49 protein-coding genes and 5 tRNA genes are annotated in these 57,096 nt (G+C 72.8%); 38 read left to right on the forward strand and 16 right to left on the reverse strand.

Annotated features, from left to right (window positions below):
• Nucleotides 1-129: 129 nt before the first annotated feature.
• The 5 genes from ilvN (at nt 130) to ACIO9K_RS31460 (ending at nt 7,669) form a co-directional block, all read left to right on the forward strand.
• Complete coding sequence (gene ilvN, locus ACIO9K_RS31440) at nt 130-654, forward strand: acetolactate synthase small subunit (protein WP_030302941.1); 525 nt, start codon at nt 130-132, stop codon at nt 652-654.
• A gap of 116 nt (nt 655-770) precedes the next feature.
• A complete protein-coding gene (ilvC, locus tag ACIO9K_RS31445) occupies nt 771-1,769 on the forward strand; it encodes a ketol-acid reductoisomerase (RefSeq protein ID WP_063347727.1) in 999 nt (332 codons plus the stop codon).
• 237 nt (nt 1,770-2,006) lie between these two features.
• Entirely contained in the window at nt 2,007-3,596 is a 1,590-nt protein-coding gene (serA, locus tag ACIO9K_RS31450) for a phosphoglycerate dehydrogenase (protein WP_363378782.1), read from the forward strand.
• A gap of 282 nt (nt 3,597-3,878) precedes the next feature.
• A complete protein-coding gene (locus ACIO9K_RS31455) occupies nt 3,879-4,040 on the forward strand; it encodes a hypothetical protein (RefSeq protein WP_363626253.1) in 162 nt (53 codons plus the stop codon).
• Nucleotides 4,041-4,336: 296 nt separating this feature from the next.
• Nucleotides 4,337-7,669 carry a S8 family serine peptidase gene (locus ACIO9K_RS31460; RefSeq protein WP_400334994.1) on the forward strand — a complete coding sequence of 1,111 codons (3,333 nt, stop codon included), beginning with the start codon at nt 4,337-4,339 and terminating at the stop codon, nt 7,667-7,669.
• 134 nt (nt 7,670-7,803) lie between these two features.
• Here the strand turns inward: ACIO9K_RS31460 and ACIO9K_RS31465 are convergent, their stop codons facing one another.
• Nucleotides 7,804-10,293 (reverse strand): YfhO family protein, encoded by a 2,490-nt coding sequence (locus ACIO9K_RS31465; protein ID WP_400334996.1) that lies wholly within the window; start codon nt 10,291-10,293, stop codon nt 7,804-7,806.
• Between the two features lie 360 nt (nt 10,294-10,653).
• Between ACIO9K_RS31465 and ACIO9K_RS31470 the strand changes: the two genes are divergently transcribed.
• From ACIO9K_RS31470 to cimA, 3 genes are all read left to right on the forward strand, one after another.
• Entirely contained in the window at nt 10,654-11,718 is a 1,065-nt protein-coding gene (locus ACIO9K_RS31470; RefSeq protein WP_363626247.1) for a 3-isopropylmalate dehydrogenase, read from the forward strand.
• A 246-nt stretch (nt 11,719-11,964) separates the two neighbouring features.
• Nucleotides 11,965-13,077, forward strand: a complete 1,113-nt coding sequence (locus ACIO9K_RS31475; RefSeq protein ID WP_400334999.1) for a branched-chain amino acid aminotransferase — start codon at nt 11,965-11,967, stop codon at nt 13,075-13,077.
• Between the two features lie 378 nt (nt 13,078-13,455).
• A complete protein-coding gene (gene cimA, locus ACIO9K_RS31480) occupies nt 13,456-15,060 on the forward strand; it encodes a citramalate synthase (RefSeq protein ID WP_363589458.1) in 1,605 nt (534 codons plus the stop codon).
• Nucleotides 15,061-15,145: 85 nt separating this feature from the next.
• Here cimA and ACIO9K_RS31485 read toward each other — a convergent pair whose 3' ends face one another.
• The 8 genes from ACIO9K_RS31485 to ACIO9K_RS31520 all read right to left on the reverse strand — a co-directional run bounded on the left by ACIO9K_RS31485 (nt 15,146) and on the right by ACIO9K_RS31520 (nt 26,158).
• Nucleotides 15,146-15,730, reverse strand: a complete 585-nt coding sequence (locus ACIO9K_RS31485) for an ATP/GTP-binding protein (protein ID WP_371517053.1) — start codon at nt 15,728-15,730, stop codon at nt 15,146-15,148.
• Complete coding sequence (locus ACIO9K_RS31490; protein ID WP_363589768.1) at nt 15,711-16,394, reverse strand: DUF742 domain-containing protein; 684 nt, start codon at nt 16,392-16,394, stop codon at nt 15,711-15,713. The genes ACIO9K_RS31485 and ACIO9K_RS31490 overlap by 20 nt, the downstream gene beginning before the upstream one ends.
• Nucleotides 16,395-16,555: 161 nt before the next feature.
• The gene (locus ACIO9K_RS31495) at nt 16,556-16,969 is read right to left on the reverse strand and encodes a roadblock/LC7 domain-containing protein (protein ID WP_030057391.1); all 414 of its coding nucleotides are present in this window, start codon (nt 16,967-16,969) and stop codon (nt 16,556-16,558) included.
• Between the two features lie 10 nt (nt 16,970-16,979).
• Nucleotides 16,980-20,333 (reverse strand): nitrate- and nitrite sensing domain-containing protein, encoded by a 3,354-nt coding sequence (locus ACIO9K_RS31500; RefSeq protein WP_363626372.1) that lies wholly within the window; start codon nt 20,331-20,333, stop codon nt 16,980-16,982.
• A gap of 393 nt (nt 20,334-20,726) precedes the next feature.
• The gene (locus ACIO9K_RS31505) at nt 20,727-21,311 is read right to left on the reverse strand and encodes an ATP/GTP-binding protein (RefSeq protein WP_371517050.1); all 585 of its coding nucleotides are present in this window, start codon (nt 21,309-21,311) and stop codon (nt 20,727-20,729) included.
• Nucleotides 21,292-21,717, reverse strand: a complete 426-nt coding sequence (locus ACIO9K_RS31510) for a DUF742 domain-containing protein (RefSeq protein WP_063347718.1) — start codon at nt 21,715-21,717, stop codon at nt 21,292-21,294. The genes ACIO9K_RS31505 and ACIO9K_RS31510 overlap by 20 nt, the downstream gene beginning before the upstream one ends.
• A gap of 165 nt (nt 21,718-21,882) precedes the next feature.
• Complete coding sequence (locus tag ACIO9K_RS31515; RefSeq protein ID WP_097236138.1) at nt 21,883-22,296, reverse strand: roadblock/LC7 domain-containing protein; 414 nt, start codon at nt 22,294-22,296, stop codon at nt 21,883-21,885.
• Between the two features lie 10 nt (nt 22,297-22,306).
• Nucleotides 22,307-26,158 (reverse strand): nitrate- and nitrite sensing domain-containing protein, encoded by a 3,852-nt coding sequence (locus ACIO9K_RS31520; protein WP_400335002.1) that lies wholly within the window; start codon nt 26,156-26,158, stop codon nt 22,307-22,309.
• Between the two features lie 590 nt (nt 26,159-26,748).
• Between ACIO9K_RS31520 and ACIO9K_RS31525 the strand changes: the two genes are divergently transcribed.
• From ACIO9K_RS31525 to ACIO9K_RS31560, 8 genes are all read left to right on the forward strand, one after another.
• A complete protein-coding gene (locus ACIO9K_RS31525; protein WP_363585713.1) occupies nt 26,749-27,018 on the forward strand; it encodes a hypothetical protein in 270 nt (89 codons plus the stop codon).
• 245 nt (nt 27,019-27,263) lie between these two features.
• Nucleotides 27,264-28,064, forward strand: coding sequence for a fumarylacetoacetate hydrolase family protein (locus ACIO9K_RS31530; protein ID WP_063347716.1), 801 nt, complete (start codon nt 27,264-27,266; stop codon nt 28,062-28,064).
• Complete coding sequence (gltX, locus tag ACIO9K_RS31535) at nt 28,057-29,580, forward strand: glutamate--tRNA ligase (RefSeq protein ID WP_400335003.1); 1,524 nt, start codon at nt 28,057-28,059, stop codon at nt 29,578-29,580. Before ACIO9K_RS31530 ends, gltX begins: the two co-directional genes overlap by 8 nt.
• 238 nt (nt 29,581-29,818) lie before the next feature.
• A tRNA-Gln gene (locus tag ACIO9K_RS31540) sits at nt 29,819-29,890 on the forward strand.
• Between the two features lie 37 nt (nt 29,891-29,927).
• Nucleotides 29,928-30,000 (forward strand) — tRNA-Glu (locus ACIO9K_RS31545).
• A gap of 27 nt (nt 30,001-30,027) precedes the next feature.
• Nucleotides 30,028-30,100: transfer RNA gene (locus ACIO9K_RS31550), tRNA-Glu, on the forward strand.
• 26 nt (nt 30,101-30,126) lie between these two features.
• A tRNA-Glu gene (locus tag ACIO9K_RS31555) sits at nt 30,127-30,199 on the forward strand.
• 49 nt (nt 30,200-30,248) lie between these two features.
• Nucleotides 30,249-30,323 (forward strand) — tRNA-Gln (locus tag ACIO9K_RS31560).
• Nucleotides 30,324-30,426: 103 nt separating this feature from the next.
• On the opposite strand, the gene ACIO9K_RS31565 is transcribed toward ACIO9K_RS31560, so the two are convergent.
• The gene (locus ACIO9K_RS31565; protein ID WP_063347714.1) at nt 30,427-31,140 is read right to left on the reverse strand and encodes an IclR family transcriptional regulator; all 714 of its coding nucleotides are present in this window, start codon (nt 31,138-31,140) and stop codon (nt 30,427-30,429) included.
• A 232-nt stretch (nt 31,141-31,372) separates the two neighbouring features.
• Between ACIO9K_RS31565 and leuC the strand changes: the two genes are divergently transcribed.
• From leuC to ACIO9K_RS31585, 4 genes are all read left to right on the forward strand, one after another.
• On the forward strand, nt 31,373-32,809 hold the full coding sequence (gene leuC, locus ACIO9K_RS31570; RefSeq protein WP_363585715.1) for a 3-isopropylmalate dehydratase large subunit: 1,437 nt from the start codon (nt 31,373-31,375) through the stop codon (nt 32,807-32,809).
• 5 nt (nt 32,810-32,814) lie between these two features.
• Nucleotides 32,815-33,411, forward strand: a complete 597-nt coding sequence (gene leuD, locus ACIO9K_RS31575) for a 3-isopropylmalate dehydratase small subunit (RefSeq protein WP_363585716.1) — start codon at nt 32,815-32,817, stop codon at nt 33,409-33,411.
• Nucleotides 33,412-33,592: 181 nt separating this feature from the next.
• Nucleotides 33,593-33,940 (forward strand): hypothetical protein, encoded by a 348-nt coding sequence (locus ACIO9K_RS31580; protein ID WP_371517045.1) that lies wholly within the window; start codon nt 33,593-33,595, stop codon nt 33,938-33,940.
• Between the two features lie 133 nt (nt 33,941-34,073).
• Entirely contained in the window at nt 34,074-34,787 is a 714-nt protein-coding gene (locus ACIO9K_RS31585) for an HU family DNA-binding protein (protein ID WP_350882962.1), read from the forward strand.
• A 206-nt stretch (nt 34,788-34,993) separates the two neighbouring features.
• Here the strand turns inward: ACIO9K_RS31585 and ACIO9K_RS31590 are convergent, their stop codons facing one another.
• Nucleotides 34,994-35,215, reverse strand: a complete 222-nt coding sequence (locus ACIO9K_RS31590; RefSeq protein WP_063347710.1) for a hypothetical protein — start codon at nt 35,213-35,215, stop codon at nt 34,994-34,996.
• Between the two features lie 56 nt (nt 35,216-35,271).
• Nucleotides 35,272-35,955, reverse strand: a complete 684-nt coding sequence (gene cofC, locus ACIO9K_RS31595; protein WP_400335006.1) for a 2-phospho-L-lactate guanylyltransferase — start codon at nt 35,953-35,955, stop codon at nt 35,272-35,274.
• Between the two features lie 232 nt (nt 35,956-36,187).
• Between cofC and ACIO9K_RS31600 the strand changes: the two genes are divergently transcribed.
• From ACIO9K_RS31600 to ACIO9K_RS31610, 3 genes are all read left to right on the forward strand, one after another.
• A complete protein-coding gene (locus ACIO9K_RS31600; protein ID WP_350882958.1) occupies nt 36,188-37,012 on the forward strand; it encodes a lysophospholipid acyltransferase family protein in 825 nt (274 codons plus the stop codon).
• 14 nt (nt 37,013-37,026) lie between these two features.
• Nucleotides 37,027-38,010 (forward strand): NAD(P)H-dependent glycerol-3-phosphate dehydrogenase, encoded by a 984-nt coding sequence (locus ACIO9K_RS31605; RefSeq protein ID WP_079135606.1) that lies wholly within the window; start codon nt 37,027-37,029, stop codon nt 38,008-38,010.
• Nucleotides 38,011-38,097: 87 nt separating this feature from the next.
• Nucleotides 38,098-39,243 (forward strand): D-alanine--D-alanine ligase family protein, encoded by a 1,146-nt coding sequence (locus ACIO9K_RS31610; protein WP_350882957.1) that lies wholly within the window; start codon nt 38,098-38,100, stop codon nt 39,241-39,243.
• A gap of 67 nt (nt 39,244-39,310) precedes the next feature.
• Here the strand turns inward: ACIO9K_RS31610 and ACIO9K_RS31615 are convergent, their stop codons facing one another.
• Nucleotides 39,311-39,829 carry a DUF3515 domain-containing protein gene (locus ACIO9K_RS31615; RefSeq protein ID WP_363375955.1) on the reverse strand — a complete coding sequence of 173 codons (519 nt, stop codon included), beginning with the start codon at nt 39,827-39,829 and terminating at the stop codon, nt 39,311-39,313.
• A 20-nt stretch (nt 39,830-39,849) separates the two neighbouring features.
• Complete coding sequence (locus ACIO9K_RS31620) at nt 39,850-40,083, reverse strand: Lrp/AsnC ligand binding domain-containing protein (protein WP_363375953.1); 234 nt, start codon at nt 40,081-40,083, stop codon at nt 39,850-39,852.
• Nucleotides 40,084-40,288: 205 nt separating this feature from the next.
• On the opposite strand from ACIO9K_RS31620, the gene ACIO9K_RS31625 reads away from it, so the two are divergent.
• The 3 genes from ACIO9K_RS31625 to thiD all read left to right on the forward strand — a co-directional run bounded on the left by ACIO9K_RS31625 (nt 40,289) and on the right by thiD (nt 43,376).
• Nucleotides 40,289-41,254: a thiamine-phosphate kinase gene (locus ACIO9K_RS31625; RefSeq protein ID WP_363585718.1), complete on the forward strand. Its 966-nt coding sequence runs from the start codon at nt 40,289-40,291 to the stop codon at nt 41,252-41,254.
• A 196-nt stretch (nt 41,255-41,450) separates the two neighbouring features.
• On the forward strand, nt 41,451-42,476 hold the full coding sequence (locus ACIO9K_RS31630) for an ATP-dependent 6-phosphofructokinase (RefSeq protein ID WP_363626126.1): 1,026 nt from the start codon (nt 41,451-41,453) through the stop codon (nt 42,474-42,476).
• Nucleotides 42,477-42,530: 54 nt separating this feature from the next.
• A complete protein-coding gene (gene thiD, locus ACIO9K_RS31635) occupies nt 42,531-43,376 on the forward strand; it encodes a bifunctional hydroxymethylpyrimidine kinase/phosphomethylpyrimidine kinase (RefSeq protein ID WP_363626128.1) in 846 nt (281 codons plus the stop codon).
• A 177-nt stretch (nt 43,377-43,553) separates the two neighbouring features.
• Here thiD and rpmB read toward each other — a convergent pair whose 3' ends face one another.
• Nucleotides 43,554-43,739, reverse strand: a complete 186-nt coding sequence (rpmB, locus tag ACIO9K_RS31640; protein ID WP_014138233.1) for a 50S ribosomal protein L28 — start codon at nt 43,737-43,739, stop codon at nt 43,554-43,556.
• A gap of 299 nt (nt 43,740-44,038) precedes the next feature.
• Between rpmB and ACIO9K_RS31645 the strand changes: the two genes are divergently transcribed.
• From ACIO9K_RS31645 to mutM, 10 genes are all read left to right on the forward strand, one after another.
• The gene (locus ACIO9K_RS31645; RefSeq protein WP_363624916.1) at nt 44,039-45,670 is read left to right on the forward strand and encodes a DAK2 domain-containing protein; all 1,632 of its coding nucleotides are present in this window, start codon (nt 44,039-44,041) and stop codon (nt 45,668-45,670) included.
• Nucleotides 45,671-45,721: 51 nt separating this feature from the next.
• Nucleotides 45,722-47,938 (forward strand): ATP-dependent DNA helicase RecG, encoded by a 2,217-nt coding sequence (gene recG / locus ACIO9K_RS31650; protein ID WP_363624914.1) that lies wholly within the window; start codon nt 45,722-45,724, stop codon nt 47,936-47,938.
• A gap of 105 nt (nt 47,939-48,043) precedes the next feature.
• A complete protein-coding gene (locus ACIO9K_RS31655) occupies nt 48,044-48,577 on the forward strand; it encodes a hypothetical protein (protein WP_350882941.1) in 534 nt (177 codons plus the stop codon).
• Nucleotides 48,578-48,709: 132 nt separating this feature from the next.
• On the forward strand, nt 48,710-49,294 hold the full coding sequence (gene rsmD / locus ACIO9K_RS31660; RefSeq protein WP_400335010.1) for a 16S rRNA (guanine(966)-N(2))-methyltransferase RsmD: 585 nt from the start codon (nt 48,710-48,712) through the stop codon (nt 49,292-49,294).
• A 49-nt stretch (nt 49,295-49,343) separates the two neighbouring features.
• A complete protein-coding gene (coaD, locus tag ACIO9K_RS31665; RefSeq protein WP_350882937.1) occupies nt 49,344-49,835 on the forward strand; it encodes a pantetheine-phosphate adenylyltransferase in 492 nt (163 codons plus the stop codon).
• Nucleotides 49,836-50,041: 206 nt separating this feature from the next.
• Nucleotides 50,042-51,250, forward strand: coding sequence for a cell division initiation protein (locus ACIO9K_RS31670; RefSeq protein ID WP_400335012.1), 1,209 nt, complete (start codon nt 50,042-50,044; stop codon nt 51,248-51,250).
• Nucleotides 51,251-51,422: 172 nt separating this feature from the next.
• Nucleotides 51,423-52,067: a DUF177 domain-containing protein gene (locus tag ACIO9K_RS31675; RefSeq protein WP_063347695.1), complete on the forward strand. Its 645-nt coding sequence runs from the start codon at nt 51,423-51,425 to the stop codon at nt 52,065-52,067.
• A gap of 2 nt (nt 52,068-52,069) precedes the next feature.
• Complete coding sequence (rpmF, locus tag ACIO9K_RS31680; RefSeq protein WP_030056747.1) at nt 52,070-52,243, forward strand: 50S ribosomal protein L32; 174 nt, start codon at nt 52,070-52,072, stop codon at nt 52,241-52,243.
• 20 nt (nt 52,244-52,263) lie between these two features.
• The gene (rnc, locus tag ACIO9K_RS31685) at nt 52,264-53,055 is read left to right on the forward strand and encodes a ribonuclease III (RefSeq protein WP_400335015.1); all 792 of its coding nucleotides are present in this window, start codon (nt 52,264-52,266) and stop codon (nt 53,053-53,055) included.
• 51 nt (nt 53,056-53,106) lie between these two features.
• Nucleotides 53,107-53,985 (forward strand): bifunctional DNA-formamidopyrimidine glycosylase/DNA-(apurinic or apyrimidinic site) lyase, encoded by an 879-nt coding sequence (mutM, locus tag ACIO9K_RS31690; RefSeq protein WP_363624908.1) that lies wholly within the window; start codon nt 53,107-53,109, stop codon nt 53,983-53,985.
• Nucleotides 53,986-54,016: 31 nt separating this feature from the next.
• On the opposite strand, the gene ACIO9K_RS31695 is transcribed toward mutM, so the two are convergent.
• Nucleotides 54,017-54,937 (reverse strand): hypothetical protein, encoded by a 921-nt coding sequence (locus ACIO9K_RS31695; protein WP_363585728.1) that lies wholly within the window; start codon nt 54,935-54,937, stop codon nt 54,017-54,019.
• A gap of 293 nt (nt 54,938-55,230) precedes the next feature.
• Here ACIO9K_RS31695 and ACIO9K_RS31700 point away from each other — a divergent pair, with 293 nt between their 5' ends.
• Both ACIO9K_RS31700 and ACIO9K_RS31705 read left to right on the forward strand, forming a co-directional pair.
• Nucleotides 55,231-56,589 (forward strand): hypothetical protein, encoded by a 1,359-nt coding sequence (locus tag ACIO9K_RS31700; protein WP_363624906.1) that lies wholly within the window; start codon nt 55,231-55,233, stop codon nt 56,587-56,589.
• 121 nt (nt 56,590-56,710) lie between these two features.
• Entirely contained in the window at nt 56,711-57,010 is a 300-nt protein-coding gene (locus ACIO9K_RS31705; RefSeq protein ID WP_350882923.1) for an acylphosphatase, read from the forward strand.
• The last annotated feature ends 86 nt before the right edge of the window (nt 57,011-57,096 follow it).

Here is a 57,096-nt window from a genome sequence, read left to right on the forward strand (position 1 = left end):
ATGGTCTGGCCGATGGTCGCGGCCGGCACCAGCAACGACGAGATCCAGTTCGCCAAGGGCATCCGCCCCGACTTCGGCGACGACCTCGACTAACGCCCCCCTTCAACTCCAGAGCGCCTGAGGAACCCCATGTCCAAGCACACCCTCTCCGTCCTGGTCGAGAACAAGCCCGGCGTGCTCGCCCGCATCGCCGCCCTGTTCTCCCGTCGGGGCTTCAACATCGACTCCCTCGCCGTCGGCCCGACCGAGCATCCGGACGTGTCCCGGATGACCATCGTGGTCAACGTCGAGGACCTCCCGCTGGAACAGGTCACCAAGCAGCTCAACAAGCTCGTGAACGTGATAAAGATCGTCGAACTCGACCAGTCCGCTGCGATCCAGCGGGAACTGGTCCTGGTGAAGGTCCGCGCCGACAACGAGACCCGGTCGCAGATCGTCGAGATCGTCCAGTTGTTCCGTGCCAAGACCGTCGACGTGTCCCCGGACGCGGTGACCATCGAGGCCACCGGAAGCTCGGACAAGCTGGAGGCCATGCTCCGGATGCTGGAGCCTTACGGCATCAAGGAGTTGGTCCAGTCCGGCCTGGTCGCCATCGGGCGCGGCGCCCGTTCGATCACGGACCGCTCGTTGCGCGCCCTCGACCGCAGCGCCTGAGCACCCTTTGAGACGCCGACCGTCTCACACCCTGAAGCACCGCCCCACACCCCCGCCGGTACGCCTACCGTAGAGAGCGCGTACCCGGCAACCATCACGCAAGGAGATGTGCCCCCGTGGCCGAGCTGTTCTACGAAGACGACGCCGACCTGTCCATCATCCAGGGCCGCAAGGTCGCGGTCATCGGCTACGGCAGCCAGGGCCACGCCCACGCGCTGTCCCTGCGCGACTCCGGCGCCGACGTCCGGGTCGGCCTGAAGCCGGAGTCCAAGTCCCGTGCCAAGGCGGAGGAGGCCGGCCTGCGCGTCGTCACCCCGGCCGAGGCCGCGGCCGAGGCCGACGTCATCATGATCCTGGTGCCGGACCCGATCCAGGCCGACGTCTACGAGGCCGACATCGCCCCGCACCTGAAGGCCGGCGACGCCCTGTTCTTCGGCCACGGCCTGAACATCCGCTTCGGCTTCATCAAGCCCCCGGCGGACGTCGACGTCTGCATGGTCGCCCCGAAGGGCCCGGGCCACCTGGTCCGCCGCCAGTACGAGGAGGGCCGCGGCGTCCCCGCGATCGTCGCCGTCGAGCAGGACGCCTCCGGCAAGGCCTTCGACCTGGCGCTGTCCTACGCCAAGGGCCTGGGCGCCACCAAGGCCGGCGTCATCAAGACCACCTTCACCGAGGAGACCGAGACCGACCTGTTCGGTGAGCAGGCCGTCCTCTGCGGTGGCACCGCCGCCCTGGTGAAGGCCGGTTTCGAGACCCTGGTCGAGGCCGGCTACCAGCCGGAGATCGCCTACTTCGAGTGCCTGCACGAGCTGAAGCTCATCGTCGACCTGATGTACGAGGGCGGCCTGGAGAAGATGCGCTGGTCGGTCTCCGAGACCGCCGAGTGGGGCGACTACGTCACCGGCCCGCGGATCATCACCGACGCCACCAAGGCCGAGATGAGGAAGGTCCTCGCCGAGATCCAGGACGGCACCTTCGCCAACACCTGGATCGCCGAGTACAAGGCCGGTCTGCCCAAGTACAACGAGTACAAGAAGGCCGACGAGGACCACCTGCTGGAGACCACCGGCAAGAAGCTGCGCTCGCTGATGAGCTGGGTCGACGACAAGGCCTGAACCGGCCTCGGGCTCTGCCCGATTTTGTAACTTCCTTGTACAAGTAGGCTGCTCTCGTCCGGGTGATTTCGCCGGACGGGAGCAGCCTGGTACCCAGCCCGTCGATACACTCCGAGTGCGCGTCAGGCCCACAGCGTCGTGCGTCTACCTACGCGGCATGCCACCTTCCCCCCGCCGTCCACGCCACCCACGTGCCGGGGAGAACCGCAGAGTTAAGGACACACTGTCGTGAGCACTGTGACATCCAAAACCGCCGTCGTCCTGATCGCCGAAGAGCTGTCGCCCGCCACCGTCGACGCCCTCGGCCCCGACTTCGAGATCCGCCACTGCAACGGCGCCGACCGCACCGAGCTGCTCGGCGCGATCGCCGACGTCGACGCGATCCTGATCCGCTCCGCCACCAAGGTCGACGCGGAGGCGCTGGCCGTCGCCCGCAAGCTCAAGGTGGTCGCCCGGGCCGGGGTCGGCCTGGACAACGTGGACGTCGCCGCCGCCACCAAGGCCGGCGTGATGGTCGTGAACGCGCCGACCTCCAACATCGTCACCGCCGCCGAACTCGCCTGCGGCCTGCTGATCTCCGTCGCCCGCAACATCGCGCCGGCCAACGCCGCGCTCAAGCAGGGCGAGTGGAAGCGCAACAAGTACACCGGCGTCGAGCTGAGCGAGAAGACCCTCGGCGTCGTCGGCCTCGGCCGGATCGGCGTCCTGGTCGCCCAGCGGATGTCCGCGTTCGGCATGAAGATCGTCGCGTACGACCCCTACATCCAGGCCGCCCGCGCCGCCCAGATGGGCGTCAAGCTGGTCACCCTGGAGGAGCTGCTGGAGGTCTCGGACTTCATCACCGTCCACCTCCCCAAGACCCCCGAGACCATCGGCCTGATCGGCGACGAGGCGCTGCACAAGGTCAAGCCGACCGTGCGCATCGTCAACGCCGCCCGCGGCGGCATCGTGGACGAGGAGGCGCTCGCCAACGCCCTGCGCGACGGCCGGGTGGCCGGCGCCGGCCTGGACGTGTACGCCAAGGAGCCGTGCACCGACTCCCCGCTGTTCGGCTTCGACAACGTGGTCGCCACCCCGCACCTGGGCGCCTCCACCGACGAGGCGCAGGAGAAGGCCGGCATCGCCGTCGCCAAGTCGGTGCGCCTGGCGCTGGCCGGCGAGCTGGTGCCGGACGCCGTCAACGTCCAGGGCGGCGTGATCGCCGAGGACGTGCGCCCGGGCCTGCCGCTGGCCGAGAAGCTCGGCCGGATCTTCACCGCGCTGGCCGGCGAGGTCGCCGTCCGGCTCGACGTCGAGGTCCGCGGCGAGATCACCCAGCACGACGTGAAGGTGCTCGAACTGTCCGCGCTGAAGGGCGTGTTCGAGGACGTGGTGGCGGAGACGGTGTCCTACGTCAACGCCCCGCTGTTCGCCCAGGAGCGCGGCGTCGAGGTCCGCCTGACCACCTCCAGCGAGAGCGCCGAGCACCGCAACGTGATCACCGTCCGCGGCACGCTCGCGAACGGCGAGGAGATCGCCATCTCCGGCACCCTGGCCGGCCCGAAGCAGACCCAGAAGATCGTCGGCGTGGACGCCTTCGACGTGGACGTCGCGCTCACCGACCACATGGCCTTCTTCAAGTACGAGGACCGCCCCGGCGTGGTCGGCGTGCTCGGCCGCCACCTCGGCGACGCCGGCATCAACATCGCCGGCATGCAGGTCGCCCGCGACGGCGGCGGCGCGCTCGCCTCCATCACCGTGGACAGCCAGATCCCGCAGGACGTGCTGTCGGCGATCGCCGCCGAGATCGGCGCCCGCTTCGCCCGCTCGGTCGACCTGGGCGCCTGAGCCCGACGCCCCCCGGGGCCCGGACCGCCGTTCGCCGGCGGTCCGGGCCCCGCTGCGTTCCCCCGGGTGGCTCCCGTCTCAGATACTAGGAAATCCAAGTATTCGTGCAGACACGGCCCGGGCCCGGTCGTACCGTGGAAGGGCGATACGGCGTGCCGACCCTGTAGACAGGGCGTTCGGCCCGTGTCCGCGTGCGCCTTCACGGGCAGGCGATCCCTGCCCCCGCGCGTACCCCTCCCCCTCCCGCGCCCTCTTCGGGGCGCCGCTTCCAAGGAGCCCGGTATGCCCCTCACCGTCGACCGCCACGCCACCCCCACCCCCGCCGCCACCCCCGTCCGCGCCCCGCGCCGCCGCCGGGCCGCCGAACGGAACCCCTTCGCCGCCGCCGCCCTGCAGCGGGCGCTGGACCGCCGCGACAACGGCGGCTCGACCGGGCACCTCTGACGGAACCGCTGGCGGGCGTCGCCGGCGGGGCCCGTCCGTCAGGTGTTGTCGGGCGGCGCCCCCGCGGCTTCGCCGGCCCGCCGCCGGCCCGGCCGTTCATCCGCCGAATAGGCCGCTCGGGCTGCCGTCAGGTCACCCGGTCGAGTGCAACCGGCGCCCGTCCGAGGGAAGTTGCTCGCGCTCTTCGGCGCGATCATCCTAATTTGGGGCCCCCGGAAGGGTGATCGACGTTCGCGCGGGCGGGCGTCAGCGACACGGTGTGCGGATCAGTCCCCCTGCCGGGGGAAGAGGGCCCAGTGCGCCTGCCATCCGTCCGCCGACCCGTCACCCGGATCGGACTCACCCTGGCCCTGCTGGCCGGGAGCGCGGCGCTCGCCGCCACCCCGGCCTCCGGCGGGCCCCCGACGGAGCCGTCGAGGGCCCGCCGAACGGCCTCCGTCCTGCTCGAACTCGGCACCGAGCCGGCCGGGCCCGCCTGGCGGCGCGCCGCCGACGGGGCCCGGCGGGCCCAGCGCTCCCCGGAGGCCGCCCGCCGGGAGGCCGCGGACGCCGGCGCCGCCCAGCGGGCCAGGGCCGGCGAAGCCCTCGACCGGCTCGCCGCGGCCGTCCACCGGGCGGCGCCCACCGCCGGCGAGCTCTACCGCACCCGCACCCTGATCACCGGCCTCGCCGTCGACGCGCCCGCCGACCGGCTGCCCGCCCTGCGCGCGCTGCCCGGCGTCCGGGCCGTCCACCCGATCGTCCGCAAGCAGCGGGACAACGCCTACTCCGTCCCGCTGATCGGCGCCCCGCAGGTCTGGGCCGGTGCCACCGGCGACGGCAACACCGGCCAGGGGGTGCGGATCGGGATCATCGACAGCGGCATCGACTACACCCACGCCGACTTCGGCGGCCCCGGCACCGAGGCCGCCTTCCGCTCCGTCGAACGCGGCAAGCCCGCCCCGCCCGACCTGTTCCCCAACGCCAAGGTGATCGGCGGCAAGGACCTGGTCGGCGACGACTACGACCCCGACCCGTCCTCCCCGCACCACCAGCCCGTCCCGCACCCCAGCGACAATCCGATCGACTGCGACCGCAACGGGCACGGCACCCACGTCGCCGGCACCGCCGCCGGCTACGGCGTCACCGCCGACGGCCACCCGTACACCGGCCCCTACCGGCCCGGACTCGACCCCGCCGGGTTCAAGGTCGGCCCCGGCGCCGCCCCCGGTGCCCAGCTGTACGCGATCCGGGTCTTCGGCTGCGACGGCTCCACCGACCGGCTCGCCCAGGCCCTCGACCTCGCCGCCGACCCCAACGGCGACGGCGACCTCGGCGACCGCCTCGACGTCGTCAACCTCTCCCTCGGCAGCCGCTTCGGCAGCCCCGACGACACCGATGCCCTCGCCGTCGACCGGCTCGCCGCCCTCGGCACCGTCGTGGTCGCCGCCGTCGGCAACGACGGCGACGTCTACGGCATCGGCGGCAGCCCCGGCACCGCCGCCCGGGCCATCACCGTCGCCGCCTCCGTCGACCAGCACAGCGACACCGACGGCCTCACCGTGCTCGCCCCCGCCGACCTGGCCGGCGTCGTCCCGGCCCACTGGAGCGAGCGCTACCAGGGCTGGTCCAGCGCCGACGTCAGCGGCCAACTCGCCATGCCCGCCGACCAGTCCGACGGCTGCGCCGCCTACAGCGAAGCCGACCGGCAGCGGCTCGCCGGAAAGATCGCCGTCCTCACCTGGCGCACCCGCGACTCCGAACGGGCCTGCAACTCCGGCCCCCGCGCCGACCACGCCGCCGACGCCGGTGCGATCGGCGCCCTCTACGCCGCCGACACCGACCACCTCGCCGAGATCTCCGGCAACGACCGCATCCCGGCCGCCCTGCTCGCCCACGCCGACGGCGAACGGCTCCGGCAGGCCGCCGCGGCCGGGCCGGTCGAGGTCCGCCTCGCCGCCCCCGGCAACCCGCTGCACGGTTCCGTCTCCCAGAACCAGCCCGCCCGCACCGACACCCTCACCGACTTCTCCTCCCGCGGCATCGGCGTCCCCGGCATCGTCAAACCCGACCTCGCCGCCCCCGGCGAGACCATCTGGTCCGCCCTCGTCGGCAGCGGCAGCGGCGGCCAGCGCGAGGACGGCACCTCGATGGCCACCCCGCACATCACCGGCCTCGCCGCCCTCGTCCGCGCCGCCCACCGCGACTGGCCGGTCGAACAGCTCAAGGCCGCGCTCATGAACACCGCCGTCGACACCTGGCTCGGCGACGACCACGGCGGACCGGTCTACGGCCCCGAGCGCACCGGCGCCGGCCGCGCCCAGGTCGACCGGGCCGTCCACACCCCCGTCGTCGCCTACGCGGCCGGCGACGGAGCTGCCGAAGGCAGCGTCGGCGTCTCCTACGGGCCGGTCGAGATCGCCGGGCCGACCGCCCTCGGCCGCGACATCGAGGTGCGCAACCACGCGGATCGGCCGCTGAGCTACCGCACCGGCTACGCGGCCGCCACCGAACTGCCCGGCGCCACCTTCGAGGTGACGCCGGACCAGGTCGACGTCCCGGCCGGCGGCACCGCGCGGGTGCACGTCACCCTCGCCGTCCCCGGGGAGCTGGGCCGGGCTCCCGACCCCACCATCGACACCGTGCAGGACGGCAAGGCCCGCAGCTACCGCGCCGAACTCTCCGGCCGCGTCCTGCTCACCCCCGTCACCGACCCGGCCCTGCCCCAGCTGCGCGTCCCCGTCCTCGCCGCCCCGCGCCCGGCCACCGACCTCACCGCCACCGCCGCCGCCCGCACCACCCGGGACGGCACCGTCCTGATGCTCGGCGGCAGCGCCGCCCCCGGCAACCGGCCCGGACTCGTCACCGCCCTCACCCTCGGCGGCGAAGGCCCCCGCTGGGCCGACTGCCCGCCCGACAGCGAAGCCGCCGTCGGGCCCGGGGCCGGCGTCCGACCCGACGACGCCGAGCCGGCCGACCCCCCGCAGGACGTCTGCGTCCAGCAGCCCGGCGACCGGGCCGCCAACCTGCGGGTCGTCGGTGCCGCCACCAGCTCCGACCTGCTGTACGTGGGCGCCCAGCTCTGGGCCCCGGCCGCCACCCCGGTCGGGCTCTACGGCGTCCGGGTCTCCCTGGACACCGACGGCGACGGCGCCACCGACGTCATCCTCGAAGCCGACCGGCTGCGCGGCAGCGACGTCCTGGTCTCCCGCGCCCTCGACGCCCGAACCGGCGCCGAACTCGACGTCCAGCCTCTGAACGGCCACTGGGGCGACACCGACACCGCCCTGCTGGACGGTGACGCCCTCGTCCTCCCCGTCCGGCTGAGCGCGCTCCCGGGCGTCCGGGAAGGCCACAGCACCGTCCACTACGGCGTCTGGACCAGCACCGTCGCCCCCGGCACACCCGACCCGGCCGAGTCCTACTCCGCCATCGGCCTGCGCGGCACCCGCCCCGTCCTGGCCCTCGACGTCCTGCACCCCGCCGTCGACATCCGTGCCGGCCTCGGCGGCCCCGCGGCCCTCGCCACCCCGGTCCGGCCCGGCACCGTCCTCGACATCCGCCGTGCCCCCGGCGACACCTCCCGCCTGCTCCTGCTCCACCACCTCAACCCCGCCGCCCGCCGGAGCCAGCTGATCACCCTGCCCTGACCGCACCTGCCCGAGGGGCGGCCCGCCGAGCTGGCGGGCCGCCCCCGTGCGTTTGCGCCACGCCTCGCCGTGGTGCCGACGGCCGTCGGCCGTGCCCGGCAGGGTCCGCCCTGGTTGTCTCAGGCCTGGTCGCCTCAGCCCCGGTCAGCGGCCTGGGCGGCCTGGGCGGCGAGCCGACGGGTGCGGCGGGGGGCGCGGGCCGGGCGGCGGGAGAAACGGGTGAAGACGGCGACCAGGGCGAGGGCGGCGGCGGTGGCGGAGCTGACGGTGAGGCCCTCGGTGAGACCGGGCGGGCGGAAGGAGCAGGCGACGCGGTCGGCGCCGGCGCCGAGCGGTACGCCGATCATGCCCAGGACGGGCGTCGGCGGGACGTACCGGCCGCCGCCCGCCGCGCAGGTCCAGCCCTCGGCGGCCGGGACGGACAGCAGCGCGGTGCCGGTGGAGCCGGCCGGGAGGGCCGCGGCGAGGGTGTGCCCGCCGGCCGCCACGCCGGTCGCGCCGGTGGCGGTGAGACGGGCGACGGCGTCGTCCAGGGCGCCGGGGCGCAGGCAGCCGATCGGGCGGGCCGGGATCTGGCCGACCGTGTCGGAGCGCAGGGTCACCCGGACCGTCCCGTCGGCGGGGACCGGCCCCAGCCGGTGGATCGCGACGGCGGTGGTGGGCTGTTCGCCGTCGCTGCGGTAGGTGGTGCCGAGACCGCTGACCGTGCCCCGGTACCAGACGCCGTGGAAGTAGGCCGTGCCGCCGGGGGTGCAGGCGGCGGTGAGGACGGTGCCCTCGGCGCCGCCGGGCAGCGACCAGCCGCTGGTGCCGTGCAGGGTGGGCGCGGGGCCGCCGGCCGGGACGGGCAGCGGGGCCTCGTACACCCGGCTGCCGAGCAGTGACTCCTGCCGGGACCAGACCGAGGAGGTGTCCGGCCGGGCGCCGGGCGGCAGGACGGTGACCAGCGGCGGCGCGGCGGCCCGCCCGGGGGTGAAGCCGGTCGGGGGCGGCCCGTCGTCGAGGTGGGAGCGGACGGCGAACAGGGCCTGCCCGACCGGATCGGTGACGCTGGCGGTCTGCCGCCCGCCCGCCGTCCAGCCCGCGCCGAGGTCGTGCAGCAGCAGGGCGGCGACGGTCGGCAGGTAGCCGCTGAAGTAGCCGCCGCCCTGGCCGTCGAGCAGCAGCGGATCGTTGGTGGTGAAGGCGTGCGGGCCGGGGTCGCTGCGGCCCCGGGGCCACGCGGCGCCGTCGCGCACCGCCGCGTACCCGGCCCGGACGGCGCTGGCGGAGGCGGTGTCGGCCGGGGCGGCGAGCGCCGCGTACCCGGACCAGACGGCGTTGCCGAGCACCGCGCCGGCCAGCACCCAGGTCGCCAGGGCGGTGGCCCGGCGGTCGGTGTGCCGGCGGTCGAGGGTCCAGAGCGCGGCGAGCAGGACGACCCCGCCGGCGGCCAGCAGTGTCCGGGTGGAGGCGCGGACCGAGTGCCGGCCCGCCGCCAGCGCGGCGATCACCGCGACCACGGCGGCGCCGCCCAGCAGGGTGAGCCGGTCCGGCCGGTGCGCCAGCGACACCCAGCCGGCCAGCACCAGCAGGCCGCTGAGCGCGAACGCGACCCGGTACGGCCCGCCGGCCGGGATCGCCAGACCGTGCCAGACCACCACGGTCGGGGTCCAGACGAAGCTGAGCACCACCAGCACCAGCGCCCCGCACCAGACCGCCCGCTCCCGCACCCGCACCCGCCGGTTGAACGGCAGCCCGCACACCAGCAGCAGCCCCAGCAGACCGATCGCGACGTCCGGCAGCGGCCGCCCGCCGTGGGTGGCGGGCAGCAGCTGCGCGAGGTGCCCGCCGAGCCCGGACGGGCCGAGCGGCTGCACCGGGGACTCCGGCTGGGCGCCGTGCGCGGCCCGGACGGCGACGAACAGCACGGGCGAGGCGAGCAGGACGCCGGTGGTGGCCATGGTGAAGGCCCGCCCGGCGACCCGGACCCGGTGGCGCAACGGCCGCGGGGTGGCGAACAGGCGGACGGCCAGCAGCAGCCCGGCCATCAGGGTGGCCAGCGCGGCGGTGTACAGGTTGCCGGCCCAGGCGAGGGTGACGCACAGCGAGCCGGCCACCCAGCGCCGCTCGCGCAGGCACCAGTCGGCGGCCAGGCCGAGCAGCGGCAGCGAGACCAGGCCCCAGAGCCACATCGGCGCCGCCCCGCCGACGTCGAGCACCCAGGCGCAGAGCCCGTACCCGACGGCGGCGAGCGCCCGCAGCCAGTGCGGGCCGGCGTGCAGCCGGCCGAGCAGGTGGGCCATCAGGGCGGTGCCGAGGCCGATGGTGGCGAGGGTGACCAGGAGGAGCGCGAACCGGCCCTGGTCGCGGGGGAGGAGGGCGGTCGCCCAGGAGAACGGGTTCATCAGGTAGGCGAAGAAGTCGGCGAGGAACGGGACGCCGTAGCCGCTGTTCCAGTTGAACAGGAGGTCCCCGGCCGCCCGTCCGTGCATCAGGTCCCACAGGTGGGCGTGGTACGGCAGGGCGGCCTCGCCCGCCCCCGTCGGCCACGCCCCGCGCAGCCCCACCGCGAGCGCGTACCCGCCCGCCGCCAGCCCGGCCGCGCTCCCGCAGACCAGCACCTCCCGCCGCCGCACGCCCATTGCTGCTCGACCCCGTTTCCGCGAGGGATTGCCGGACCCCGTCACCCTAAGCGCGCTCCCCGCGCGGATCAGGCCCCCCGCGCTCCCTCGTAGGGGTGATGAGGTGGCAGCCCGGCGGATCGGCCTGCGATGGTGCCCCCGTGGGAAGGAAACCCGACCTTGCGATGCCGGGGTGGCTGCGCCCTCCGGCTACCGGCTACACCGCGGACGACCTGGATCGGCTACGGGATCTCCCGCCCCACACCGAGCTGCTCTTCGGCGGCCTGGTCTTCTCCGCCCGTCAGACGACGTTCCATGCCCGGACGTCCGGATGGTGGACGCCGGGTGTCAGCCCCTGGGACACCGGAGTAGGGTCCGAGCATGTCTCGCACGATTCGTCTCGCAGTTGTCCCGGGTGACGGCATCGGCCAGGAAGTGGTGGCCGAAGGTCTCAAGGTCCTGGGTGCCGTGCTTCCCGCCGACGTGAAGCTGGAGACCACCGAGTACGACCTCGGCGCCCGGCGCTACCACCGGACCGGGGAGACCCTGCCGGACAGCGTGCTGGCCGAGCTGAAGTCGCACGACGCGATCCTGCTGGGCGCCATCGGCGACCCGAGCGTGCCGTCGGGCGTGCTGGAGCGGGGGCTGCTGCTGAAGCTGCGGTTCGCCTTCGACCACCACATCAACCTGCGTCCGGGCCGCCTGTTCCCCGGGGTGAAGTCCCCGCTGGCCGGCACTGAGTCCGACGGCGCGTCTCCGACACGACGAGCCATCGACTTCGTGGTGGTCCGCGAGGGCACCGAGGGCCCGTACGTCGGCAACGGCGGCTCGCTGCGCACCGGGACGCCGCAGGAGGTGGCCACCGAGGTCAGCCTGAACACCGCGTTCGGCATCGAGCGCGTGGTGCGCGACGCCTACCGCCGGGCCCAGGCGCGTCCGCGCAAGAAGCTGACGCTGGTGCACAAGAACAACGTGCTGGTGCACGCCGGGCACCTGTGGTCGCGGATCTTCGCGGAGGTCGGCCGGGAGTTCCCGGAGGTCACCACCGACTACCTGCACGTCGACGCGGCGACGATCTTCTTCGTCACCCAGCCGGAGCGTTTCGACGTCATCGTCACCGACAACCTGTTCGGCGACATCCTGACCGACCTGGCCGCCGCCGTCACCGGCGGGATCGGCCTGGCCGCGAGCGGCAACATCAACCCGGGCGGCGAGTTCCCGTCGATGTTCGAGCCGGTGCACGGTTCGGCGCCGGACATCGCGGGCCAGGGCAAGGCCGACCCGACGGCCACCGTGCTGTCGGTCGCCATGCTGCTGGAGCACCTGGGCTTCGCCGCCGAGGCCGCCCGGGTGGAGGCCGCCGTCGCGGCGGACCTGGCCGAGCGCACCGGCACCCGCAGCACCTCCGAGGTCGGCGACGCGCTGGTCACCCGAGTAGCCGGCTGACGGGCCGGATCCGCTTGACGGACTCCGGCCCACGGGCCGGGGCCGACAACGGTCGCGGCCCGGCGGGCCGCACCACATAACCGCAGCTTGCAGCTCCCCAAGGAGCGGGCAGCTGTTCGGCACGGCCCTCTGGATGCGAGTATCGACAGTGGGTCGTGCCGTTGTGCGTTCGTTCCGGTGCTGGTTGGCCGCGGCGGGCACCCGGCGGTGGCGGCCCGGACCTACCCCACGGTGAAGGAAACAGCCATGAGCACGCCCACCCAGGCGCCCATCAAGTTCGACCTCAAGCCTTCCGCCCACCCGCTGCCCACCGCGGAGCGCGAGGCCCGGCTGACCAACCCCGGCTTCGGCCGGGTCTTCACCGACCACATGGTCACCATCCGCTGGACCGAGGGCGTGGGCTGGCACGACGCCCAGCTGGCGCCGTACGCGCCGCTGGAGGTCGACCCGGCGAACATGACCCTGCACTACGGCCAGTCGATCTTCGAGGGCCTCAAGGCCTACCGCCAGGCCGACGGCTCCATCGCGAGCTTCCGCCCGGAGGCCAACGCGGCCCGCTTCCAGGCCTCGGCCCGCCGGCTGGCGATGCCGGAGCTGCCGGTGGAGACCTTCGTCGAGGCCGTCGAGCTGCTGGTCCAGCAGGACCAGGCGTGGGTGCCGAACGAGCCCGAGCAGAGCCTGTACCTGCGTCCGTTCATGTTCGCCACCGAGGTCGGTCTGGGTGTCCGCCCGGCCAACTCCTACCTGTTCATGATCATCGCCTCGCCGGCCGGCGCCTACTTCCCGGGCGGCGTCAAGCCGGTCTCGGTGTGGCTGTCCAAGGAGTACGTCCGGGCCGCGCCCGGCGGCACCGGCGCCGCCAAGTGCGCCGGCAACTACGCCGCTTCGCTGATCGCCCAGGCCCAGGCCGCCGAGAAGGGCTGCGACCAGGTCGTCTGGCTCGACGCCGCCGAGCACCGGTGGATCGAGGAGATGGGCGGCATGAACCTGTACTTCGTCTTCGGCGAGGGCAAGGACGCGAAGATCGTCACCCCCGAGCTGTCCGGCGCCCTGCTGCCCGGCATCACCCGCGACTCGCTGCTCCAGCTCGCCACCGACCTCGGCTACGCCGTCGAGGAGCGGAGGATCTCCACCGACGAGTGGCAGCAGGCCAACGCGGACGGCACCCTCACCGAGGTGTTCGCCTGCGGCACCGCCGCCGTCATCACCCCGGTCGGCTCGGTGAAGTCGGCCGCCGCCGACTGGACGGTCGGCACCGGCGAGCCCGGCCCGACCACCATGGAGCTGCGCCGGGCCCTCCTGGCCATCCAGGGCGGCCAGACCCCCGACACCCACGGCTGGCTGCACAAGATCGTCTGAGGCGGCACCCGCTCCGGCCCGCCCGTTTCGCATCGCGAGACGGGCGGGCCGGATGCCGGGACGTGTGCCAGACTGCGAACGTGTCCTCGCTGTCGCTGATTATTAACAGCAGGCGCGCCGGTCCGCAGTGACCGCTCCCGCAGGACCCGATGCGGAGCGACCACCAGCGTCCAGACCCGCGCGCAGACCTCTCGCACCCGCGAGGGGTTTTTTCGTTTTTCGGGCATCGCCCCGATCAACACAGCCTCCGGACCGGCCGGGAGCCCCCACAAGGGGCTCGGGGACACCGGAGCCGCGCGCGGGATGCTGGACAGTGGAGCCGGGACTCGCAATCCGGCAGAGCAGTACGAAACCTCCCCGAACGGAGAACCAGGGGTCATGACCGAGGTCAGCCGTACCGACGACAGTTTCCACGTGTTCGACACCACCCTGCGCGACGGCGCGCAGCGGGAGGGCATCAACCTGACGGTGGCGGACAAGCTGGCCATCGCGCGGTACCTGGACGAGTTCGGGGTGGGCTTCATCGAGGGCGGCTGGCCGGGGGCCAACCCGCGCGACACCGAGTTCTTCGCCCGGGCCGCCGCCGAACTGGACCTCCGGCACGCCCGGCTGGTCGCCTTCGGCGCCACCCGCCGGGCCGGCGGCAAGGCCGCGGAGGACCCGCAGCTGGCCGCGCTGGTCGCCTCGGGCGCCCCGGTCGTCACCCTCGTCGCCAAGGCGCACGACCGGCACGTGGAGCTGGCGCTGCGCACCACCCTGGACGAGAACCTGGAGATGGTCCGGGACAGCGTCGAGTTCCTGCGCGCGCAGGGGCGGCGGGTGTTCATCGACTGCGAGCACTTCTTCGACGGCTACCGGGCGAACCGCGAGTACGCGCTGGCCGTGGTCCGCACCGCGCACCAGGCAGGGGCGGACGTGGTGGTGCTGTGCGACACCAACGGCGGGATGCTGCCGGCCGGCGTGCGGGAGACCGTCGCCGACGTCCTCGCCGTCACCGGCGCCCGGTTGGGCATCCACGCCCAGGACGACACCGGCTGCGCGGTGGCCAACACGCTGGCCGCGGTGGACGCCGGCGCCACCCACGTCCAGTGCACCGCCAACGGCTACGGCGAGCGGGTCGGCAACGCCAACCTGTTCCCGGTGGTCGGCGCGCTGGAGATCAAGTACGACCGGCGGGTGCTCCCCGAGGGCCGGCTCGCCGAGATGACCAGGCTGTCGCACGCGATCGCCGAGGTGGTCAACCTGACCCCCTCCACCCACCAGCCGTACGTCGGCTACTCGGCCTTCGCGCACAAGGCGGGCCTGCACGCCTCCGCGATCAAGGTCGACCCGGACCTGTACCAGCACATCGACCCGGAGCGGGTCGGCAACACCATGCGGATGCTGGTCTCCGACATGGCGGGCCGCGCCTCGGTCGAGCTCAAGGGCAAGGAGCTCGGCTACGACCTGTCCACCGACCGGGACCTGGCCGGCCGGGTGGTGGCCAAGGTGAAGGAGCAGGAGAACCTCGGCTACACCTACGAGTCCGCCGACGCCTCCTTCGAGCTGCTGCTGCGCGACGAGGTGCGCGGCGGCCGGGACCGCTTCTACACCCTGGAGTCCTGGCGGACCATCAGCGAGCAGGGACCGAACGGGTTCACCGGCAACGAGGCGACGGTGAAGCTGTGGGCGAAGGGGGAGCGCCGGATCGCCACCGGCGAGGGCAACGGCCCGGTGAACGCGCTGGACCAGGCGCTGCGCACCGCGCTGGAGGGGATCTACCCGCCGCTGGCCCGGTTCGAGCTGGTGGACTACAAGGTCCGCATCCTGGAGGGCCAGCACGGCACCGGCTCCAAGACCCGGGTGCTGATCGAGTCCACCGACGGCACGTCCACCTGGTCGACCGTCGGGGTGGCCGACAACGTGGTGGCCGCCTCCTGGCTGGCGCTGGAGGACGCCTACACCTACGGGCTGATCCGGGCCGGCCTGGAGCCCACCGAGTAGCTCACCGGGCAGCCCGCCGGGCGACCCGCCGCGGCCGCGGCCCACGGACCTCCGAACGAAGGTCCGTGGGCCGCGGCCGTGTCCGTCATCGGAGTCGGGCGAGGAGGGCGTGCTCGACGAGGGTGATGAGGGCGCTCTTGGCGCTGTCGCGGCGGCGGGCGTCGAGCGTGATGACGGGGGTCTCGGCGCTGAGCTGGAGCGCTTCGCGGACCTCGTCGGCGGTGTGGGGCTGGTGTCCGTCGAAGCCGTTGAGGGCGACGACGAAGGGGAGTCCGCTGTTCTCGAAGTAGTCGAGGGCGGGGAAGCAGTCGGCGAGGCGGCGGGTGTCGACGAGGACGACGGCGCCGATGGCGCCGCGGACGAGGTCGTCCCACATGAACCAGAAGCGGTCCTGTCCGGGGGTGCCGAAGAGGTAGAGGATGAGGTCTTCGTCGAGGGTGATGCGGCCGAAGTCCATGGCGACGGTGGTGGTGGTCTTGCCGGAGACGTGGCTGAGGTCGTCGATGCCGGCGGAGGCCGAGGTCATGACGGCTTCGGTGCGCAGGGGGTTGATCTCGGAGACGGCGCCGACGAGCGTGGTCTTGCCGACGCCGAAGCCGCCCGCGACGACGATCTTCGCGGAGGTGGTGGCGCGGGTGGGGGCGGCCGCGTTAGAGCTTGCGAAGTCCACTGAGGACCCTTTCGAGCAGCGTGACGTCGGGCTGGTTTCCGGATTCGCCGCCGGAAGCGGGCTGGTGGATGGCGACGAGGCCGGCCTCGGCCAGGTCGGCCACGAGGATGCGGGCCACTCCCAGGGGAAGGGAGAGCAGCGCCGACACCTCCGCGACGGATTTGACCTCCCTGCACAGGGTGCAGATCCGCTGGTGCTCGGGGAGCAGGGTGGCCAGGCGCTGCGGGTCGACGTCGGCGGAGACGAGGGCCTCCAGCGCGAGCTCGTAGCGCGGCCGGGTGCGTCCACCGGTCATCGCGAACGGCCGGATCAGCGGGCCGGAGTCGGGCTCGTCCTCGAACTCCTCGACGTGCCCGGGCTCGTGGGCCGGCCGGTAGTCGGGGGCGGGCGCCGGGTAGCCGGGCGGCGGCGTGTCGAAGGCGGGCTGCGGCTGTCGGTACCGGCCGGACCTGCCCTGCTGGTCGTACTGCTCCTGCTGCGGCTGCCCGTACGGGTGCTGGGGCTGCCCGTACTGGTGCTGGCCGTACTGCTGTCCGTGCTGCTGGCCGTGCTGAGGCTGGCCGTACTGCTGACCGTGGCCGACGCCGGGTGCTCCGAAGGCGTCATGGCCTGTGCCAGGGTACGGAACGCCGTACTGGCCGCTGCGGTCGTCGGGCGGTGTCACGGTTCCTCTCCTCACAAGGTGCGGCGGTGCGGTGCGAGCTTCGGCGCAGGTCCGGAGCCGGTGGTGCGAAGGCCGTACAACGTCCGAACCCGAGCCCGCCGAAGCGGGCCCGGGAAGGACGCGGAGGTACTTCGAATACCTGGACGGTATCCGACGGACCGTCAGTGCAGGAGACTGCCCTGGAGTTCCGCGCGGAGTGCGGGGGTGAGGACGGCGCCGGCGCGGTCGACGAGGAGGGCCATCTCGTAGCCGACGAGGCCGATGTCGGAGTCGGGGGAGGCGAGTACGGCGAGGGCGGAGCCGTCGCTGACGGCCATGAGGAAGAGGAAGCCTCGTTCCATCTCGACGACGGTCTGGTTGACCTCGCCTCCTTCGAAGATCCGGCTGGCGCCGGAGGTGAGGGAGGTGAGGCCGGAGGCGACGGCTGCGAGCTGGTCGGCGCGGTCGCGGGGGAAGCCCTCGGACATGCACAGCAGGAGGCCGTCGGCGGAGACCACCACGGTGTGGGACACCCCGGGGGTGTTGTCCACGAAATTGGTGATCAGCCAGTTCAGGTTCTGTGCGGCCTGGCTCATCTGAGTCAACTCAACGCTCCTGGTGGTTCGAGCCGCCGAAGAGATCGGTGCTTCGGTTCTGTCCGTTGCCGGACGGGTCTACCTGATCGGGGTCGATCCGGAAGCTTCCGGTGTTACCGGCACTGCGGCCCTGCTCCACGCCGCGGCGCAGGTTGGTGAGCCGGCCGCGGACCTCCTCGGGGCTGCGGGAGACCTGCGGCCCTTCCTGCGGAGTGGGCTTGGCGTTCCCGGCCACCAGGTTCTGCTTGGGCACGCGCCGCGGCAGGCCTGCCCCGGTGGTGCCGCCGGAGGCGGGCTCGCGGGTCTGCTCGGCCTGCTGCCAGGCGCCGTCGTTGGGCGACTGCCAGGGCGAGTTGGTCGGGCCGGTCGGGCCGTAGCCGCCCAGCGCCGACACGTCGTGGCCGCGCGGCTCGTCGACCGCCGAGGTGTCCTTGGCGCCGGCGAACCAGTTCGGGGTCTCGCCGCCGGATCCGCCGTCCGCCGGAGCGGTCGGGGCGCCGAAGCCGCCACCCGCCAGCTGCTGGCCGGGGCGGCGCTGCGGCAGCCCGGACGGCAGGGTGGCGGTGGGTTCGGCGGCGGGCAGCGCGGGCGGCTCCGGGGCGTAAGGGTGGCCGGCCGGGGCCTCCTCGGCCTGCTGGCCGTACTGGTCGGCGTAGCCGTCCTGGTAGCCCTGGTAACCGTCGCCCTGGTAGTCCTGGTGGCCGTACCGGTCGTCGGCGTAGCCGGACTGGTCGTAGCCCTGCTGCGGGTACTGGCCGTACTGGTCCTGGCCGTACTCGTCCTGCTGGTAGCCGTCCTGCTGGTAGCCGTACTGGTCGTCGGCGTAGCCGGACTGCTGCTCGTAGCCCTGGGGGGCGTACTGGTCGTAGCCCTGCTGGTAGTCCTCCTCGACCTCGGCGTCCAGCACCGGCGGCTCGCCGTCGTGCGGGCCGCTCTCCAGGGCCGCGCGGCGGACCTGGTCGAGGCGCTGCGAGCGCTGGACGGACTCCAGGGCCGGGCTGAAGCCGCTGGATCCGGCGTTGCCGGCGCCGGTGAGGTGGTCGTCGAAGCCCAGCTCGGCGGCGCTGCGCGGCTGGCCGTCGGGCGCCCACTGGGAGGTCGGCTCCTGCTCGGCGAAGATCCGGGAGACGGTGAACTGCTCCTCGGGCTCCGGCGCGGCGCCCGACCGGGTGATGAACGGCGGGATCATGACCAGCGAGGTGGTGCCGGCGGACTCGCCGGAGGGGCGGAGCTGGACGCGGACGTCGTGCCGCTGGGACAGCCGGCCGACCACGAACAGGCCCATGCGGCGGGAGATGGTGGCGTCGACGGTGGGCGGCTCGGCCAGCTTCTCGTTGATCTCGGCGAAGTCGTCGGCGGTGAGGCCGATGCCCTTGTCGTGGATCTCGACCAGCACCCGGCCGTCCGGCAGGCGGGTCGCGTTGACCAGGACCCGGGTCTGCGGGCTGGAGAACGAGGTGGCGTTCTCCAGCAGCTCGGCGAGCAGGTGGACGAGGTCGGTCACGGCGGCGCCGACGACCTCGACCTCCGGGATGCCGGACAGCTCGACGCGCTCGTACTGCTCCACCTCGGAGGAGGCGGCGCGGAGCACGTCGACCAGCGGGACCGGGGTGTTCCAGCGGCGGCCGGCCTCCTCGCCCGCGAGGACGAGCAGGTTCTCACCGTTGCGGCGCATACGGGTGGCGAGGTGGTCCAGCTTGAAGAGGTTCTCCAGCTGGTCCGGGTCGGCCTCGTTGTTCTCCAGGTCGGTGATCAGCGCCAGCTGGCGCTGGATCAGGCCCTGGCTGCGGCGCGACAGGTTGGTGAAGATCGCGTTGACGTTCCCTCGCAGCAGGGCCTGCTCGGCGGCGAGCGCCACGGCCTGCTGGTGGACCTGGTCGAACGCCCGGGCGACCTCGCCGATCTCGTCCTTGCCGTGCAGCGGGATCGGGGTGACGGAGGTGTCGACCCGGTCGGGGTCGGTCTTGGAGAGCTTCTCGACCAGGTCCGGCAGGCGGTGGTCGGCGATCTCCAGGGCGGCGCTGCGCAGGGTGCGCATGCCGAGGATCATCGAGCGGGCGACGTAGCCGGTGAGCAGACCGGCCAGGATGAGCGCCGCGACGACGATGATCGTGTTGAGGATGGCGTCGTAGAGCGCGTTGTCCTTGAGGCCGCGGGAGTCCGTGAGGACGTCGTCCAGCAGCTGGACCTCGGTGTCACGCAGGGCCTGGATGTGGGTGTTGGCGGCCTGGTTCCAGTTCTCCGGGGTGAGACCGGAGTCCTTGGCCTCCTTGTAGGCCTGGTCGGCGGCGGCCTTGCCCTTGCTCTGGCCCTCGGCGGCGGCCTGGCTGTAGGCGGCGCCGAGGGAGAGCAGGGTCTGCATGGAGGGCGCGGTGCCGTTCGGCATCTTGTAGGCCGAGCGCTCCTGCGCGGCGGCCTGGGCGACCTGCGCGTTGGCGTACTTGCGGGCGTCCTCGGGGGCGCTGCCGGTGTTGAACTCGGTCAGCGAGACCTGCTCCAGCCGCTCCGCCACCAGGATCTGCTGGATCACGTCGGCGTTCTCGAACCGGGTGGTGGCGTTCTGGGAGATGCCGACCAGCAGGTGCAGCATGAGCGCGCGCTGGGTCGAGGCGGAGGCCTTGGCGAGGGACATCGCGTAGATCGCGCGGCCCTTGCTGGCGGCGTTGCTGGAGCCGAGGCCGACCGAGTTGTCGTAGGACAGCAGCGGGGCGAACATCACCGAGTAGGCGTTGACGGTGGCGCCGGCGAACAGCTCGGATCCGTACGCGGTGGCCCGCAGGTGCGGCAGGTCGACCACCAGGGCCTGGAAGCCCTCGTGGCGGCGCGGCAGTTCGCCGGACTTGTCGGAGGCCGCGTAGGCCGCCTCGTACGCCTTCAGGGCGGCGTCCGTGTTGGCGCGGATCTTGGCGACCTTGCCGTCCGGGTCCTGCTTGGTGAGCAGGGGTATCAGCGTGGTGTCGCGCTCGATCTCCAGCGCTTCGGCGAGCTCGGTGGCCGCCTTGGCGAGTTCGGCGGTCTTCTCGGCGCGGGAGGCCTTGATGTAGCCGTCGACCGAGGTGTTCACGCGGAGGCCGCCGAAGACGAGGCTGATGATCACGGGGATCAGCAGGATCGCGATCAGACGGGTCGGCACGCGCCAGTTGCGCGGGCGGAGGAAGTCGTACCGCTTGGAGGCGTCGCCGTCGGGACCGCCGCTGCGGGGTTCCGTGGACGCGGCCGGGGGCTGCGGGGCCGGGGAGGCCTGGGAGCGCTCCTCGGTGGGGGTGAAAGCGGAGAATCCGGCCGGGTCCGCTGCGGTACCGTTCGGCTCGCTCCGGCGGGGCTCGGAGCGCCGCTGCGGGGCGGGTTGCTGCTTACGCCTCACTCGACAACTACCTCTCGGCCGACTGTCGGCCATGGATCAATCCAGCGCTACCCCCGGGCCCTGGCCCGTCACCGGTGGGCCGGCGCGAGGGTTTCAGGGGTAGCTGGAATTTCAGCACGTGCGGGGATGGGGGACAAACAGCCGCAGGATGGCCCCCGCGTCGGCGCAATAGGGACATTCACCGACATGACGGAGCAAAACCGTGGTCTTCTGGCGCTGAGTGACGCTAGTTCACCACGCAGAGTCACTGTTGATCACAAAATGCCTACCGAACTGTTATCCGCTGCTTATACAGCGGGTCTTGCGCGATGCCCCTGGAGGACATCGGCCGGTAGCGGCTCCGCCCCGGGGCCCGTCACGCCGACGGCCCCCGGGGTCCGGATGTCCGGCCCGTCATCGGAGTCGGGCGAGGAGGGCGTGCTCGACGAGGGTGATGAGGGCGCTCTTGGCGCTGTCGCGGCGGCGGGCGTCGAGCGTGACGACCGGGGTCTCGGCGCTGAGCTGGAGCGCTTCGCGGACCTCGTCGGCGGTGTGGGGCTGGTGTCCGTCGAAGCCGTTGAGGGCGACGACGAAGGGGAGTCCGCTGTTCTCGAAGTAGTCGAGGGCGGGGAAGCAGTCGGCGAGGCGGCGGGTGTCGACGAGGACGACGGCGCCGATGGCGCCGCGGACGAGGTCGTCCCACATGAACCAGAAGCGGTCCTGTCCGGGGGTGCCGAAGAGGTAGAGGATGAGGTCTTCGTCGAGGGTGATGCGGCCGAAGTCCATGGCGACGGTGGTGGTGGTCTTGCCGGAGACGTGGCTGAGGTCGTCGATGCCGGCGGAGGCCGAGGTCATGACGGCTTCGGTGCGCAGGGGGTTGATCTCGGAGACGGCGCCGACGAGCGTGGTCTTGCCGACGCCGAAGCCGCCCGCGACGACGATCTTCGCGGAGGTGGTGGCGCGGGAGGGAGCGGCCGCGTTAGAGCTTGCGAAGTCCACTGAGGACCCTTTCGAGCAGCGTGACATCGGGCGTTCCGCCCGACTCGCCCGCGGCGGCGGGCTGGTGGATGGCGACGAGGCCGGCCTCGGCCAGGTCGGCCACGAGGATGCGGGCCACACCGAGCGGGACGCCGGCCAGTGCGGAGATCTCCGCGATGGACTTGACCTCACGGCAGAGGTTCACGATCCGGGCGTGCTCGGGCAGCAGGCCGCCGGTCCGTTCGGCGTTGCCGGTGGTCGAGATCAGGGCCTCGATGGCGAGCTGGTACCGGGGCCGGGTGCGGCCACCGGTCATCGCGTACGGGCGGACCAGCGGCTGCTGCTCGTAGCCGTCGGACTGCTGCCCGCCGTAGCCGCTGCCGTACCCGTTGCCGTATGAGCCGGCGGGTGTCGAGGGCGGGGTCATGGGTCCTCCTTGTGCTGCAGCCTTGGGCAGCCGGTTCCAGCTGGGGCGGTGCCAGCTGAGGCGGGATCAGCTGCCTGAGGGTAGCTGAGGGTGAGACGCCGGGGCCGGTCGGGTCGGACCCGGCGGGGGAGGTGGGACGGTGGACGGATCCCGCTCGGACTCCGGTCAGTGCAGGAGACTGCCCTGGAGTTCCGCGCGGAGTGCGGGGGTGAGGACGGCGCCGGCGCGGTCGACGAGGAGGGCCATCTCGTAGCCGACGAGGCCGATGTCGGAGTCGGGGGAGGCGAGTACGGCGAGGGCGGAGCCGTCGCTGATGGCCATGAGGAAGAGGAAGCCTCGTTCCATCTCGACGACGGTCTGGTTGACCTCGCCTCCTTCGAAGATCCGGCTGGCGCCGGAGGTGAGGGAGGTGAGGCCGGAGGCGACGGCTGCGAGCTGGTCGGCGCGGTCGCGGGGGAAGCCCTCGGACATGCACAGCAGGAGGCCGTCGGCGGAGACCACCACGGTGTGGGACACCCCGGGGGTGTTGTCCACGAAATTGGTGATCAGCCAGTTCAGGTTCTGTGCGGCCTGGCTCATCTGATTCAACTCAACGCTCCTGGTGATCTGCGCCGTTGCCGTCGGTCCGGCCACCGAAACTATCGAATCCGGGCTGCTGGGCACCATGCTGGGAGCCCGGCTGGTTGGCCTGTTCGGCTCCGGCCCGGCGGCCCTGCTGGATGCCGCGGCGCAGGTTGGTCAGCCGGCCGCGGACCTCTTCGGGGGCCCGGGAGACCTGCGGACCGGTCAGCGGCGAGGCCTCGGCGGTGCCGGAGACCAGGTTGGCCTGCGGGGTCCGCCGGGGGAGACCGGACATCGTGACGCCGCTGGTCGAGGGCTCGCGGACCTGCTCGGCGCGGCGCCAGCGCTCGTCGTTCGCGGACGGGCGCCACGGGGCGTCCCCGGTGCCGGGCTGCGGCTGCTGGCCCTGCTGCGGCTGCTGCTGACCCTGCTGCGGAGCCTGGGGCTGCGGGGCCTGGGGGGCCTGAGCCTGCGCGGCCTGCTGCGGAGCCTGGGGCTGCGGGGCCTGGGCCGGCCGGCCCTGTCGGCCCTGCGGGTCGGACGGCTGGAACTCCGGCGCCGAGGTGCCGGGCCGGCGCGGCTGGTACGTCCGCGGCCGCGCCTCCTGCCCGCCCTCCTGCGGGTACCACGGCTGCTCGGCCGCACCCCCGGACGGGCCGGTCGGCAGCGCCATCGGCTCCGGCCGGGCCTGCTCCTGGCGCACCGGCTCGGGCCGGGCTTGCTCCTGACGGACCGGCTCCGGACGCGCCGGGTTCGGCACGCTCGGCAGCACCGGCTCCACCAGACCGAGGCCCAGCGGGTCACGCGGGTCGATCTGACTGGCCTCGAAGCGCGGCCGGGCGAACTGCTGGGTGCTCTCCACCGGTGCCGGCTCGGCCGACGGCAGCGGCTGGGCCTGCTGCTGCGGCGGCAGTTGCGGCTGGCGGTCGCGCTGCGGCGCGTCCGGGCCGGGGCGCTGCGGACGGCGCTGGCCCTGCGGACCGGGCTGGCCCTGCGGGCCGCCCTGACCGGGGCCGCCCTGGCCCTGCGGGGCCGGCCGGCGCTGCGGCAGGCCCTCCTGCGGGCGGTTGCCCGGGCGGGCGCCGCCCTGCTGCTGCGGAGCGCCGCCCGGCCGGCCCGGCCGACCGTGCTGCGGCTGCTCGCCGGTCCGGGGGCCCGGACCGCCGTCGAACTCGCCACCCGGGCGCGGCCGTTCCTGGCCGGGGCGGCCCTGGGCGGGCTGCTGCTGACCGGGGCGCCCCTGGGCGGGCTGCTGCTGGCCGCGGCGGGGCAGGCCGCCGAGGCCGCCCTGTGCCGGGCCCGGCCGGTTCGGGCCGCGCTGCGGCAGGCCGCCCTGCGGGGACTGCTGGGACTGCTGGGGCTGCTGGGGCTGCTGGGACTGCGGGGTCGGCTTCTGGCCCTGGGGCTGCGGGGCCTGCCGGCCCGGTCCCTGGGGCCCCTGGGGCTGCTGGCCCGGGCCCGGCTGGCCCGGCTGGCCGGGGTTCTCGCGCAGCGACTGGCCGACCTGGCGGGTCGGCAGGCCGCCGGCCCGGCCGCCGGGCGCGGCAGGCGCACCCGGTCCGGTCGGAGCACCCGGAGCACCCGGAGCGTTCGGTCCGGTCGGAGCACCGGGGCCGGTCGGGCCGGTCGGAGCGGTCGGGCCGCCCTGGCCGAGCTGCGGGCGGCCGCCCTGCGGGGCACCGCCGGCCGGGCCCTGGCCGAGCGCGGCCGGGCCGCCCTGGCCGGGCGGCACCTGGCGCTGCTGGCGCGGCGTCGGGGCGACTCCGCGCTGCTGCTTGGCCTGGGCCGGGCCGGGCCGGCCGGCGCCGCGGCGGTCGGCGGAGTTGGTGACGTCCACCGGGAGCATGACCAGCGCGGTGGTGCCGCCGGAGTCGCTGGGGCGCAGCTGGATGCGGATGCCGTGTCGCAGGGACAGGCGGCCGACCACGAAGAGGCCCATGCGGCGGGAGACCGAGACGTCCACCGTCGGCGGGTTGGCGAGGCGCTCGTTGATGTCGGCGAGGTCGTCGGGGCTCAGGCCGATGCCGGTGTCGTGGATCTCGACCAGGACGCGGCCGTCGGGCAGTGCGTGGCCGGTGACCCGGACGCGGGTCTGCGGGCTGGAGAACGAGGTGGCGTTCTCCAGCAGCTCGGCGAGCAGGTGGACGAGGTCGTTGACGACGCGGCCGGCGACCTCGGCCGACGGCACGGCGGCGAGTTCGATGCGCTCGTACTGCTCCACCTCGGAGGCGGCGGCGCGGAGCACGTCGACCAGCGGGACGGGCCTGGTCCAGCGGCGGCCCGGGTCCTCACCGGCGAGGACGAGGAGGTTCTCGCCGTTGCGGCGCATGCGGGTCGCGAGGTGGTCCAGCTTGAAGAGGTTGGCCAGCTGGTCCGGGTCGGCCTCGCGGCTCTCCAGTTCGGAGATGAGCGACAGCTGGCGCTGGATGAGGCCTTGGCTGCGGCGCGAGAGGTTGGTGAACATCGCGTTGATGTTGCCGCGCAGGAGGGCCTGCTCGGCGGCGAGGCGGACGGCCTCGCTGTGCACCATGTCGAAGGCGTGCGCCACGTGGCCGATCTCGTCGGTGGAGTCGACGGCCACCGGTTCGACCGTCGTGTCGACGTCGTGCGGGTCGCTCTCGGAGAGGGTCTTGACCAGCTCGGGCAGGCGGCGCTCGGCGACGTCCTCGGCCGCGGCCTGCAGACGGGTCAGCGAGCGCACCATCGAGCGGGCGATCAGACCGGCGCCACCGAGGGCGACGAGCAGCACCAGGGCGATGGCGGCACCGATGATGATGGCCTCGGTGTCGGCCTGGGACTGGAGGTCCTGGGCCTTGCCGTCGAGGTCCTCGATGAGCTTGGACTCGATCCGGCGCTCGGCGGTGATCTTGGCGCTGGCCTTCTCGTACCAGTCCTTGTAGGTCACCGGGTCGGTCTGGTGGATGCCGCTCGGCTGGAGGATCGAGCGCGCGTACCGGTCGGCGTCGGCGATCACCGAGTTGTAGCTGAGCTGGCCGCGCAGGTTGTCCAGGTCGTGCGCGGTGTAGATGTTGTTGAAGCTGGTGAGCGAGTTGTCGTACGAGGTGCGCAGGCGGATGCCGAAGGACTCGTCGCTGGGGCTGAGGTCGGGGCCCTTGGGGTTGGCGAGTGCGGCGCCGATCAGGGCGCGCTGCTGCGAGGTGGCGTTCTTGGCCAGCGAGAACTGCTGCAGCGAGCGGGTCGCGACGAGCAGGTCCTTGTTGTTCGACGCGAGCGCGATGTCCTGGGTGATGGCCAGCAGGTCGCGGATGATCACGTCGTAGGCGGTGATCGTCGACTGGATGTTCTGGTTGTTCTGGTACGGCGTGTTGCGCGCGTCCGAGATCGAGTTCAGGTCCCTGCGGATCTGGAACAGCAGCGCCTTCCCGCCCGAGAGCTCGAGGTTCTCGAACTTGTCCGAGGACGCGGTGAAGGTGCGGCTCAGGTCGTCGGTGGCCCTGCGGGCGGTGGCGATGTCGTCGTCGAGCGGGTCGTTGGGGCGCGCGGTGATGTAGCCGGCGCTGATGTCGCGCTCGGTCTGCAGGGCGTCCGCGAGGTTGGTCGCCTTCTTGGCCAGGTCGGACAGGTTGGCCATCTGGGAGAGCTGCTGCGAGTTCTGCATCGAGGCCTGGATCCGCAGGCCACCGAGGACCAGGGAGACCAGGACGGGCAGGGCGAGCAGGGCGATCAGTCGGGTCCGGATGCGCCAGTTGCGCATCGCGAGCCGGCTCAGACCGGTGGCCCGACGCCTGGTCAGGGTGGTCCGGAGCTTGTCCCGGGCGGACTTCCGTTCCTGGCCGTCGTCCTCCGGGTGGCCGGGGGCCTCGGGGATCACCGGCTCGGGCGGGCCGCCGGGGGCCGCCGCCTGCTGGGGGGCTGCCACGGGCTCGTGCGACTCCGGGTTACCCGCGGCGCCGCTACCCCTTTTGAAACGTCCCTGCACTGGCGTCGCAACCTCTGGACCGGGCGTCCCGCCGCGTCGCCGCGGACCGGACGGTGTCGAGTTTCCTTCCGCTCCCCGGCTGGTCCGGGTGAGCGCGTCGCCGGGGTGGACTTCTCCCTACCCACGGTCCGTGGCATTCCAGCACAGCCGGGGAATCCCAACAAGGGCCGCCAGGACACGCCGCGCGGCGCTACCGAACGCGTGCGTGACTTCACTGACTGTGCCGTAACAGGACCGGAATACCGCATTTTTCGGACACTCGCCGGATACATGCCAACCCGGCCCGAGATCGAAAAGAGTCGCGGACCTTCCGGAATGACCGTTATCGGAGATATGTCGGAAAATCCCGTTGCGGCGATATGTCGGATATCTGCAATTCGCTCATGAATTTGTGAGCAAAATCACAGTCTAATGTGTAGCTTTGGTCACGGTCCCTGTGGAATGAGATCTCGTAACCTGGCTGTCTCCGGAGCACGGCCCCGATCAGCCTGCCCAGAACCCCTCCGAATCATTCGGAATCACACAGGCCGGTGACGATCCGCCGCGATCCGCCCGGCCGCGACCACGAGGTGCTCTCGATGTCCCAGGCGAAGAAGGCCACCAAGTCCACGCTGCCCTGCCGCTCCACGGCGAACCCGCGCCGGACGACGCTGGCCTCGGTCGCGGACTTCAGCACGATCCCGGGTGCCCGCAAGCCCGAGGACGCCGTCACCTACGGCACCGAGCTGCCGGCCAGCACCGCCAACCCGCGCCGCACCCAGCTGATGGTCGCCCCGGCGCCCGTCGTCGTGCAGGACTGACCCGACCCCCGCTCCGACCGGGCGTCGCGGCCGTGCCACCGAGGGCGGCCGCGGCGCCCTGCGGCGTTCCCGGGCGGTTGCCGGGGCTCGCGGCCCAACCGCGCTGAACAGGGGCAAAGCGGTCAGCCGGGGCCCCACGCGATAGCCTGGACGACGATTGACGGGGCCGCGCCCACCGTGGGCGAGGCGCCCACCAGCGCCCGGGCGCGCCCCGGGCGGTCGACGAAGCGAGGGGTATCCCAGCCGTGCGCATTGCCAGGTTTTCCGTCCGGGAAGGGAGCCCTGCCGCCGGCAGCGTCTCCTTCGGCGTGGTGGAGGGCGACCCTTCCCAGCCCGACTCGCTGGTCGTCCACGCGCTGGCCGGCCACCCGTTCGGCCAGCCCCAGCCGACCGGCGAGAGTTACCGCTTCCAGGACGTCCGGCTGCTCAGCCCGATGCTCCCCAACAAGATCGTGGCGGTCGGCCGCAACTTCGCGGCGCACGCCGCCGAGCTGGGCAACGACGTCCCGGACGTGCCGCTCACCTTCTTCAAGCCGTCCACCTCGGTGATCGGCCCGACCGAGAACATCGCGTACCCGCCGTTCTCCTCGGACGTCCAGCACGAGGCCGAACTCGCCGTGGTGATCGGCCGGATGTGCCGCGAGGTGCCGCTGGACCGGGTGCCCGAGGTGATCCTCGGCTACACCTGCGCCAACGACGTCACCGCCCGGGACGTGCAGAAGCGCGAGGGCCAGTGGGCCCGGGCCAAGGGCTTCGACACCTCCTGCCCGCTGGGCCCGTGGATCGAGACCGACCTGGACCCGGCCGACCTCGCCGTCACCTGCACGGTCAACGGCGAGCTCCGGCAGGCCGGCCGCACCTCCCAGATGGTCCGCTCGGTCGCCGAGCTGATCGTCCACATCTCCGAGGCCATGACGCTGCTGCCCGGCGACGTCATCCTCACCGGCACGCCCGCAGGGGTGGGCCCGCTCAACGTCGGCGACGAGGTCGCCGTCTCCATCGAAGGCATCGGCACTCTCACCAACAAGGTGATCAAGCGTGGCTAGTGAAAAGCTCAGCGGCTCCGCCGCGGGCAACCCGGCCGTCCGGGTTCGTTTCTGTCCGTCCCCGACCGGGAACCCGCACGTGGGCCTGGTCCGCACGGCCCTCTTCAACTGGGCCTACGCCCGCCACAACGGCGGCACGCTGGTCTTCCGGATCGAGGACACCGACTCGGCCCGCGACTCCGAGGAGTCGTACGACCAGCTGCTCGACGCGATGCGCTGGCTCGGCTTCGACTGGGACGAGGGCCCGGAGGTCGGCGGCCCGCACGAGCCGTACCGCCAGTCCCAGCGGATGGACATCTACGCCGACGTCGCCCGCCGCCTGCACGAGGCCGGCCACGCCTACCACTGCTACTGCAGCACCGAGGAGCTGGACGCCCGCCGCGAGGCCGCCCGCGCCGCCGGCAAGCCCTCCGGCTACGACGGCCACTGCCGCGAGCTGACGGACGAGCAGGTCGCCGTCTACAAGCTGGAGAAGCGCGAGCCGATCCTGCGCTTCCGGATGCCCGACCGCACCCTCAGCTTCGACGACCTGGTGCGCGGCACGCTCACCTTCGAGCCGGAGAACGTGCCGGACTACGGCATCGTCCGGGCCAACGGCGCCCCGCTGTACACCCTGGTCAACCCGGTGGACGACGCCCTGATGGGCATCACCCACGTGCTGCGCGGCGAGGACCTGCTCTCCTCCACCCCGCGGCAGATCGCGCTGTACGCCGCGCTCGCCGAGATCGGCGTCGGCGACGGCACCACCCCGCGCTTCGGCCACCTGCCGTACGTGATGGGCGAGGGCAACAAGAAGCTCTCCAAGCGCGACCCGCAGGCCTCGCTCAACCTGTACCGCGAGCGCGGCTTCATCCCCGAGGGCCTGCTCAACTACCTGTCCCTGCTGGGCTGGTCGCTGGCCGACGACCGCGACCTGTTCGGCATCGACGAGATGGTCGCCGCCTTCGACATCGCCAAGGTGAACGCCAACCCGGCCCGCTTCGACCTGAAGAAGTGCGAGGCGATCAACGCCGAGCACGTCCGCAAGCTGGCCCCGGAGGACTTCGTCCGCCGCCTGGTGCCGTACCTCCAGGCCCCCGGGCTGCTGCCGGCCGAGCCGACCGCCGAGCAGCTGGACCTGCTCGCCAGGATCGCGCCGCTCACCCAGGAGCGGATGGTCGTGCTGAGCGAGATCGTGAACATGGCCGGCTTCCTGTTCGTCGACCCGGCCGAGTTCGCCGTCGACCCGGACGACGCCGCCAAGGCGCTGACCGCCGACGCCCGCCCGGTGCTGGAGGCCAGCGTCAAGGCGCTGGAGGCGCTCGCGGACTTCAGCCCGGAGCCGATCCAGGCCGCGCTGCGCGAGGCGCTGGTGGACGGGCTGGGCATCAAGCCCAAGTTCGCGTTCACGCCGCTGCGGGTCGCCGTCACCGGCCGCCGGGTCTCGCCGCCGCTGTTCGAGTCGATGGAGCTGCTCGGGCGCCCCGAGACGCTGCGCCGGCTGAACTCCGCCCTGGAGGCCCTGCCGGCCGCCTGAGCGGGCCGCTGAGCAGCCTGCGGGCCCGGCCTCGTGCCGGGCCCGCGGCCTGCCCGGACGTCACCGCCAGGTCGCCCGGCCGCTGCCTGGGGTTATCGATTTTGGAGCCGGGGCCGGCGTCGGGTAATGTTCTTTCTGCGCCGCCCGGGAGGGAACGGACGAGGGAGCGAAACCCTCCACCCGGCCCCGAACGAGAGGCGCAACGCCTGAGAAGGCCCCGACAGGGGTTCAACTCTGGTGGGGTATGGTGTAATTGGCAGCACGAGTGATTCTGGTTCATTTAGTCTAGGTTCGAGTCCTGGTACCCCAGCGCAGTACGCAAGCCCAGCAGTACAAGTGAAGAACAAGCCCCCGTTGTGTAGCGGCCTAGCACGCTGCCCTCTCACGGCAGTAGCGCCGGTTCGAATCCGGTCGGGGGTACTGGTCCCGCAAGGGATCACCTGGAAAGCCCCCGTTGTGTAGCGGCCTAGCACGCTGCCCTCTCACGGCAGTAGCGCCGGTTCGAATCCGGTCGGGGGTACTGGTCCCGCAAGGGATCGCCAGGAAGCCCCCGTTGTGTAGCGGCCTAGCACGCTGCCCTCTCACGGCAGTAGCGCCGGTTCGAATCCGGTCGGGGGTACTCCAGAGCATGAAGCCGGTGGGTTATCCCATCGGCGCTTGCTTTGTGTTGGGGTATGGTGTAATTGGCAGCACGAGTGATTCTGGTTCATTTAGTCTAGGTTCGAGTCCTGGTACCCCAGCCAGAAATTGAAGGCCCCGGTTTCCGGGGTCTTTTTTGCATTTCCCGGAGCATTCCGAAGGGCCCCGCGCGGTGGTGCTGCGCGGGGCCCTTTCCGGGTGCGGCGGTCAGCCGCGGCGGAGGGCCTCGGTGAGCCGGTTCGCGGCCTCGATGATGGCCTGGGCGTGCAGGCGGCCCGGGTGGCGGGTCAGCCGCTCGATCGGGCCGGAGACGGAGACGGAGGCCACCACGCGGTTGGAGGGGCCGCGCACGGGAGCGGAGACGGACGCGACGCCCGGCTCGCGCTCTCCGATCGACTGGGCCCAGCCGCGGCGGCGGACGCCGCTGAGCGCGGTGGCGGTGAAGCGGGCGCCCTGGAGGCCGCGGTGCAGCCGCTCGGGCTCCTCCCAGGCCAGCAGGACCTGGGCGGCCGAGCCGGCCTTCATCGGCAGGGTGCTGCCGACCGGGACGGTGTCCCGCAGACCGGAGAGCCGCTCGGCGGCGGCTACGCAGATCCGCATCTCGCCCTGGCGGCGGTAGAGCTGTGCGCTCTCGCCGGTGACGTCGCGCAGGTGGGTCAGAACCGGGCCCGCGGTGGCGAGCAGCCGGTCCTCGCCCGCCGCGGCGGAGAGTTCGGACAGGCGGGGGCCGAGGATGAATCGCCCCTGCATGTCCCTGGTGACCAGACGGTGGTGTTCGAGTGCGACGGCGAGCCGGTGGGCCGTGGGGCGCGCCAGACCGGTGGCGGCGACCAGCCCCGCCAACGTGGCGGGGCCCGACTCCAGTGCGCTCAGCACCAGAGCGGCCTTGTCGAGAACGCCGACGCCGCTAGAGTTGTCCATGCGCTAAGACTGCAGTCTCATTCCGCGAGACGCAAGTTCAATCTTCCGGGAAAAGCGCCACTCTGGATGCAGCAGCCCGGGAGGCATCCAGGATGCGACCTCACCAGAGTGTCCGCATCGTGGACAGCGATCCGGCGTGCAGGTCGCGAGAACGCGCCCGCCACAGGGCGGCGGGAGCTCCGACCTCGACGACACGAGAAGGCCGGCAACGCGGCCGGCTGGAGGGAATCCGATGGGACGGACACTCGCAGAGAAGGTCTGGGACGACCACGTCGTGCGGCGCGCGGAGGGAGAGCCCGACCTGCTCTTCATCGACCTCCACCTGCTCCACGAGGTGACCAGCCCGCAGGCCTTCGACGGGCTGCGGCTGGCCGGCCGGACGGTCCGCCGCACCGATCTGACGATCGCCACCGAGGACCACAACACCCCCACCGTGGACATCGACAAGCCGATCGCCGACCCGGTGTCCAAGGTGCAGCTGGAGACGCTGCGCCGCAACGCCGCCGAGTTCGGTGTCCGGATCCACTCGCTCGGCGACATCGAGCAGGGCGTCGTGCACGTGGTCGGCCCGCAGCTGGGCCTGACCCAGCCCGGCATGACCGTGGTCTGCGGCGACTCCCACACCTCGACCCACGGCGCCTTCGGCGCACTGGCGTTCGGCATCGGCACCAGCCAGGTCGAGCACGTGCTGGCCACCCAGACGCTGCCGCTGGCGCCGTTCCGGACCATGGCCGTCACGGTCGAGGGCGAGCTGCCCGAGGGCGTCACCGCCAAGGACCTGATCCTGGCCGTGATCGCCAAGATCGGCACCGGCGGCGGCCAGGGATACGTCCTGGAGTACCGCGGTTCGGCGATCCGGGGCCTGTCCATGGAGGCCCGGATGACCATCTGCAACATGTCCATCGAGGCCGGCGCCCGGGCGGGCATGATCGCCCCGGACGAGACCACCTTCGGCTACCTCAAGGGCCGTCCGCACGCCCCGCAGGGCGAGGACTGGGACGCCGCCGTCGCGTACTGGTCGACCCTGGGCACCGACGAGGACGCGGTCTTCGACCACGAGATCTTCGTCGACGCGGCCGCGCTGACCCCGTTCGTCACCTGGGGCACCAACCCCGGCCAGGGCGCCCCGCTGGGCTCCGACGTGCCGGACCCGGCCTCCTTCGCCGACCCGCAGGAGCGCGCGGCCGCCGAGAACGCCCTCGCCTACATGGGCCTGGAGGCCGGCACCCCGCTGCGCGAGGTCACCGTCGACGCCGTCTTCGTCGGCTCCTGCACCAACGGCCGGATCGAGGACCTGCGCGCCGCCGCCGCCGTCGTGGAGGGCCGCCGGATCGCCGACGGCGTACGGATGCTGGTCGTCCCCGGCTCCGTCCGGGTCGCCCTGCAAGCCGTGGAGGAGGGCCTGGACAAGGTGTTCACCGCGGCCGGCGCCGAGTGGCGCCACGCGGGCTGCTCGATGTGCCTGGGCATGAACCCCGACCAGCTCGCCCCCGGGGAGCGCTGCGCCTCCACCTCGAACCGCAACTTCGAGGGCCGGCAGGGCAAGGGTGGCCGGACCCACCTGGTGTCCCCGCAGGTCGCCGCCGCGACCGCCGTCCTGGGCCGTCTGGCCGCACCGTCCGATCTGCCCTCCGACCTGGCGGACACCAACGTGGCTGTGGAGGCCTGAGAACCATGGAGAAGTTCACCACCCACACCGGCCGGGCCGTTCCGCTGCGGCGCTCGAACGTGGACACCGACCAGATCATCCCGGCCCACTGGCTCAAGAAGGTCACCCGTTCCGGTTTCGAGGGCGGCCTTTTCGAGGCCTGGCGCAAGGACGAGTCGTTCATCCTCAACCAGCCCGAGCGGCAGGGCGCCACGGTCCTGGTGGCCGGCCCGGAGTTCGGCACCGGCTCCTCCCGCGAGCACGCCGTCTGGGCGCTGCAGAACTACGGCTTCCACGCGGTCATCTCGTCGCGCTTCGCGGACATCTTCCGTGGGAATTCCCTGAAGAACGGACTGCTGACGGTCGTCCTGCCGCAAGAGACCGTGGAACAGCTCTGGGCGCTCACCGAGAGTAACCCTTCGGCCGAGATCACCGTTGATCTGGAAGCCCGCGAAGTCCGGGCCGAGGGCGTCACCGCGTCTTTCGAACTGGACGACAACGTCCGGTGGCGGCTGCTCAACGGGCTGGACGACATCAGCATCACCCTGCGGAACGAGGCCGACATCGCGGCCTTCGAAGCGACCCGTCCGACCTTCAAGCCCCGTACTCTGCCGGTTGCCTGAGATCCCCTCAGAACAAGCATTCTGGCGATCCGCCGGATGGCCCGCCTCCCCTTCGGGGGGGCGGGCCATCCGCCGTTCCGGAGCACGAGTTAGCGCCGCGGCCCACCCCGGATTGCCCATTTGGCTTTGCCGGAGAGGGCCCCGCGCAAGTACAACTGCGGGTAGATGGCACAATCAGTACATGCACCGGCACCATGAACCTCCGTACGCGGGCGGCGAACCCGCGGCTCCGGAGTCCGTGGGCCGGGGATCCGAACGCCGAATTGACGATCGGCCGGACGTCGCCTCCGCACCAGCTGAGGGGCCGGACGACCAGGAAGTCGCAGCGCTCTACGCGCTTGTGGCCGAGCGGTTGAAGCAAGCTCACGCCCGCGTGCATGCGCTGAACGTGTCTGCCGATGCAAAGACCGCTCTCTCCCGTCAACTCCTCATCGTCACCGAGACCGCCAAGCGCGATCTTCCGGAGGCGGCAAGGCGGTTGAGTCGCTTTGTACATGACCTCGACGAGGGGCGCCCGCCCGTCGCCTGAGGTCGCCGACGCGCAAATCCATTGCGACACTAGGGTGATTCGCGCGTTTGGTAATTGAAAGTCCGCAGATACATACCTAACGTGCGAAAAGAACGGATGGAATCATCCGGCGCCCGTTTCCGAAGGGGAAGACGTGAACAAGGCTCAGCTTGTCGAAGCGGTGGCCGAGCAGCTGGGCGGTCGCAAGGCTGCCGCAGAGGCCGTCGACGCAGTGCTCGACACCATGGTCCGTGCCGTTGTGGCCGGTGACCGGGTTTCGGTCACTGGTTTCGGCACCTTCGAGAAGGTGGAGCGCTCCGCGCGCTTCGCCCGCAACCCGCAGACCGGCGAGAAGGTCAAGGTCAAGAAGACCTCGGTGCCCCGCTTCCGTCCCGGCCAGGGCTTCAAGGACCTGGTCAGCGGCAGCAAGAAGCTGCCGAAGGAAGGCCCCTCGGTGAAGAAGGCCCCCAAGGGCTCCCTCACCCCGGGCAAGAGCGGCGTCGCCGCCACCCCGGCCGCCAAGCGCGCCGCCACCAAGCGTGCCGCCACGGCCGCCGCCGCCGCTCCGGCTAAGAAGGCCGCCGCCAAGAAGACGGCGACCACGGCCGCGGCCAAGAAGGCGACCACCACCGCCGCCGCGAAGAAGGCGACCGCCACCAAGAAGGCGACCACCACCGCCGCCGCGAAGAAGACCACCGCGACCGCGACCAAGAAGACGGCCGCCGCCGCCAAGAAGGCGACCACCACCGCCGCCGCCAAGAAGACCACCGCGACCGCCAAGAAGGCGACCGCGACGGCCAAGAAGACGGCTCCGGCGAAGAAGACCGCCACCCGCAAGACCACCGCGCGCAAGACCTCTGCCAAGTAGTCCCGCGCAGCGGTCCTCGGACGGCCTTCGGCAGAGAGCCGCGGCACCCCCCTCCGTGAATTGCGGAGACCGGGTCGCCGCGGCTCTTTCGATTTCCGGGCGCTTAGTCAGGATTCTGCGACCGACGGTGACCAGGCACGGAACGCGGCGGCGGGCGTGCCGGACGGCGGAGGAGGACCAGCGGGGGGACGGTCAGCGGAGGACGGTCAGCCCGCGGCCGGGTCGGGGAAGGTCTGCAGCGTCACGAAGACCACCCGGCGGGCCTCGCCGGCGCCCTCGGTGCGGATCCGCACCCGCTGGCCCGGTCGCAGCAGCCGCAGACCGCCGGCGTCGAAGGCGGCCGCGTCGAACGGCACCGGGGTCCCGTCGTCGAGCAGCACGGAGCCGGCCCGGGTGGCGGGGTCGAAGGTGAACGCGGTGGCCTGCATGGCAGCAGCATAGCGAGCGGCCCCGGCCGACCGGGCGGCGTCCCGCGGGGCGCCGGTCAGGCCCGCGCCAGCCGGGCGAACAGGGCGCTGGTGTACGGGCCGAGGCCGAGCGCCGCGGCCTCGCCGAGGTCCGCGCCGGTGTCGACGTCCCGGCGCACCGACTCCACGTCCGCCAGGCGAAGTTCGAGTGCTCCGCCGGCCGCGTGCCGGGCCCGCGAGCCGTCCCCGAAGGCGGGCGAGAGCGGGCGGCCGGGGGTACAGGCGAGCAGCGTGGTGCCGAGGCCGGGGGAGTCCGGCAGGAAGGCCCGGCCGTCCGGCGGCACCGCGCCCAGCACCCGGGCCAGTTCGACCGGGCGCAGGGCCGGCAGGTCCGCCGAGAGGGCGGCCAGCGGCGAGCGCGGGGCGAGCGCCAGGGCGGCCGCCGTGCCGTGCACCAGCGCCTCGTTGAGGCCCTCGCCGGGTTCGTCGGCGACCACCACCGCGCCCAGTGCCGCCAGCCGGGCGCCGGCCGCCGGGTCCCGGGTGACCACCAGGACCCGGGCGACGCCCGGGGTGGCCAGTGCGGCGGTGGCGGTGTCGAGCGCGAAGGACAGCGCGAGGTCCGCCCGGTGCGGCCCGGCGTACGGGGCCAGTCGGCTCTTCGCGAGGGCGAGCGGCTTGAGCGGCAGCACCAGCGACCAGTCGGTGGCGGGTGCGGGGGGCGCGACGGGCCCGTTGGGGCGTACGGTGTCCTGGGTCATCGGCGTCATTGTGACGCCGGTCCCGGAGCCCTCGCCAGGCCGTCCGATCTGTGCGGACGTGCGTTTGATCACGCCTGCCGGGCGGGTTGGCGCGGTCGCTCGACAGCCGGTGAGCAGCCGGGCGAGACTGTTCCGCGCCCGTCACCCGGGCACCGGTCCCGTACCGGTGCGCGGCACCGGGAGGTTATGACCGCGGCACCCCACGTGCCGCTTCGGATGAGGAGGACCTGGGGTGGCCCGCCGCTCGTACGCCAAGTTCGGCAACGCCGACTACGGCATCTGGTACCGCTTCGCGGCCGTGCTGGTGAAGCCGGTGACGACCGCGCTGGTGAAGCCCGACTGGCGGGGCTGGGAGCACCTTCCGAAGGAAGGCGGCTTCATCGCCGCGGTGAACCACAATTCGATCATCGACCCGGTGATCTACGCGCACTGGCAGTACAACAGCGGCCGTCCGCCGCGCATTCTCGGCAAGTCCTCGCTGTTCTCGATTCCCTTCATCGGATTCATGCTGCGCAAGACCGGCCAGATTCCGGTGTTCCGCGAGTCCACCGATGCCGCGCAGGCTTTCCGGGCCGCTATCGACGCCGTCAACGGCGGCCAGTGCGTGCAGTTCTACCCGGAGGGCACGCTCACCCGGGACCCGGACCTGTGGCCGATGACCGGCAAGAGCGGCGTCGCCCGGGTCGCGCTGATGACCGGCGCGCCGGTCATCCCGGTCGCACACTGGGGAGCGCACGAGATCATCCCGCCGTACGGCCGTCCGGGCTTCGGGAAGGGCAAGTTCAACCTCTTCCCGCGCCACCGGGTCACCGTGGCGGCGGGGCCCGCGGTGGACCTGAGCAAGTACCGGGGCCAGGAGCTCACCGCCCAGGTGCTCAACGACGCCACCGAGGACATCATGACGGCGATCACCGCCGTGCTGGCCGACGTCCGCGGCGAGGAGCCGCCGGCCGAGCGCTACGACATGCGCAAGGCCGCCCGGAACCGCGCCGCCGCGGCCGCCGCCGAACGCCGGCGCGCCAAGGGCGGCAACGACGACGAGGAGGGCGGCCGGTGACCCGCTGCGCAGTGATGGGGACGGGCTCCTGGGGCACCGCCTTCGCGATGGTGCTGGCCGACGCGGGCAGCGACGTCGTCCTGTGGGCCCGCCGCCAGGAACTCGTCGACGCCATCAACACCACGCACGAGAACCCGGACTACCTGCCGGGCGTGCCGCTGCCGGGCTCCGTCCGGGCCACCACCGACGCCGCCGAGGCGCTGGCCGGCGCCGACTTCGCCGTCCTGGTGGTGCCCTCGCAGACGCTGCGCGACAACCTGGCCGCCTGGACGCCGCTGATCGAGCCGCAGACCGTGCTGGTGAGCCTGATGAAGGGCATCGAACTCGGCACGGCCAAGCGGATGAGCGAGGTGATCGACGAGGTCACCAAGGTCGGCCCGGAGCGCGTCGCGGTGGTCAGCGGGCCCAACCTGGCCCGGGAGATCGCCAACCGGCAGCCCGCCGCCAGCGTCGTCGCCTGCGCGGACGAGGCGGTCGCCAAGCGGCTCCAGGCGGCCTGCCACACGCCGTACTTCCGCCCGTACACCAACACCGACGTGCTGGGCTGCGAGCTCGGCGGAGCGGTCAAGAACGTGATCGGCCTGGCGGTCGGCATGGCGGCCGGCATGGGGCTCGGCGACAACACCAAGGCGACGCTGATCACCCGCGGGCTGGCCGAGACCACCCGGCTCGGCGAGGTGCTCGGCGCCGACCCGCACACCTTCGCCGGGCTCGCCGGGATGGGCGACCTGGTCGCCACCTGCTCCTCGCCGCTGTCGCGCAACAACACCTTCGGCATGAACCTGGGCCGGGGCATGTCGCTCGCGGAGACCATCGCGGCGACCCGGCAGACCGCGGAGGGCGTCAAGTCCTGCGAGTCGGTGCTCGACCTGGCCCGGCGCAACGGCGTCGACATGCCGATCGTCGAGGCGGTGGTGGACGTCGTGCACAACGGGCGGCCCACCCAGGAGGCGCTCCAGGCCCTGATGTCCCGTTCGGCGAAGGCCGAGCGGCGCTGAGCGGTGCCGAGCGGCGCTGACGGCGAGGCGGTGGTCGGGGGCGGCTGACGCCCCGGAAACCGTTCGCACGGTAGTCTCAAACCCGATATGAGCATCGAACAGTCCTCCCCGAACCCGTCCGCTGCGAAGCCGCGCGTCGCGCTGGTCTTCGGCGGACGCAGCTCCGAGCACGGCGTCTCGGTGGTCACCGCCGGCAGCGTGCTCAAGGCGATCGACCGCGAGAAGTACGAGGTGCTCCCGATCGGGATCACCCCCGAGGGCCGCTGGGCACTGGTCAGCGACGAGCCCGCCCGGATGGCCATCACCGACGGCCGGATGCCGGACGTCCCGGGCGTCGCCGAGTCCGTGGACGGGCAGGTCGCGCTGCCGATCGCCCCGGGCGACCGGGAGGTCGTCCTGAGCGAGCCGGGAAGCACCCCCAAGGCCCTCGGCGAGGTCGACGTGGTGTTCCCGCTGCTGCACGGCCCCTGGGGAGAGGACGGCACCCTGCAAGGCCTGCTGGAGCTGTCCGGCGTGCCCTACGTCGGCAACGGCGTGCTGTCCAGCGCGGTCGGCATGGACAAGGAGTTCACCAAGCGGATCCTGGCCTCGCACGGCCTGGGCGTCGGCCGGTACACCATCGTGCGGCCGCGCGACTGGGAGAGCGAGGCCGGCCGCGCCGCGGTGCGCGAGCGGGCCGCCGAGCTCGGCCTGCCGCTGTTCGTGAAGCCCTGCCGGGCCGGCTCCAGCATGGGCATCACCAAGGTCAAGGACCTCGCCGACCTCGACGCCGCGATCGAGGAGGCCCGCCGGCACGACCCCAAGCTGATCATCGAGGCCGGCGTGAGCGGCCGCGAGATCGAGTGCGGCGTGCTGGAGACCGAGGACGGCCCGAAGGCCAGCCTCCCGGCCGAGGTGCTGGTCGGCGACGGCTTCGACTTCTACGACTTCGAGGCCAAGTACATCGACTCGTCCGAGGTGCAGATCCCGGCGAAGCTCGACGACGAGCAGACCGCCGAGATCCGCCGCCAGGCGGTGGCCGCGTTCGACGCGCTCGGCTGCGAGGGCCTGGCCCGGGTGGACTTCTTCCTGCTGGAGGACGGCACCTGGATGGTCAACGAGATCAACACCATGCCCGGCTTCACCCCGATCTCGGCCTACCCGAAGATGTGGGAGGCCACCGGGCTGTCCTACCCGGAGCTGATCGACCGGCTGCTCCAGGCGGCGCTGCGCCGCTCGACCGGCCTGCGGTAGCCGCGCGCGAACGACGGAGGGCGGGCCGGGAAGCTCCCGGCCCGCCCTCCTCGGCGCGTTCGCGGGCTCAGCCCGGGACGGTGGCCTTCACCGCGCCGGTGAGGGCGGCGGCCGGGTCGAAGGGGTTGGCCGCGGCACCGGCCGGGACGGTCACCTCGACGTAGGCGGCGCGCATGGTCGTCACGAAGCGGTAGCCGCCGTCGGTGAGCTTCTGCGACCACCAGGTGACGTCGTCCACGGTCGGCGACCAGTCCTTGGCGTGCTCGCCGTCCAGTTCCTCCGGACGGTCGATGCCGCAACGCAGCACCGTGCGGGGCGAGCTGGCCCACGCGGCCACGTACGGCGAGGCGGGCGACGGGTCCTTGCGGGCGTGGCCGAGCAGCTCCTGCGGCAGGGCCGCGGCCAGCGCGCGGCAGTACTCGGCCGCCTTGCCGCCCGGCCGGGGGGCCGCCACCGATTCGTCGGCGGAGCCCCAACTGCCGAGCAGCACGACGACCGTGCAGGTCAGGGCGAGCGGCAGGGCCAGCCAGCGGACGGGCGCCGGCAGTGCCGTCAGCGCCCGGGGGATTCGGAGTTCTCTGGCCACCCGCCGATGGTAGCCGGGTCTTACAGGTGCACCACCGGACAGGTGAGGGTGCGGGTGATGCCCTCGACCTGCTGGACCTTGGCCACCACCAGGCGCCCCAGGTCGTCCACGGTGTCGGCCTCGGCCCGGACGATGACGTCGTACGGGCCGGTGACGTCCTCGGCCTGGAGGACGCCGGGAATCTCGGAGATCGACTGGGCCACGGCGGTGGCCTTGCCGACCTCGGTCTGGATCAGGATGTATGCCTGTACCACGGGGACCTCCGGCGGCCGGTTACGGGGATCGCCGCCGTGATCGCCCGGACGGTCGTCGGGGTGGGAACGGGCTCACCGGCAGTCTGATCACCACGCTACCGCGCGGTGGGCCGGGGAGGGGAGACCCCGACACCCCGGAAGGGCGTACGCTGCGCGCGGGGGCTCGACGGGGACGAGTTCAGATGGACATGCGAGAGGACGGCAGATGCAGGGGACCGTGGGCGAGCTCGGCGAGTTCGGTCTCATCAGGGAGCTGACCGCCCGGGTGCCGCTCACCGACGCGGTGGACCTCGGCCCCGGTGACGACGCCGCGGTGGTGAAGGCCCCGGACGGCCGGGTGGTGGCCACCACGGACGTCCTGATCGAGAACCGGCACTTCCGCCGGGACTGGTCCACCGCCTACGACGTGGGCCGCAAGGCCGCCGCCCAGAACCTCGCCGACGTGGCCGCCATGGGAGCGGTGCCCACCGCGATACTGCTCGGCCTGGTCGCCCCCGCCGACCTGCCCACCACCTGGGCCACCGAGCTGATGGACGGGCTGCGCGACGAGTGCCAGGTGGCCGGGGCGACGGTGGTCGGCGGCGACGTGGTGCGCGGCGACACCGTCACGCTGGCCATCACGGCGCTCGGGGACCTCCAGGGGCGCGCGCCGGTGACGCGCGCCGGCGCGCAGGTCGGCGACGTGGTCGCGGTGACCGGCTGGCTCGGCTGGTCGGCCGCCGGACTCACCGTGCTGCAACGAGGCTTCCGCTCCCCGCGCGCCTTCGTCGAGGCGCACCGCCGGCCCGAGCCGCCGTACCACGCGGGCCCGGGCGGCGCCGAGTTGGGCGCGACCTCGATGATCGACGTGAGCGACGGACTGGTCGCCGACCTCGGCCACGTGGCCCGGGCCAGCGCGGTGGACATCGACCTGAAGGCCGCCGACTTCGACGTCCCGGCGCAGATGGCCGACATCGGACAGGCGGTCGGGGTGGACCCGCTGGTCTGGGTGCTGTCCGGCGGCGAGGACCACGCGATCGTGGCGACCTTCCCGCGCGGGGTCCAACTCCCGGCCCGCTGGCGGGTGGTGGGCGAGGTGACCGGCCGACCCCGGGGCAGCCGCAGCGGCCGGGTGACGGTGGACGGCGCGCCCTGGGACCGGGTCGGCGGCTGGGACCACTTCGCCGAGTGACGGGCGGCCGCGCCGATTGTCGTACGGCACACGGCGGGTGACTCCCGGACACCGGCGCGCGGCGGGCGGCGCGTGACCCCCGGACTCGCGGCGCACGGGCTTCGCGGGTCCGTTTTGCGTAGGCTGGCGACAACCGAGCCCGCCCGCCGTCTGGTGTGGGTGGTCTGAACCACTGCGAGCGGGAGCGCACCCAGTCATGCGTATCGGTGTACTGACCAGCGGCGGCGACTGCCCCGGCCTCAACGCGGTGATCCGCTCCGTCGTGCACCGGGGCACGGACGTGCACGGCGACGAGATCGTCGGCATCCTGGACGGCTTCCTCGGCCTGATCGAAGGCCGCACCCGGCCGGTCTCGCACGACGACGTCACCGGCCTGCTCACCCTCGGCGGCACCGTCCTGGGCTCCGCCCGGGTGCAGCGCGAGCGGATCTCCTGGGCGGTGGAGAACGCGAGGACGCTGGCCCGGGACATCGGCATCGACGCGCTCATCGCGATCGGCGGCGAGGGCACGCTGACCGCCGCCAGGCTGTTCAGCGACGCCGGACTGCCGGTCGTCGGGGTGCCCAAGACCATCGACAACGACATCAACGCCACCGACGCCACCTTCGGCTTCGACACCGCGGTGCACGTCGCGACCGAGGCGATCGACCGGCTCAAGACCACCGCGGAATCCCACCAGCGCGTCATGGTCGTCGAGTTGATGGGCCGTCACACCGGTTGGATCACCCTCACCGCGGGCATGGCCGGCGGCGCGCACGGCATCCTCATCCCGGAGAAGCCCTTCGACATCGAGGCGGTGGCCCGGATGGTCGACGACCGCTTCGACCGCGGCAAGAAGTTCGCCATCATCGCCGTCGCGGAGGGCGCCGCCCCGATGCCCGGCACCATGCGCTTCGACCACGGCGAGGTCGACCAGTACGGCCACCGGACCTTCGGCGGGATCGGCAACCGGCTCGCCCACGAACTGGAGAACCTGCTCGGCAAGGAGGCCCGCCCGGTCATCCTCGGGCACACCCAGCGCGGCGGCACCCCGACCGCCCGGGACCGCGTGCTCGCCACCCGCTTCGGCTGGCACGCCGTCGAGGCCGTCCACCAGGGCGCGTTCGGCCACTTCACCGCGCTGCGCCGGACCGGGATCGAGCTGGTGCCGATCGCCGACGCGGTGACCAGGCTGAAGACGGTGCCGGAGGACCGCTGGGTGGAGTCCGAGGCCGTGCTCTGAGGCCGTGCTCTGGCAGGGTGCCGCGCTCCGAACGCGCGCAGGTAGGTTGACCTCATGGCCCACCCGTCTCCCGCCCCCGCCCCTGGCCGACGCGCTGCGCGCGGCCCCGCCACCGCCCCTCCCCGCGTGCTCACCGTCGCCGGCTCCGACTCCGGTGGTGGTGCCGGCATCCAGGCCGACCTCAAGGCGATGCTCGCCCTCGGCGTCCACGGCATGAGCGTGATCACCGCCGTCACCGCGCAGAACTCGCTCGGCGTCCAGGGCTACTGGGAGCTGCCCGCCGAGGCCGTCCGGGCGCAGTTCCGCAGCGTGGTCGACGACATCGGGGTGCAGGCCGTGAAGACCGGCATGCTCGCCTCGATCGAACTGGTCGAGACCGTCTCCGAACTGCTGGCCGGGGTGGACGCCCCGGTGGTCGTCGACCCGGTCGGCGTCTCCAAGCACGGGGACGCCCTGCTGGCCGCCGAGGCCGTCGCCACCGTCCGCGAGCGGCTGCTGCCGGTCGCCACCCTGGCCACCCCCAACCTGCACGAAGTGACCCAGCTCACCGGCCGGACGGTCGAGGGCGAGGGGCAGATGCTGGACGCCGCCAAGGCGTTGCTCGACCTCGGGCCGCGCTGGGCGCTGGTCAAGGGCGGCCACCTGGAGGGTGAGGCCGCGGACCTGCTCTACGGCGGGCCCGGCGAGGTGCACTGGTACCGGGCGCCGCGCTACGACAACCGGCACACCCACGGCACCGGTTGCACCCTGGCCAGCGCGATCGCGGCCGGGCTGGCCAAGGGCGAGTCGCTGCCGGAGGCGGTCGGCTCGGCCAAGGCCTACATCACCGGCGCGATCGCCGGCGGCTTCGCGCTCGGTGCCGGGATCGGCCCGGTCGACCACGCCTGGCGCTGGCGCTGACCCGGCCGGTGGGCGGGCCCCCGGGCCCGCCCACCACCACGGATGTGGCGGGGAACACGGGTGCGGCGGGAAGCCGGCGGGAAATCAGCGGCCGGAAAGCGCGGCGGAAAAACAGTGAAGCCGGTTCATCCGAGGATGAACCGGCTTCACTGGAGGACCGGCATGCCGGTCTGCGCGTCAGCGCGAGACCTTACCGGCCTTGATGCACGAGGTGCAGACGTTGAGCCGCTTCGGCGTCCGCCCAATCACAGCGCGCACCGTCTGAATGTTGGGGTTCCAACGACGGGGGGTACGGCGGTGCGAGTGGGAGATGCTGTTGCCGAAGCCCGGCCCCTTGCCGCAGACGTCGCAGTTGGCAGCCACAGGAGTCACTCCAAGACTTCAGATCATTTACGTTCGACAACCCCGCTGGACCAGCGGAGCACTCGCGTGAACCTGACCGGACCGAGGGGTGAGCCTGGATTGTTCCAGGCAACCGGAAGAGCATACAACGCCTGTTCCGGTTCAACGAAACTACCATGTCCGGCAGGGTGATCGCTCCGGTCGCCGGTCCGGGCGACCCTCCCCGGCCCCCGATAACCTGCCGGTATCACCCCTCGCCGCGGCCTTGGCCGTGCTGCTGCCCCGCAGGCCGTCGCGGCGTCCCACCCGGAGGAGACCTGGTGCTGCACACGCTCGACGCCCCGGCCGTGCGCACCTGGTGCCAGCTCGCCCTGCGTGCGCTCGGCCAGGCCCGCGAGGAGATCGACGCGCTCAACGTCTATCCCGTCCCGGACGGCGACACCGGCACCAACCTCTACCTGACCGTCGAGTCCGCCGCCGCCGAGGTGGAGAGCCGCTTCGCCGACCCCGCCGCCGACCCGGCCCCCGGCCTGGCCGACACCGCACGGGCGATGGCCCGCGGCGCGCTGGTCGGCGCCCGCGGCAACTCCGGGGTGATCCTCGCCCAGTGGCTGCGCGGCACCGCCGAGACGCTCGCCGAGGGCGGCGGCGCCGACCAGCTGCGGGCCGCCCTGCAACGGGCCGCCGATTCCGCCTACCAGGCCGTCGCGGAGCCCGTCGAGGGCACCCTGCTGACCGTCGCCCGGGTCGCCGCCCGGGAGGCCGTCCGGGCCGGGGACGGGCTCGCGCAGGTCGCCGACACCGCCTACCGGGCCGCCCGGGACGCGCTGCGGCACACCCCCGAACAGCTCGCCGTGCTGGCCGAGAACGGGGTCGTGGACGCCGGCGGGCGCGGCCTGGTCGCCGTGCTCGGCGCGCTCGCCGACGCCGTCGCCGGGCAGCAGCCGATGGGCCCGGTCGCGCTGCGCGGGGACGTCCGGGAAGTCGACAGCTGCGCGGTGCACCTGAGGCCGCCGGGCCCCGGCCACCCCGCGTTCGAGGTGATCTACCTGCTCGACGCGCCCGACGAGGCCCTGCCCGCCCTGCGCGAGCGGCTCGGCGCGCTCGGCGACTCCCTGGTGGTCGGCGGCGGCGACGGCCTGTGGAACGTGCACGTCCACGTGGACGACGCGGGCGCCGCCGTCGAGGCCGGGGTCGAGGCCGGGCGGCCGCACCAGATCCGGATCACGCACTTCGCCGAGGCCGCCGCCCGGGCCGGCAGCGCCGCCGAGCGCGGCGAACGCCGGGACCGGGCCCGCGCGGTGCTCTGCGTGGTGTCCGGCGGGGGACTGGCCGAGTTGTGCGAGCAGGCCGGCGCCGTCGCCCTGCACGCCGACCCGGACCGCCCGCCGGCCAGTGCCGAACTCGCCGCCGCCGTGCGCCGCTCGGCCGCCCGCGAGGTCGTCCTGCTGCTCAACGACCCCGAACTGCGCGCCGCCGCCGGGGCCGCCGCCGACCAGCTGCGCGAGGAGGGCGTGCGGATCGCCGTGCTGCCGACCCGCTCGCCGGTGCAGGGCCTGGCGGCGCTCGCGGTGCACGAGGGCGGGCGCCGCTTCGACGAGGACGTGGTCGCCATGACCTCCGCGGCCGGCGCCACCCGGTACGCCGAACTCGCCGTGGCCGAGGGGGAGTCCTGGACGATGGCCGGGGTCTGCCAGGCCGGGGACGTGCTCGGCCTGATCGACGGCGACGTCGCGGTGATCGGCACCGGGCTGGCCGAGGTCGGGGCGAGCGTGCTGGACCGGATGCTCGGCGCGGGCGGCGAACTCGTCACCCTGGTCCTCGGCGAGGGCGCCGACGAGGCGCTCGCCGACCGCCTGGTGGCACACGCCCGGCACCGGCGGCCCGAGGTCGACGCGGTGGTCTTCCACGGCGGCCAGGAGTCCGCGCCGCTGCTCATCGGGGTGGAGTAGGGCACGCCGCGGAGCCCGGAATGTCGGCCCCGTGGTGTAAACAGGGGCCTGATGGGCGCTCTCGATGAACCACTGACCAAACTCGTCGGCGACCGCACCGCGAAGGTGCTCGCCGACAGCCTCAAGCTGCGCACGGTCGGGGACCTGCTGCACCACTATCCGCGCCGCTACGTCGAACGCGGCCAGCTCACCAGCCTGGACGAGCTGGAGATCGACGAGCACGTCACCGTGCTGGCCCGGATCGAGAAGGTCACCCTGATCCCGTTCCGCGGCCGCAAGGGCGACCGGCTGGAGGTCGTCGTCACCGACGGCCGCAGTCGGCTCTCGCTGGTCTTCTTCAACCAGGGCTGGCGGCAGAAGGAGCTCAAGTCCGGCGCTCAGGGCCTGTTCGCGGGCAAGGTCGGCGTCTTCAACCGCAGCCGCCAGCTGGTCTCGCCGGACTACCAGCTGCTCGACGAGGAGGCCGGGTCGGACGCCGCCCGGCAGTTCGCCGGCCGGCTGATCCCGGTCTACGGCGCCAGCGCGCAGATGCCCAGCTGGAAGCTGTCGATCTGCGTCGAGACGGCCCTCACCAAGCACCTGGGCGACGTCGGCGAGCCACTGCCCGCCGAACTGCGCGAGCGGCACGGGCTGATCCCGCTGCCCGAGGCGCTGGAGCTGATCCACCGCCCGCGCGGCCAGGCCGACCGCGAGCTCGCCCAGAGCCGGCTGCGCTGGGACGAGGCCTTCGTCCTCCAGGTCGCCCTGGCCCAGCGCCGGGCCGCCGAGTCCGCGCTGCCCGCCGTCCCGCGCAGGGCCCGCGCGGGCGGCCTGCTGGACGCCTTCGACGCCCGGCTGCCGTTCACCCTCACCGAGGGCCAGCAGAAGGTGTCCGCCGAGATCGCCGCCGATCTCGCGAGCGAGCACCCGATGCACCGGCTGCTCCAGGGCGAGGTCGGCTCCGGCAAGACCCTGGTCGCGCTGCGCGCCATGCTCGCCGTGGTCGACGCGGGCGGCCAGGCCGTGCTGCTCGCGCCCACCGAGGTGCTGGCCCAGCAGCACCACCGCTCGATCGTCGAGATGATGGGCGACCTGGCGGAGGGCGGCATGCTCGGCGGCTCCGACCTCGGCACCCGGGTGGTGCTGCTGACCGGCTCCATGGGCGTCCCGGCCCGCCGCCAGGCGCTGCTCGACATGGCCTGCGGAGACGCGGGCATCGCCATCGGCACCCACGCGCTGATCGAGGACAAGGTCCAGTTCCAGGACCTCGGCCTGGTCGTGGTCGACGAGCAGCACCGCTTCGGCGTCGAACAGCGGGACGCCCTGCGCGCCAAGGGCGAACAGCCGCCGCACCTGCTGGTGATGACCGCCACCCCGATCCCGCGCACCGTCGCGATGACCGTCTTCGGGGACTTGGAGACCTCCGTCCTCGACCAGCTGCCGGCCGGCCGCTCGCCGATCTCCACCCACGTCGTCCCCGCGCTGGAGAAGCCCAACTTCCTCACCCGGGCCTGGGAGCGCGTACGCGAGGAGGTCGCCAAGGGCCACCAGGCGTACGTGGTCTGCCCCCGGATCGGGGACGAGGAGCCCGCCGCCGAGCCGAAGAAGAAGCGGAAGGCGGCCGAGGAGGACCTGGAGGACGTCTCCGACGCCGGTGCCGGGAGCGACGAACGGCGGCCCCCGCTCTCGGTGGTGGAGACTGCCGGGAAGCTGGTCGGGGGGCCGTTGCAGGGCCTGCGGGTGGAGATCCTGCACGGCCGGCTGGCCCCGGAGGCCAAGGACGAGGTGATGCGCCGCTTCACGGCCGGCGAGGTGGACGTGCTGGTCGCCACCACCGTCATCGAGGTCGGCGTCAACGTCCCCAACTCCACCGCGATGGTCATCATGGACGCCGACCGCTTCGGTGTCTCCCAGCTCCACCAACTGCGCGGCCGGGTCGGCCGCGGCAGCGCCGCGGGCCTGTGCCTGCTGGTCAGCGACATGCCCGCGGGCAGCGCCGCCCGGGCCCGGCTGGACGCGGTGGCCGGCACCCTGGACGGCTTCGAGCTGTCCCGGATCGACCTCGAACAGCGCCGCGAGGGCGACGTGCTGGGCCAGGCGCAGTCCGGGGTGAAGTCCTCGCTCAAGGTGCTCTCGGTGCTGGAGGACGAGGAGGTCATCCTCACCGCCCGGACGGAGGCCACCCGGCTGGTCGCCGAGGACCGCGAGCTGACCGCCCACCCGGAGCTGCGCACCGCGCTGGAGAGCCTGCTCGACGAGGACCGCGCGGCCTACATGGAGAAGGGCTGAGCGGCCGCCGCCGACCCCGGAATTGTCAGACCCCCGCGAGAGAATGAAGGTGTTCAGGGCGCACCCCCAAGGTGCGTACCTGGCACGACATTTGGGGGTCCTGCCATGGCATTCCGTCATCTCAACGAGCTCCCGCTGGGCGACAAGGTCTTCCGGATCGAACTCGCCAGCGACGACGACCGCGAGGTCACCCTCACCCTGACCGGCTGGCGCGAGGGGGCGGCCGCCCAGCCGCTCGCCTCGGGCAAGCTCCGCCTGCCGGTCGAGGACGTCGCCTCGCTGCGGATCGCGCTCAACCGCGCGCTGCGGGCGCTGGCGATCGTCGCCGACGTCTCCGAGCCCATCCCCGACCGTGACGTGCTGCGCGAGCTGTACCCCGGCCACGGCGCCCCCTGGGTCCCGCAGCACGAGGAGGAGCTGGTCCGGCGCTTCCACGACGGCGAGACCGTCGCCCGGATCGCCGCCCGCTTCGGCCGCACCCCCGACTCCGTCCGCACCAAGCTGCGCGAGCTCGGGCACGACCCGCGCCGCCCCGAGTTCTGCCCGCCCGACGGCTGCCTGTCCTGGTCCCGCTACGCCTCGCCGGCGCTGCTCGGCGCGGCCGCCCCGGCCCCGCCGGCGGGCTCCGAGGCGAGCTGAGACGCGCCCCGGGGCCGGCTGAGGCGGGCTCCGGGGCGGGCTGAGCCGTGCCCCGGGGGCCCCACCGATCCGTCGGTGGGGCCTCGACCCGTATAGCGTGGTCGGGCAGCGACGAAAGGACCTTCCCCCACCATGACCCGCGTGATCGCCGGGCTGGCCGGCGGCCGCCGGCTGGCCGTACCGCCAGGCCGGGGCACCCGCCCGACCTCCGACAAGGCCCGTGAGGCGATGTTCTCCACCCTGGAGGCGCTGCGCGGCACCCTGCACGGGACCCGGATGCTCGACCTGTTCGGTGGATCGGGCGCGGTCGGCCTGGAGGCGCTGTCGCGCGGCGCCGAGCACGTCCTGCTGGTCGAGGCGGACGGCCAGGCGGCCCGGGTGATCCGGGAGAACGTCCGCACGATCGGCCTGCCGGGCGTGGAGGTGAAGGCCGCCAGGGCCGAGCAGGTGATCGCGGGCCCGCCCCCGCAGACCCCGTACGACCTGGTCTTCCTCGACCCGCCGTACGCCGTGACGGACGACGAACTGCGCGAGATGCTGATCACACTCCTGGCCGGGGGCTGGCTCGCGGAGGACGCACTCGTCACCGTGGAGCGCAGCACCCGTGGCGGCGACTTCGGCTGGCCCGAGGGCTTCGAGGTGCTGCGCTCGCGCCGCTACGGCGAGGGCACGCTCTGGTACGGTCGCGCCGCCGCCGAGACCAGCCAGCACGAGTAGCGGGCCGAGGCCCGCAGCAGCCGTCACCCCACGAGGGAGCACCCACGCCATGCGCCGCGCCGTCTGTCCCGGTTCGTTCGACCCGATCACCAACGGTCATCTCGACATCATCGGGCGGGCCTCGAAGCTGTACGACGTCGTGCACGTCACGGTCCTGATCAACCGCAACAAGCAGGGCATGTTCAGCGTCGAGGAGCGGATGGACCTGATCGAGGAGGTCACCGCGGACTTCGGCAACGTGGTGGTCGAGTCGTACCACGGCCTGCTGGTGGACTTCTGCCGGGAGCGCGGGATCCCCGCGATCATCAAGGGCCTGCGCGCGGTCAGCGACTTCGACTACGAGTTGCAGATGGCCCAGATGAACCACGGCCTGTCCGGGGTGGAGACGCTGTTCGTGCCGACCTCCCCGACGTACAGCTTCCTCTCCTCGACGCTGGTCAAGGAGGTCGCCTCGTACGGCGGGGACGTCTCCCACCTGCTGCCGGAGACGGTGCACCGGCGGCTGGTCGAGCGGATCGCGGAGCGCAGGGCCCAGCAGTAGGCGGGAGCGTCGGCATCGTGGGGCGGGCGTCCCTTTCTGCTGGTTCGTCATGACTTGTCCGATGCCCGGTCGACCGGTTCGGCTCGGGCGTTGTGACCTCGCCGCGCGGTGGCCGTACAGTCTGTATTCCTGCCCCTGCGGTGAGGTTCACCGCGTCGGGCCTGCCTCCGCCGGACCGTCGGCGGCACACGGAAAGACGAAGCCCCGTGGACGTGCAGAACAAGGTCGACGAGATCGTCGCGGCGGTCGAGAACGCCCGTTCGATGCCGATGTCGGCCTCCTGCGTGGTGAACCGGGCCGAACTGATCGGCCTGCTCAACGCCCTCAAGGCGGAGCTGCCCGCCGAACTCGCCCAGGCCCAGTCGATGATGGCCGACCACGAGCAGGTGGTGGCCGGGGCCCAGGCCGAGGCCGACCGGATCATCCAGGGTGCGCACGCCGAGCGCGGCTCGCTGATCTCGGACACCGAGGTGGTCCGCCGGGCCCAGGCCGAGGCCGACCGGATCCTCGCCGAGGCCCGTGGCGAGATCGAGGCCAAGCGTGCCGAGGCCGACGACTACGTGGACAGCAAGCTCGCCAACTTCGAGGTCGTGCTGACCAAGACGCTCGGCGCCGTCGGCCGCGGCCGGACCAAGCTGCGCGGTGACTCCAGCGTCTTCGAGACCGAGTTCGACGGCGAGACGGACGGCGAGGAGTTCCAGCCGCAGCGGATCACCCCCAGCCCCGAGGTCGACGAGTACGTCGATGTGAAGCTCGCCACGCTGGAGAACGTCCTCAGCGCCACCCTGGAGGCCGTTGGCAAGGGCCGCGACAAGCTGCTCGGCAAGCGGCCGATCGACGAGCTGGGCGCCTACCTGGCCGCCGCCGACGAGGCGCAGCAGGCCAAGGAACGCGCCGAGGCGGTGGCCGCCGGCTTCGCCACCGATGCCGAAGCCAACGGCGACGACATCGCCTGGTACCGCGAGGACGTCCCGCAGCAGCAGACCTGGCCGGAGCAGACCCCGGCCGCGGTGGGCTGGCAGGCCCCCGGCGTCGACCAGTACGCGGCCGCCCAGCAGCAGGGCGGGCAGCAGCAGGGGCAGTACGCCGAGGTGTACGCCGGCGGCTACGACCCGGCCGGCCAGGGCGACCCGTACGGTGCCCAGTGGGGGCACCAGCAGCAGGGCGCCGCGGACGGCTACCCGCAGCAGCACCCGGACTACGCGGCCCAGCAGCAGCACGGGGACTACGGCTATCCGCAACAGCAGCAGCCGGGTTACGGCGCGCAGCAGTACGACGCCTACACCTACCCGCAGCAGCCCGCCGCCCCGCCGGCGGTGCCGCAACAGCAGCAGCAGCCGGGTCTGGACGAGACCAGCTTCTTCGACACCAGCATGATCGACATGACCCGGCTCCGGGAGCTGGGCGGTCGCTGAGCCGGCCCCGCGCGGGCCCGGCGGAAGCTCCTGACGGGAGCGAAGTTGGGCCTGGCGGGAGACTCCGGTAGGCTGACCACTCCGGCCTTTTCGTGTCGGACTGTCGGCTTGCCCGCGCACCGTTGGTGCGGTGGCACCGCGATCGAAGATTCCCCATGGAAGTCAGGACACCTTGAACCGCCTCGACCACCGCGACCCCCTCGTGTTCGACACGCACGAGCTGGGACGTCGCCCGGGCTCGCTGCGCAAGGTGTCCCGCACCCTGGAGGCCCCCGCGGGCCTGGGGATCATCGACGTGATCGGCGTCCCCGAGAAGAGCGAGCTCCGGCTGGAGCTCCGCCTGGAGTCCGTGGTCGAGGGCGTGCTGGTCACCGGCACCGCCGAGGCCCAGGTCGAGGGCGAGTGCGCCCGGTGCCTGGAGCCCGTCGAGGACGACCTCGACGTCGACTTCCAGGAGCTGTACTACTACCCGGAGTCCGACGAGCGTCACCGCGCCCGGACCGCCGGGGCCGAGGACCTCGACGAGGACTCGGAAGAAGATACTTACCGCCTGGAGGGCGACTTCTTCGACCTCCAGCCGGTGCTGCGTGACGCGGTGGTGCTCGCACTGCCGCTGCAGCCGGTGTGCCAGGAAGACTGCCTGGGTCTGTGCTCCGAGTGCGGAGCGCGCCTGAGCGACGACCCGACGCACCACCACGACGCCGCCGACCCCCGGTGGGCGGCTCTGCAGGGACTCTCCGCCGCCCCCGGCGACGAGGGTGACGGGATCAAGAACAGCGACACCCGTGAGGGTCTCGCCGAGAACCAGGAGAAGTAGCCGTGGCTGTTCCGAAGCGGAAGATGTCGCGCAGCAACACGCGCCACCGTCGGTCCAACTGGAAGGCCGTTGTTCCGGCCCTCGTGGCGTGCGACCGCTGCCACGAGCCGAAGCTGGGTCACATCGCGTGCCCGAGCTGCGGCACGTACAACCGTCGCCAGGTCCTCTCGGTCTGATCGGCGGGGTGCACGGATCGATGTCGGACGGTAACTCCACCCGCAAGGCGTCCTCCGCCCCGAAGGGTTCCTCTTCGGGCGGTGGCAAGGCCGGTGGGCCGGCTTCGACCGAATACGACGTCCTGGAAGGGCGCCTCGGGTACACGCTCGAGCGCGCCCTTCTGGTGCGTGCCCTGACCCACCGCTCGTACGCGTACGAGAACGGGGGTCTGCCCACCAACGAGCGCCTGGAGTTCCTCGGCGACTCGGTGCTGGGCCTCGTGGTGACCGACACCCTCTACCGCGTCCACCCGGACGTGCCGGAGGGCACGCTCGCCAAGCTGCGCGCCGCGGTGGTGAACTCCCGCGCGCTCGCGGACGTCGGCCGGGGCCTGGAACTCGGCACGTTCATCCGGCTCGGCAAGGGCGAGGAGGGCACCGGCGGCCGCGACAAGTCGTCGATCCTCGCCGACACGGTCGAGGCCGTGATCGGGGCCGTCTACCTGGACCAGGGTCTGGAAGCGGCCACCGAGTTCGTCCACCGGCTGTTCGACCCGCTGATCGAGGAGTCCTCCCAGCTGGGCGCCGGCCTGGACTGGAAGACCAGCCTCCAGGAGCTCACCGCCTCGGTGGGCATCGGGGTGCCCGAGTACGTGGTCATGGAATCCGGTCCGGACCACGAGAAGACCTTCACCGCGGCGGCCCGGGTGGCCGGCGAGGACTTCGGCAGCGGCGTCGGCCGCTCGAAGAAGGAGGCCGAGCAGAAGGCCGCCGAGAGCGCCTGGCGGGCGATCAAGGAGAAGTACGCCGACCGGCTGCCCGCCGGGGCGTGAGGGAGCAGTAGCCTTCCTCCTGCTGATCCCTTCCGCAGGAGGCCTGTTCCCGTGCCCGAACTTCCCGAGGTCGAGGTCGTCCGCCGCGGTCTGGCGAACTGGGTCGCCGGGCGGACCGTCGCCGACGTCCAGGTGCTGCACCCGCGCGCGGTGCGCCGCCAGCCCGCCGGCGCCGCCGACTTCGCCGCCCGGCTGACCGGCACCACCCTCGGCACCGCGCAGCGGCGCGGCAAGTACCTGTGGGTGCCGCTGGCGGGGTCCGGCACGGGCTTCTCGCTGATCGGCCACCTCGGCATGAGCGGCCAACTCCTCGTCCAGGACCCGTCCGTACCCGACGAGACGCACCTGCGGGTGCGGCTGCGGTTCACCGACGGCGGGCGCGAACTGCGCTTCGTCGACCAGCGGACCTTCGGCGGCCTCGCGGTCGAGGAGGCCGAGGACGGCGACCCGGAGGGCACGCCGCTCTCCATCGCGCACATCGCCCGCGACCCGCTCGACCCGCGCTTCGACGACACCGCCTTCGCGGCCGCGCTGCGGGCCAAGCGCACCACCGTGAAGCGGGCGCTGCTCGACCAGACGCTGATCAGCGGGGTCGGCAACATCTACGCCGACGAGGCGCTCTGGCGCTCCCGGCTGCACTACGACCGCCCGACCGCGACGCTCACCCGCCCGCAGGCCGCCGAACTGCTGGCGAACGCCCGCGAGGTGATGACGGCGGCGCTCGCCGTCGGCGGCACCAGCTTCGACAGCCTGTACGTCAACGTGAACGGCGAGAGCGGCTACTTCTCCCGCGACCTCGACGCGTACGGCCGCGAGCACGAGCCCTGCCGCCGCTGTGGCACCCCGATCCGGCGGGCCGCCTGGATGAACCGCTCCAGCTACTTCTGCCCCCGCTGCCAGCGGGTGCCGCGGGCCCGCAGCGGGGGCTGACAGCGAGGGCCGGAAGCGGGGGCCGGGGAGCTCAGTGCTTGGCGAGTTCCGGCTGGTCGGCGGCCGCCTCGCCGGGGGAGCCGTGGGTGTCCTGGCCGAAGTAGGCGACCCCGACCGCGGACACCACCGCGAGCAGGAAGCCGACCACGCCGAGCCAGCCCAGGCCGGACTTGGAGGAGTCGCCGAGCCAGAGCACGCCGATCGCGCCGGGCAGCACCGTCTCGCCGACCACCAGCGCCGCCGTCGCGCCGTTCACCGAGCCGATCTGCAGCGCCACGGTGTGCACGTACATGCCGCCGAGGCCGCCGACCAGGATCGCGTACAGCGCCGGGTCGGAGAGCAGCTTGGCGACGTCGAACGGGTCGATGCCGTTCAGGATGCGCACGCCGACGCCCAGCGCGCCGAAGCCCAGGCCGGAGAGCAGGCCGGCGACGATCGCGCCCTTGGAGCCCATCCGCCGCACCAGCAGGCCGCCGCCGACCAGCAGCACGGTGGTGACCAGCAGCAGGCCCCAGTGGAAGGACATCGACGCGTGGTGGCCGCCCTCCGGGCCGGCCGAGACGGCCAGCAGCACCAGCGCCGAGCAGAGCACGCCGATCGAGGCCCACTCCAGCTGCTTGAGCCGGATGCCGAGCAGCTTGATGCTCAGCACCGCGGTGATCACCAGGTTGGCGCTGATGATGGTCTGCGAGAGGAACAGCGGCAGCAGCCGCGCGGCCAGCGCGCCCAGCCCGAAGCCGATCAGGTCGAGCACCGTGCCGACGATGAACTCCCAGGTGACGGCGGCCTTCGCGGTGGAGGACAGGCTCGGCCCGCCGTGCTCGGTGGTGGCGCCGGCGGCGCCCTTGGCGGCCTCCTCGCGCGCGGAACGGCGGGATCCGACGGCCTGGAGGACTGAGCCGGTGCCGTAGCAGGCGGATGCCGCCACGGCGGTGACGAGGCCGATGATCACCGGGTGCTCCGATCGGGAGATGGGTCAAGAACAGGTAATGGGACCAGTGGTCCGGGACCACTATGCCCGTCCGCGCGGTACGGTCGGCGCACCGCCCGGAACACCCTGGGCCCGCCGGGACGTACGTCCGGGCGCCGGCCGCGGTTCCCGCGCACCGCCCGCATCAGGGGCGAGTGGGGGAAACATCATCCCCGAGGAGGGGTGCGGCCCCGGCGGTCGGCGGGGAATCCTGTCACTACCAGTATGCGAAGGGTATGCCGTGCCTCGACGCCCGTCGGGGTAGCGTCGAGGGCATGAGAACCCTTGCACGACGTTCCCGGGGCGCCGGGCCGCTTGCCCTGGTGGCGGCGCTGCTGGGGCTGCTGCTCCTGCTCGCACCGGCGGCCTCGGCCGCGGGCGGCCTGGACGACGCGGCCTCCACCCTGAAGCAGGGGCGGGTCTACGTCGACCCGGCGATGACCGGCCGATTCAGCCAGAGCCAGGCCGACGCCCTGACCGAGAAGATCAAGAAGGCCGACAAGCCGATCTTCGTCGCGGTCGTCCCGGCCAGCGCCCCCTACGGCGAGCGGACCGTCTTCAACGACCTGCGCACCAAGGTCGGCATCGACGGTGCCTACGCGATCTGGCGCGGTGACCAGTTCGCGGCCAAGGCAGACCGCGGCGCGATGTCGCAGGGCAGCGCCGAGCGGATCGCCGGCGCCGCCTTCCGCTCCCACAACGGCGACATCGACGCCACCCTGAACGAGTTCGTCGACAGCGCCGCCCCGCAGGCCAAGGGCACCGGGGTGAACCACAGCACCTCGATCGCCTGGGTGGTCATCCCGGTCGTGCTGCTCGCGCTGGCCGGCGCCGGCGTCTTCCTCCTCTTCCGCCGCGCCAAGACGCGCAAGGAGGAGCAGGCCCGGGCCGAGCTGGAGCAGCTGCGCCGGGTGGTCGACGAGGACATCACCGCCTTCGGCGAGGAACTGGACCGGCTCGACTTCAACCCGGCCGCGACCGACGCCGACGACACCCAGCGCACCGACTACACCCACGCCCTGGACTCGTACGAGAAGGCCAAGCGGCTGATGGACGAGGCCAAGCGGCCGGACGACGTCAAGCCGGTCACCGAGGCACTGGAGGACGGCCGGTTCGCGCTGGCCACCCTGGCCGCCCGGCGGGAGAAGCGCCCGGTGCCCGAGCGCCGTCCCCCGTGCTTCTTCGACCCGCGCCACGGCCCGTCGGTCAAGGACGTCGACTGGGCCCCGGCCGACGGCGCCGCCCGCACCGTCCCGGTCTGCCGGTCCGACGCGGACCGGCTGGCCTCCGGCCTCGACCCGGCCATCCGCACCGTCGAGACCGAGCACGGCCCGCAGCCGTACTGGAACGCCGGCCCGGCCTACGCCCCCTGGGCGGGCGGCTACTTCGGCGGATTCGGCGGCGGCCTGCTGCCGGGCCTGCTGGTCGGTACCATGCTCGGCTCGATGATCAGCAGCCCGGCCTACGCCGCGGCGCCGATGATGGACCAGGGTTACCAGGACCAGCACGAGGGCGGCGACTTCACCGGCGCCGACTTCAACTCCTCCGACTTCAGCGGCGGCTTCGGCGACGGCGGCGGATTCGGTGGCGGGGACTTCGGTGGCGGCGGGGACTTCGGCGGCGGCGACTGGTGACCCGCTGAGCTCCACCGCGACACCCCTGCGGCCCCGCCGGACTTCCTCCGGCGGGGCCGCTCCGCGTGGTCGACGGCCCCGTGGACCTGTGACCGTCCGTCGCGTTGGTTAGGCTCGGGGCATGCACGGTCGCGACGCCCACAGTGAGGAACCGGTCCGGGTGACCGCCTGGGTCCGGGGGAAGGTCCAGCAGGTCGGGTTCCGCTGGTGGACCAGGGCACGGGCGCTGGAGACCGGCCTGACCGGCTACGCGAGCAACCTCGGGGACGGCCGGGTGCAGGTGGTCGCCGAGGGCCTGGCCGCCGACTGCGAACTGCTGCTGGACCTGCTGCGCGGCCCGGACACCCCGGGCGAGGTCAGCGGCGTCACCGAGATCTGGACGGCCGTGGGCCCCGGCTACGAGGGCTTCGAGATCCGCTGAGCCCGGCCACACCCGCGCGGGCCGGAACTGATCCGCAACTGCTGGTGTCATGCGGTTGCCATTCGGGCAGACTCGTGGTTGACTCC

Source organism: Kitasatospora sp. NPDC087271 (assembly GCF_044744605.1).
Lineage (GTDB): Bacteria > Actinomycetota > Actinomycetes > Streptomycetales > Streptomycetaceae > Kitasatospora.

Bases quoted from the DNA above. Each gene is read 5' to 3' on its own strand.
- thiD (WP_363626128.1), top strand. From the start codon at position 42,531: ATGGCCCACCCGTCTCCCGCCCCCGCCCCTGGCCGACGCGCTGCGCGC.
- ACIO9K_RS31580 (WP_371517045.1), top strand. From the start codon at position 33,593: ATGCACCGGCACCATGAACCTCCGTACGCGGGCGGCGAACCCGCGGCT.
- leuC (WP_363585715.1), top strand. From the start codon at position 31,373: ATGGGACGGACACTCGCAGAGAAGGTCTGGGACGACCACGTCGTGCGG.
- ACIO9K_RS31470 (WP_363626247.1), top strand. From the start codon at position 10,654: ATGTCTCGCACGATTCGTCTCGCAGTTGTCCCGGGTGACGGCATCGGC.
- coaD (WP_350882937.1), top strand. From the start codon at position 49,344: ATGCGCCGCGCCGTCTGTCCCGGTTCGTTCGACCCGATCACCAACGGT.
- ACIO9K_RS31590 (WP_063347710.1), bottom strand. From the start codon at position 35,215: ATGCAGGCCACCGCGTTCACCTTCGACCCCGCCACCCGGGCCGGCTCC.
- ACIO9K_RS31655 (WP_350882941.1), top strand. From the start codon at position 48,044: ATGGCATTCCGTCATCTCAACGAGCTCCCGCTGGGCGACAAGGTCTTC.
- leuD (WP_363585716.1), top strand. From the start codon at position 32,815: ATGGAGAAGTTCACCACCCACACCGGCCGGGCCGTTCCGCTGCGGCGC.
- ACIO9K_RS31700 (WP_363624906.1), top strand. From the start codon at position 55,231: ATGAGAACCCTTGCACGACGTTCCCGGGGCGCCGGGCCGCTTGCCCTG.
- rsmD (WP_400335010.1), top strand. From the start codon at position 48,710: ATGACCCGCGTGATCGCCGGGCTGGCCGGCGGCCGCCGGCTGGCCGTA.
- cofC (WP_400335006.1), bottom strand. From the start codon at position 35,955: ATGACCCAGGACACCGTACGCCCCAACGGGCCCGTCGCGCCCCCCGCA.
- ACIO9K_RS31510 (WP_063347718.1), bottom strand. From the start codon at position 21,717: ATGACCCCGCCCTCGACACCCGCCGGCTCATACGGCAACGGGTACGGC.
- ACIO9K_RS31475 (WP_400334999.1), top strand. From the start codon at position 11,965: ATGAGCACGCCCACCCAGGCGCCCATCAAGTTCGACCTCAAGCCTTCC.
- ACIO9K_RS31565 (WP_063347714.1), bottom strand. From the start codon at position 31,140: ATGGACAACTCTAGCGGCGTCGGCGTTCTCGACAAGGCCGCTCTGGTG.
- ACIO9K_RS31610 (WP_350882957.1), top strand. From the start codon at position 38,098: ATGAGCATCGAACAGTCCTCCCCGAACCCGTCCGCTGCGAAGCCGCGC.
- ACIO9K_RS31705 (WP_350882923.1), top strand. From the start codon at position 56,711: ATGCACGGTCGCGACGCCCACAGTGAGGAACCGGTCCGGGTGACCGCC.
- cimA (WP_363589458.1), top strand. From the start codon at position 13,456: ATGACCGAGGTCAGCCGTACCGACGACAGTTTCCACGTGTTCGACACC.
- rnc (WP_400335015.1), top strand. From the start codon at position 52,264: ATGTCGGACGGTAACTCCACCCGCAAGGCGTCCTCCGCCCCGAAGGGT.
- ACIO9K_RS31495 (WP_030057391.1), bottom strand. From the start codon at position 16,969: ATGAGCCAGGCCGCACAGAACCTGAACTGGCTGATCACCAATTTCGTG.
- ACIO9K_RS31625 (WP_363585718.1), top strand. From the start codon at position 40,289: ATGCAGGGGACCGTGGGCGAGCTCGGCGAGTTCGGTCTCATCAGGGAG.
- ACIO9K_RS31515 (WP_097236138.1), bottom strand. From the start codon at position 22,296: ATGAGCCAGGCCGCACAGAACCTGAACTGGCTGATCACCAATTTCGTG.
- ACIO9K_RS31455 (WP_363626253.1), top strand. From the start codon at position 3,879: ATGCCCCTCACCGTCGACCGCCACGCCACCCCCACCCCCGCCGCCACC.
- ACIO9K_RS31630 (WP_363626126.1), top strand. From the start codon at position 41,451: ATGCGTATCGGTGTACTGACCAGCGGCGGCGACTGCCCCGGCCTCAAC.
- ACIO9K_RS31605 (WP_079135606.1), top strand. From the start codon at position 37,027: ATGGGGACGGGCTCCTGGGGCACCGCCTTCGCGATGGTGCTGGCCGAC.
- ilvN (WP_030302941.1), top strand. From the start codon at position 130: ATGTCCAAGCACACCCTCTCCGTCCTGGTCGAGAACAAGCCCGGCGTG.
- ACIO9K_RS31465 (WP_400334996.1), bottom strand. From the start codon at position 10,293: ATGGGCGTGCGGCGGCGGGAGGTGCTGGTCTGCGGGAGCGCGGCCGGG.
- recG (WP_363624914.1), top strand. From the start codon at position 45,722: ATGGGCGCTCTCGATGAACCACTGACCAAACTCGTCGGCGACCGCACC.